This is a genomic window from Lentilactobacillus parabuchneri DSM 5707 = NBRC 107865 (assembly GCF_001435315.1).
GTDB lineage: Bacteria > Bacillota > Bacilli > Lactobacillales > Lactobacillaceae > Lentilactobacillus > Lentilactobacillus parabuchneri.
Genome location: NZ_AZGK01000007.1, coordinates 1 through 57,671, shown reverse-complemented (window position 1 = coordinate 57,671; position 57,671 = coordinate 1). Strand labels below are relative to the sequence as shown.

The 57,671-nt window shown below is 43.2% G+C and carries 54 protein-coding genes and 1 tRNA gene (1 of these 55 running past the window's edge); 44 read left to right on the top strand and 11 right to left on the bottom strand.

Going from position 1 to position 57,671, the window contains the following annotated elements; genetic code table 11:
• The 7 genes from FC51_RS07810 to FC51_RS07780 form a co-directional block, all read left to right on the top strand.
• Positions 1–348 carry the final stretch of a tetratricopeptide repeat protein gene (locus tag FC51_RS07810; protein WP_057909526.1) on the top strand. It extends 396 nt beyond the left edge of the window, so only the last 348 of its 744 coding nucleotides appear in the window; the start codon falls outside the window, past its left edge; its stop codon occupies positions 346–348.
• Positions 349–377: 29 nt separating this feature from the next.
• On the top strand, positions 378–2,843 hold the full coding sequence (gene recD2 / locus FC51_RS07805; RefSeq protein ID WP_081037516.1) for an SF1B family DNA helicase RecD2: 2,466 nt from the start codon (positions 378–380) through the stop codon (positions 2,841–2,843).
• Positions 2,844–2,927: 84 nt separating this feature from the next.
• Positions 2,928–3,887, top strand: a complete 960-nt coding sequence (locus FC51_RS07800) for a ribose-phosphate diphosphokinase (RefSeq protein ID WP_057909527.1) — start codon at positions 2,928–2,930, stop codon at positions 3,885–3,887.
• Between the two features lie 26 nt (positions 3,888–3,913).
• Complete coding sequence (locus FC51_RS07795) at positions 3,914–4,903, top strand: aldo/keto reductase (protein ID WP_057909528.1); 990 nt, start codon at positions 3,914–3,916, stop codon at positions 4,901–4,903.
• 128 nt (positions 4,904–5,031) lie between these two features.
• On the top strand, positions 5,032–6,042 hold the full coding sequence (rbsR, locus tag FC51_RS07790) for a ribose utilization transcriptional repressor RbsR (RefSeq protein ID WP_057909529.1): 1,011 nt from the start codon (positions 5,032–5,034) through the stop codon (positions 6,040–6,042).
• An 87-nt stretch (positions 6,043–6,129) separates the two neighbouring features.
• Entirely contained in the window at positions 6,130–7,050 is a 921-nt protein-coding gene (rbsK, locus tag FC51_RS07785; protein WP_057909530.1) for a ribokinase, read from the top strand.
• Between the two features lie 189 nt (positions 7,051–7,239).
• Entirely contained in the window at positions 7,240–7,458 is a 219-nt protein-coding gene (locus tag FC51_RS07780) for a hypothetical protein (protein WP_057909531.1), read from the top strand.
• Positions 7,459–7,612: 154 nt separating this feature from the next.
• Here FC51_RS07780 and FC51_RS07775 read toward each other — a convergent pair whose 3' ends face one another.
• The 4 genes from FC51_RS07775 to FC51_RS07760 form a co-directional block, all read right to left on the bottom strand.
• Entirely contained in the window at positions 7,613–8,572 is a 960-nt protein-coding gene (locus tag FC51_RS07775; RefSeq protein ID WP_057909532.1) for an ADP-ribosylglycohydrolase family protein, read from the bottom strand.
• A gap of 32 nt (positions 8,573–8,604) precedes the next feature.
• Positions 8,605–9,561, bottom strand: coding sequence for a diacylglycerol/lipid kinase family protein (locus FC51_RS07770; RefSeq protein ID WP_057909533.1), 957 nt, complete (start codon positions 9,559–9,561; stop codon positions 8,605–8,607).
• Between the two features lie 201 nt (positions 9,562–9,762).
• Positions 9,763–11,451 carry a ribonuclease J1 gene (gene rnjA / locus FC51_RS07765; RefSeq protein ID WP_057909534.1) on the bottom strand — a complete coding sequence of 563 codons (1,689 nt, stop codon included), beginning with the start codon at positions 11,449–11,451 and terminating at the stop codon, positions 9,763–9,765.
• A complete protein-coding gene (locus FC51_RS07760) occupies positions 11,448–11,669 on the bottom strand; it encodes a DNA-directed RNA polymerase subunit epsilon (protein ID WP_057909535.1) in 222 nt (73 codons plus the stop codon). The genes rnjA and FC51_RS07760 overlap by 4 nt, the downstream gene beginning before the upstream one ends.
• A 192-nt stretch (positions 11,670–11,861) precedes the next feature.
• Here FC51_RS07760 and FC51_RS07755 point away from each other — a divergent pair, with 192 nt between their 5' ends.
• Entirely contained in the window at positions 11,862–12,356 is a 495-nt protein-coding gene (locus tag FC51_RS07755; protein WP_057909536.1) for a hypothetical protein, read from the top strand.
• Positions 12,357–12,738: 382 nt separating this feature from the next.
• On the opposite strand, the gene def is transcribed toward FC51_RS07755, so the two are convergent.
• Positions 12,739–13,305, bottom strand: a complete 567-nt coding sequence (def, locus tag FC51_RS07745; protein WP_057909538.1) for a peptide deformylase — start codon at positions 13,303–13,305, stop codon at positions 12,739–12,741.
• Positions 13,306–13,593: 288 nt separating this feature from the next.
• Here def and pdhA point away from each other — a divergent pair, with 288 nt between their 5' ends.
• The 16 genes from pdhA to holA all read left to right on the top strand — a co-directional run bounded on the left by pdhA (position 13,594) and on the right by holA (position 30,150).
• Positions 13,594–14,715 (top strand): pyruvate dehydrogenase (acetyl-transferring) E1 component subunit alpha, encoded by a 1,122-nt coding sequence (gene pdhA, locus FC51_RS07740; RefSeq protein ID WP_057909539.1) that lies wholly within the window; start codon positions 13,594–13,596, stop codon positions 14,713–14,715.
• 2 nt (positions 14,716–14,717) lie between these two features.
• Complete coding sequence (locus FC51_RS07735; protein WP_057909540.1) at positions 14,718–15,695, top strand: alpha-ketoacid dehydrogenase subunit beta; 978 nt, start codon at positions 14,718–14,720, stop codon at positions 15,693–15,695.
• 35 nt (positions 15,696–15,730) lie between these two features.
• Positions 15,731–17,077: a 2-oxo acid dehydrogenase subunit E2 gene (locus FC51_RS07730; protein ID WP_057909541.1), complete on the top strand. Its 1,347-nt coding sequence runs from the start codon at positions 15,731–15,733 to the stop codon at positions 17,075–17,077.
• 7 nt (positions 17,078–17,084) lie between these two features.
• The gene (gene lpdA, locus FC51_RS07725; protein ID WP_057909542.1) at positions 17,085–18,509 is read left to right on the top strand and encodes a dihydrolipoyl dehydrogenase; all 1,425 of its coding nucleotides are present in this window, start codon (positions 17,085–17,087) and stop codon (positions 18,507–18,509) included.
• A 236-nt stretch (positions 18,510–18,745) separates the two neighbouring features.
• Positions 18,746–19,045: a UPF0223 family protein gene (locus FC51_RS07720; RefSeq protein ID WP_057909543.1), complete on the top strand. Its 300-nt coding sequence runs from the start codon at positions 18,746–18,748 to the stop codon at positions 19,043–19,045.
• Positions 19,035–19,814, top strand: coding sequence for an inositol monophosphatase family protein (locus tag FC51_RS07715; protein WP_057909544.1), 780 nt, complete (start codon positions 19,035–19,037; stop codon positions 19,812–19,814). Before FC51_RS07720 ends, FC51_RS07715 begins: the two co-directional genes overlap by 11 nt.
• A 90-nt stretch (positions 19,815–19,904) precedes the next feature.
• Positions 19,905–21,752: a translational GTPase TypA gene (gene typA / locus FC51_RS07710; RefSeq protein ID WP_057909545.1), complete on the top strand. Its 1,848-nt coding sequence runs from the start codon at positions 19,905–19,907 to the stop codon at positions 21,750–21,752.
• A gap of 164 nt (positions 21,753–21,916) precedes the next feature.
• Positions 21,917–23,098 carry an FtsW/RodA/SpoVE family cell cycle protein gene (locus FC51_RS07705; RefSeq protein WP_057909546.1) on the top strand — a complete coding sequence of 394 codons (1,182 nt, stop codon included), beginning with the start codon at positions 21,917–21,919 and terminating at the stop codon, positions 23,096–23,098.
• Positions 23,099–23,114: 16 nt separating this feature from the next.
• Entirely contained in the window at positions 23,115–23,399 is a 285-nt protein-coding gene (locus tag FC51_RS07700; RefSeq protein WP_057909547.1) for a YlbG family protein, read from the top strand.
• 14 nt (positions 23,400–23,413) lie between these two features.
• Positions 23,414–23,980: a 16S rRNA (guanine(966)-N(2))-methyltransferase RsmD gene (gene rsmD, locus FC51_RS07695; protein ID WP_057909548.1), complete on the top strand. Its 567-nt coding sequence runs from the start codon at positions 23,414–23,416 to the stop codon at positions 23,978–23,980.
• Positions 23,977–24,456 (top strand): pantetheine-phosphate adenylyltransferase, encoded by a 480-nt coding sequence (gene coaD, locus FC51_RS07690; protein ID WP_057909549.1) that lies wholly within the window; start codon positions 23,977–23,979, stop codon positions 24,454–24,456. The genes rsmD and coaD overlap by 4 nt, the downstream gene beginning before the upstream one ends.
• Positions 24,457–24,483: 27 nt before the next feature.
• Positions 24,484–25,527, top strand: a complete 1,044-nt coding sequence (locus tag FC51_RS07685; RefSeq protein ID WP_057909550.1) for a SepM family pheromone-processing serine protease — start codon at positions 24,484–24,486, stop codon at positions 25,525–25,527.
• Between the two features lie 65 nt (positions 25,528–25,592).
• Positions 25,593–26,327 carry a ComEA family DNA-binding protein gene (locus tag FC51_RS07680; protein ID WP_057909551.1) on the top strand — a complete coding sequence of 245 codons (735 nt, stop codon included), beginning with the start codon at positions 25,593–25,595 and terminating at the stop codon, positions 26,325–26,327.
• 51 nt (positions 26,328–26,378) lie between these two features.
• Positions 26,379–26,855, top strand: coding sequence for a ComE operon protein 2 (locus FC51_RS07675; protein ID WP_057909552.1), 477 nt, complete (start codon positions 26,379–26,381; stop codon positions 26,853–26,855).
• Between the two features lie 32 nt (positions 26,856–26,887).
• Positions 26,888–29,128 (top strand): DNA internalization-related competence protein ComEC/Rec2, encoded by a 2,241-nt coding sequence (locus FC51_RS07670; RefSeq protein WP_305775227.1) that lies wholly within the window; start codon positions 26,888–26,890, stop codon positions 29,126–29,128.
• Positions 29,125–30,150 (top strand): DNA polymerase III subunit delta, encoded by a 1,026-nt coding sequence (holA, locus tag FC51_RS07665; RefSeq protein WP_057909553.1) that lies wholly within the window; start codon positions 29,125–29,127, stop codon positions 30,148–30,150. The genes FC51_RS07670 and holA overlap by 4 nt, the downstream gene beginning before the upstream one ends.
• A 153-nt stretch (positions 30,151–30,303) precedes the next feature.
• Here holA and rpsT read toward each other — a convergent pair whose 3' ends face one another.
• A complete protein-coding gene (gene rpsT, locus FC51_RS07660; RefSeq protein WP_013727573.1) occupies positions 30,304–30,558 on the bottom strand; it encodes a 30S ribosomal protein S20 in 255 nt (84 codons plus the stop codon).
• 245 nt (positions 30,559–30,803) lie between these two features.
• Here rpsT and rpsO point away from each other — a divergent pair, with 245 nt between their 5' ends.
• From rpsO to argH, 10 genes are all read left to right on the top strand, one after another.
• Positions 30,804–31,073 (top strand): 30S ribosomal protein S15, encoded by a 270-nt coding sequence (rpsO, locus tag FC51_RS07655; protein ID WP_057909554.1) that lies wholly within the window; start codon positions 30,804–30,806, stop codon positions 31,071–31,073.
• Between the two features lie 161 nt (positions 31,074–31,234).
• Positions 31,235–32,950, top strand: coding sequence for a ribonuclease J (locus tag FC51_RS07650; protein WP_057909555.1), 1,716 nt, complete (start codon positions 31,235–31,237; stop codon positions 32,948–32,950).
• 151 nt (positions 32,951–33,101) lie between these two features.
• A complete protein-coding gene (locus FC51_RS07645; RefSeq protein WP_057909556.1) occupies positions 33,102–34,031 on the top strand; it encodes a hypothetical protein in 930 nt (309 codons plus the stop codon).
• A gap of 181 nt (positions 34,032–34,212) precedes the next feature.
• Positions 34,213–35,400, top strand: a complete 1,188-nt coding sequence (gene tuf, locus FC51_RS07640) for an elongation factor Tu (protein WP_057909557.1) — start codon at positions 34,213–34,215, stop codon at positions 35,398–35,400.
• A 169-nt stretch (positions 35,401–35,569) separates the two neighbouring features.
• The gene (gene tig, locus FC51_RS07635) at positions 35,570–36,898 is read left to right on the top strand and encodes a trigger factor (RefSeq protein ID WP_057911256.1); all 1,329 of its coding nucleotides are present in this window, start codon (positions 35,570–35,572) and stop codon (positions 36,896–36,898) included.
• 154 nt (positions 36,899–37,052) lie between these two features.
• Positions 37,053–38,300, top strand: coding sequence for an ATP-dependent Clp protease ATP-binding subunit ClpX (gene clpX, locus FC51_RS07630; protein ID WP_171031892.1), 1,248 nt, complete (start codon positions 37,053–37,055; stop codon positions 38,298–38,300).
• Positions 38,301–38,390: 90 nt separating this feature from the next.
• Complete coding sequence (gene yihA, locus FC51_RS07625; protein ID WP_057909560.1) at positions 38,391–38,978, top strand: ribosome biogenesis GTP-binding protein YihA/YsxC; 588 nt, start codon at positions 38,391–38,393, stop codon at positions 38,976–38,978.
• Positions 38,975–39,286: a nucleoside triphosphate pyrophosphohydrolase family protein gene (locus tag FC51_RS07620; protein ID WP_057909561.1), complete on the top strand. Its 312-nt coding sequence runs from the start codon at positions 38,975–38,977 to the stop codon at positions 39,284–39,286. Before yihA ends, FC51_RS07620 begins: the two co-directional genes overlap by 4 nt.
• A gap of 267 nt (positions 39,287–39,553) precedes the next feature.
• On the top strand, positions 39,554–40,849 hold the full coding sequence (locus FC51_RS07615) for an argininosuccinate synthase (RefSeq protein WP_057909562.1): 1,296 nt from the start codon (positions 39,554–39,556) through the stop codon (positions 40,847–40,849).
• Positions 40,850–42,232 (top strand): argininosuccinate lyase, encoded by a 1,383-nt coding sequence (argH, locus tag FC51_RS07610; protein ID WP_057911255.1) that lies wholly within the window; start codon positions 40,850–40,852, stop codon positions 42,230–42,232.
• 203 nt (positions 42,233–42,435) lie between these two features.
• Here argH and FC51_RS12450 read toward each other — a convergent pair whose 3' ends face one another.
• A complete protein-coding gene (locus FC51_RS12450; protein ID WP_167547562.1) occupies positions 42,436–42,600 on the bottom strand; it encodes an SPJ_0845 family protein in 165 nt (54 codons plus the stop codon).
• 200 nt (positions 42,601–42,800) lie between these two features.
• Between FC51_RS12450 and FC51_RS07605 the strand changes: the two genes are divergently transcribed.
• The 5 genes from FC51_RS07605 (at position 42,801) to FC51_RS07585 (ending at position 50,559) form a co-directional block, all read left to right on the top strand.
• Positions 42,801–44,270, top strand: coding sequence for an ABC transporter substrate-binding protein/permease (locus FC51_RS07605; protein WP_057909564.1), 1,470 nt, complete (start codon positions 42,801–42,803; stop codon positions 44,268–44,270).
• Positions 44,260–45,009, top strand: a complete 750-nt coding sequence (locus FC51_RS07600; RefSeq protein ID WP_057909565.1) for an amino acid ABC transporter ATP-binding protein — start codon at positions 44,260–44,262, stop codon at positions 45,007–45,009. Before FC51_RS07605 ends, FC51_RS07600 begins: the two co-directional genes overlap by 11 nt.
• A gap of 305 nt (positions 45,010–45,314) precedes the next feature.
• Positions 45,315–47,147 (top strand): excinuclease ABC subunit UvrC, encoded by a 1,833-nt coding sequence (uvrC, locus tag FC51_RS07595; protein WP_057909566.1) that lies wholly within the window; start codon positions 45,315–45,317, stop codon positions 47,145–47,147.
• A gap of 120 nt (positions 47,148–47,267) precedes the next feature.
• The gene (gene obgE / locus FC51_RS07590) at positions 47,268–48,572 is read left to right on the top strand and encodes a GTPase ObgE (RefSeq protein WP_057909567.1); all 1,305 of its coding nucleotides are present in this window, start codon (positions 47,268–47,270) and stop codon (positions 48,570–48,572) included.
• Positions 48,573–48,621: 49 nt separating this feature from the next.
• A complete protein-coding gene (locus tag FC51_RS07585; RefSeq protein WP_057909568.1) occupies positions 48,622–50,559 on the top strand; it encodes an acyltransferase family protein in 1,938 nt (645 codons plus the stop codon).
• Between the two features lie 53 nt (positions 50,560–50,612).
• Here FC51_RS07585 and FC51_RS07580 read toward each other — a convergent pair whose 3' ends face one another.
• Both FC51_RS07580 and FC51_RS07575 read right to left on the bottom strand, forming a co-directional pair.
• Positions 50,613–51,356 carry a hypothetical protein gene (locus tag FC51_RS07580; RefSeq protein WP_057909569.1) on the bottom strand — a complete coding sequence of 248 codons (744 nt, stop codon included), beginning with the start codon at positions 51,354–51,356 and terminating at the stop codon, positions 50,613–50,615.
• Positions 51,357–51,367: 11 nt separating this feature from the next.
• Positions 51,368–51,655 (bottom strand): hypothetical protein, encoded by a 288-nt coding sequence (locus FC51_RS07575; protein ID WP_057909570.1) that lies wholly within the window; start codon positions 51,653–51,655, stop codon positions 51,368–51,370.
• 145 nt (positions 51,656–51,800) lie between these two features.
• Here FC51_RS07575 and rnz point away from each other — a divergent pair, with 145 nt between their 5' ends.
• The 4 genes from rnz to FC51_RS07555 are packed head-to-tail and all read left to right on the top strand — an operon-like array spanning position 51,801 to position 56,060.
• Complete coding sequence (gene rnz, locus FC51_RS07570; protein ID WP_057909571.1) at positions 51,801–52,742, top strand: ribonuclease Z; 942 nt, start codon at positions 51,801–51,803, stop codon at positions 52,740–52,742.
• Between the two features lie 24 nt (positions 52,743–52,766).
• Complete coding sequence (locus FC51_RS07565; protein WP_057909572.1) at positions 52,767–53,180, top strand: lipopolysaccharide assembly protein LapA domain-containing protein; 414 nt, start codon at positions 52,767–52,769, stop codon at positions 53,178–53,180.
• A 13-nt stretch (positions 53,181–53,193) separates the two neighbouring features.
• Positions 53,194–55,524, top strand: coding sequence for a single-stranded-DNA-specific exonuclease RecJ (recJ, locus tag FC51_RS07560; protein WP_057909573.1), 2,331 nt, complete (start codon positions 53,194–53,196; stop codon positions 55,522–55,524).
• Between the two features lie 17 nt (positions 55,525–55,541).
• Complete coding sequence (locus FC51_RS07555) at positions 55,542–56,060, top strand: adenine phosphoribosyltransferase (RefSeq protein WP_171031891.1); 519 nt, start codon at positions 55,542–55,544, stop codon at positions 56,058–56,060.
• A 135-nt stretch (positions 56,061–56,195) separates the two neighbouring features.
• Here the strand turns inward: FC51_RS07555 and FC51_RS07550 are convergent.
• Both FC51_RS07550 and FC51_RS07545 read right to left on the bottom strand, forming a co-directional pair.
• Positions 56,196–56,283: transfer RNA gene (locus FC51_RS07550), tRNA-Ser, on the bottom strand.
• Between the two features lie 47 nt (positions 56,284–56,330).
• Positions 56,331–56,975 (bottom strand): VTT domain-containing protein, encoded by a 645-nt coding sequence (locus FC51_RS07545; protein WP_057909575.1) that lies wholly within the window; start codon positions 56,973–56,975, stop codon positions 56,331–56,333.
• A gap of 152 nt (positions 56,976–57,127) precedes the next feature.
• Here FC51_RS07545 and FC51_RS07540 point away from each other — a divergent pair, with 152 nt between their 5' ends.
• The gene (locus tag FC51_RS07540; RefSeq protein WP_057909576.1) at positions 57,128–57,508 is read left to right on the top strand and encodes a CvfD/Ygs/GSP13 family RNA-binding post-transcriptional regulator; all 381 of its coding nucleotides are present in this window, start codon (positions 57,128–57,130) and stop codon (positions 57,506–57,508) included.
• Positions 57,509–57,671: the final 163 nt, after the last annotated feature.

Here is a 57,671-nt window from a genome sequence, read left to right as displayed (position 1 = left end):
AGCTACATGGCAAAAGGGGATAACAAACGGGCGATGGTTTTTGCCTTATCTGCGCAAAGTTCACATCATAATGACCCAGACGTCAACCAAATGATTGGTGACAACCTATTGGCACTGGGGAACTTTGCCCAAGCCGGTGAATTTTACGATATCGTTTTAAAAACGCAACCCGACAATGGCAAGGCGAATTTTAACCGTGGCCTGGTTGCAATGGTTAATGGCGAGGAATTTGAACCCTACTTTGAAAAGGCGAAGCGTGCCGATCCCGATTACTTTAATCGCGGCCAGGAAAAGTTAAAGGATATTGAAAAAGTCATTCAACTTAATAAGGATAAGAAAGACGATTGAGCACATTAGCTATTTGAAGGAGGATCAGCTTGGATCAGGCAATGGATTTATTTGGTTCACAACAAAATAATAACGAACCACAATACGTTGATGGCCGCTTAAAGGCGATCTTCTTTTCGAGTAACGACAGTTTTTATAAAGTGGTTTTGGTCGAAATTACGGATACCAATATTAATTGGCCGGAAGACGAGATCGTCGTGACTGGCAGTTTCGGGGATTTGGTTGAAGAAAATAGTTATCATTTTATGGGAAAGTTAGTTGACCATCCCCGGTATGGCAAGCAATTTCAAGCGACCAATTATTCAAGCTTAATTGCGACCACTCAAGAGGGCGTCATCAAGTATCTTTCGGGAGATCGATTCCCAGGGGTTGGTAAAAAAACCGCCGAACGGGTCGTGGATGCCCTGGGTGATGACGCAATTGAAAAAATCACGGCGGACAGCCGGGTGTTGGAAGACGTTCCGATTAGCCCTAAGTCACGTTCGGCCATTATCGATAATCTTGATTCTGACGATGGGTTGGAAAAAGTCATTGTGGGCCTCAATAGCTATGGCTTTTCCAGTGCGATTGCGTCCTCGATTTATCAAAAATACCATGAAGACGCGTTGACAATCATCGCCAACAATCCTTACCAGTTAGTTGAAGATATTGACGGCATTAGTTTTAAACGGGCCGACGCGATTGCCCTTAAATTGGGCTTGGTTCCCGATTCCGACGAACGGATTCGGGCCGGCTTGATGTACGCGATTAATGAACTCTGCTTAAAAAATGGCGATACTTACACCACGACTCAGCCCTTGATTGAGATGGCTTCAAGTGTGTTGGAAGACAACTCCGAACAACAGATTTCCGGCAAAAAGCTCGCTGCCAGTTTGGTGGCCCTTGCTAAAGAAGGTAAAGTGATTGGCGAAGAAAACCGGATTTACTTAACCCGCTTGTATAACGCGGAAGTCCAGATTGCCGATCATCTCAATCGGGTCATTAAAAATAAGGACGATGAGGATCAGCTCAAAGAAGACGCGATTAAAAAGCAACTTCGAGTCGTTGAGAAAAAATTCGATATTAATTATGACGACTCTCAAGTCGCTGCGATCATTCAGGCCATTCAGTCGCCGGTGTTTATCCTGACGGGTGGCCCGGGGACAGGGAAAACAACCATCATCAATGGGATTGTCAACACCTATGCCCGCCTTCATGAGTATTCATTGGATATCAACGCCTATAAAGATAAGCCGTTTCCAATTGTCTTGGCGGCCCCAACTGGCCGGGCTGCCAAACACATGACCGAATCCACCGGACTTCCGGCCAGCACCATTCACCGGTTGTTGGGACTCAATGGTCGGGAGTCTAACGATGTGACCGGAACCAAAGATATTGAGGGCAGCTTGTTGATTATTGACGAAATGTCGATGGTTGACACTTACCTCTTCCGCTCACTGGTTCGAGCCATCCCCAACCACATGCAGGTTGTGTTGGTGGGGGATCAAGATCAGCTGCCATCAGTTGGTCCCGGACAGGTTTTCCACGATTTGCTTGTCTCCAAACAAATTCCGGCGATGCAACTTGATACGATTTATCGACAGGAAAGCGGCTCGTCGATCATTCAATTGGCCCATGATATTCACAGCGGGCATTTGTCGGCGAACTTTACGGATAATCAATCGGATCGATCCTTTATTCCCTGCAACGAAAATCAAATTGGCTCCGTGATTGAACAGGTCACTAATCGGGCCAGGCAAAAGGGCTTTGGTTTGATGGATGTCCAAGTGTTGGCACCAATGTATCGCGGCCGGGCCGGCATTGATCGAATTAATGACATTGTCCAAAATGTCTGGCAGGATCAAAAGTCGTCCAAAAAGTCGGTGACGATTCGCGATCATACTTACCAGATTGGCGATAAAGTTTTGCAGCTGGTTAATAATCCCGAACGCAATGTTTTCAACGGGGACCTCGGTATCATCGTCGGGATGGAAGCGCCAAAGGGCCAAAAAGCCCCGAACAAAATTACCATTGATTTTGATGAAACTGAGGTCACTTATGAGAATAATGAGTGGACCCAATTTACCTTGGCCTACTGTACGTCAATTCATAAGGCACAAGGTAGTGAGTTCAAGATGGTGATTTTGCCGATCGTCTGGCAGTTTTCACGAATGTTGCAGCGAAACCTGCTGTATACCGCGGTAACCCGTGCCAGTGATTTCTTAATTATGCTGGGTGAAAAAGAAGCTTTTGAACAGTGCGTCAAAAGCGTATCGGTTAACCGACAAACCAGTCTGGTCAAACGACTCGTCGATACGATTGGCGTTGTTGGGGACAAGCCTTCTGACAGTGTTGATCCAGACGATGATTTGGTCCAAGCAGATGATCCGTCTTCAACCGGCTCACAAGCGACCGGCCTTCCGGATCATTTGACGACCGATGTCATCAATCAAAACGTCATCGATCCGATGATTGGCATGGCGGACGTCTCGCCGAAAGACTTTATGAAATCCTAACTTAACGGCGAAATCTTACAATCATCATGTCAAAATATGGTAAAATTTAACTATATTGGTAAAGAAGAATACTTGGAGGATATCATGGCCGAATCAAACACGCATCCCAATCTTAAATTATTTTCTTTGAATTCCAACCGCCACTTGGCTGAGGAAATTAGTAAAGCAGTCGGTGTCCCACTCAGTAAAGCGACCGTTGAAAAGTTCAGTGACGATGAAATTAAAATCAGCGTTGACGAAAGTATCCGCGGTGACGAAGTCTATATCATTCAATCCGTTTCCGATCCCGTCAACTCGAATTTAATGGAGTTACTGATCATGGTTGATGCTGTTCGCCGGGCAAGTGCCAAGTCGATTAACGTGGTCATCCCATACTATGGGTATTCGAGAGCTGACCGAAAAGCCCGTTCCCGAGAACCAATTACAGCTAAATTAGTGGCTTCTTTCTTGGAAATGGACGGCGTTGACCGTGTGGTTGCACTTGATTTGCACGCCGATCAGATTCAGGGGTTCTTCAACATTCCCGTTGACCATCTTAAGGCGGACACACTGTTGGCCCATTATTTTGTCACTGAACACAATAGTTCAGACGTCGTGGTGGTTTCTCCTGATCATACGGGTGTTTCCAGAGCGCGGAAGTTTGCTGAACTGCTCAGTGCCCCAATTGCAATTATCGATAACCGTTCACCTGAGGATTCAACAACGGTTCCTGAATCAGTGATTGGGAGCGTGAATGGCAAACGGGCAATTATCGTCGACGATATGATCGATACCGCCTTCAAATTGACGATTGCAGCAGAGACCCTCAAAAAGGCCGGCGCGACGGATGTCTTTGCTGTGGCGACCCACGCGGTATTTTCAGGGGATGCGCAACAACGACTCCAAGATTCACCAATTAAAAAAGTGATCGTGACAGATTCTATCAGCATTTCCAAGGCCGATCAGTTTGAAAAGCTGGAAGTTGTTCCTGTCGGCAATTTGTTTGGCGAAGCAATTTCCTTGATTCATAATCACAAATCAGTTGGGAAGCTGTTTGGTAGATAAAAATATTTTACGAGGTGGTTGAATTTATGTATAAGGCAAATGACGATCGTTATGAAAACGCAGTGGTACGAAGGGCAGGTAATTCTGGACTTCAGTTACCGGCATTATCATTTGGATTGTGGCACAGTTTTGGCGATGACGCCAATTACGGTGACAGCGAGAAAGTCATTTTGAAGGCCTTTGACCTAGGAATCTTTAGCTTTGACAATGCGTATAACTACGGTCCCAGTGCCGGGGCAGCTGAAAGAATGTTTGGTGAAGTTTACCGCGCAAATTTGAAACCTTATCGTGATGAGTTGGTGATTACCACCAAGGCTGGCTTCAATATGTGGCCTGGTCCTTACGGTAACTTTTCTTCCAAGAAGACTTTGGTCAACGCGCTGGACGGCAGCTTGAAGCGGATGGGCTTGGATTATGTCGATATTTATTACAGTCATCGATTTGATCCAGAGACCAGCCTTGAAGAGACTGCCGAAGCACTTGACGAAATTGTTCGTTCAGGAAAAGCGCTCTACATTGGGATTTCAAACTATAATGCCAAGCAAACTGCTGAGATTATTAACTACTTCAAAGAACTCCACACACCATTTGTGGTCAACCAAGCTTCATACAACATGCTAAATCGCGGCATCGAAGACGATGGGCTGTTAGACACACTCAGCCAGAATCATAAAGCGCTGGTTGCATACGGTCCGTTAGCAGAAGGCTTACTGACAGATAAGTACCTCAAGGGAATGGACGATGACGTTAAGATTCATTGGAGTAACGAATTTGTCATCAAGCATGGCAAAGATGAACTGGTTACAAAATTAAATCAACTTAACGAAATTGCCAAGAACCGTGGTCAAAATTTGGCCCAGATGTCATTGGCATGGTTGTTGCATGATAAGACGGTTGCCAGTGTTGTGACCGGCGCCTCCAAGATCAACCACTTGGAAGACAACTTAAAGGCGCTTTCGAACCTTGATTTCACTTCTGATGAACTCGAGCAGATCGATAAGATCGTTAAGGAATAACCGCGAGTTATCATTTTACATTAAATAATTAACTTGAAATAGCGTTAAATTGGGATTAAACCGGTTTAACGCTATTTTTTTGGTATAATCAACTTAGAAGACAGTTATCTGTGAATGGAGAAATGACGATGACGAAAAAAGTGACAATAACAGATTTAGCCGCTCGGGCCAACGTTTCTGTAACGACGGTCTCACAGATCCTTAACGGAAAATCAGCTCGTTTCAGCAGTAAGACCGTTGAAAAGGTCAAGCAACTGCAGAAGGAAATGGGTTACGTGCCGGATTTTAACGCTCAAAGCCTAATTATGAAAAGTGGTCGAACTATCGGGGTACTGGTTCCCAATATTAATAACCCGTTTTTCAGCCGGTTTTTGCGTGGAATTGAAGCTGAGGCAATTAAGCAGGACTATATACCGCTTATTTTTGGCTCTAACAACAGTCAGGAACAAGAGTCGCACTACTTATTCGAATCTGTTAGACGGGCCGCAGACGGCATGATAATCGCTTCAGCGGTGTCTGACATTAATTACATTGATAACATTTTAAAGCAAAACGGGATTCCCTATCTTTTGATTGACCAGGCGCCAGTGGTTAAAGGCGATCGGGTCGAGGCCAATAATCAACTGGGTGGCGGTTTATTAGCCGACTATTTGATTGAAAATGGGCATACCAACGTCACGGTTGTGTGTGCAGAAAAGCCGACTTTAAATCTACAGGAACGACTTCAGGGATTTTTGGCCGGATTTGAGAAGAACGGCACACCAATTCCTGAAGAAAATATTATCCAAACAGCCCTCACCAAAAAGGGCGGCTATGATGCGGCCTCGCAAGCGCTGCAAAATCATTCCACCGCGATATTTGGCATTAACGATGAAATTGCGATTGGCTTGTATCGTGGTATTAAAGAGGCGGGGCTTACGGTTCCCGATGACATTTCAGTTGTTGGTTACGATGACATTGACTTGGGTGAATATGTTTATCCCAAGTTGACGACGGTTCACCAGCCTGCTTTTGAGATGGGAACCCATGCTGCCCAGATGATTATTAACCGAATCGAAAATACCGACCAGCCGATTCAAAAAGTATCGCTGCCGGTTCATCTGGTGGAACGACAAAGTGTTCAAAAGTTAAGTTCATGAAACCCAGTTGTTAAATAATCTGATTTCTGATAGAATTTAGTTAAAGGTTTTAACACACTACATTAAAGGATTTAGAGGGACTAAACTATGACAAATAAAGTGGTTGTACTTGGAAGCTTAAACGTTGACACAACACTGCACATTGACCAGATGCCCAAACCGGGTGAAACGATTAGTGCCAGAAGCAAAACCAATTCTGCGGGTGGCAAGGGTGCCAACCAAGCGGTCGCTGCTGCTCGTTCAGGAGCGATCACCAGCTTTATTGGTCAGGTTGGCGACGATGGCAACGGTCAGTTTATGATTGACGCGTTGAAAAATGATCGCATTAACACGGACCACGTAGCTGTCGATCAAGCTCACGGAACCGGGTCGGCGGTCATTCTGCTGGACAGTCAGGGGCAAAACAGCATTATGGTGTACGGTGGTGCCAATCAAGCGATGGAGACGGGGATGCTTGCGAAGAGCGAATCCTTAATCGAAAGTGCTGATATCCTGATTTCCGAATTTGAAACCCCTCAAGAGGTCACGTATGAAGCATTCAAGCTTGCTAAAAAACATGGCGTGACAACCATTTTGAATCCGGCGCCCGCTTCAAAGATCATTGATGGCTTACTGGAAGTGACCGATCTGATCGTTCCAAACGAAACTGAAAGTGCGACTTTGACCGGAATTGAAGTCAATGACACCGCTTCGATGGATGCCAATGCTGATAAATTTGCGCAGATGGGCATTGCTCATTTAATTATTACCGTTGGTGATCGCGGGGCCTACTATCACACCCCTTCAGACAGTGGATTTGTGCCGGCATTCAAGGTCCAGGCTAAGGATACAACTGCCGCCGGAGACACGTTTATTGGCGCCTTTAGTTCAAAAGTTAATCAGGACTTGTCAAATATTGAAGAGGCCCTGGTGTACGCTCAGCAGGCTTCATCAATTACGGTTCAGCGTTTAGGCGCCTTACCATCGATTCCAACGGCCGCAGAAATTGAAAATGAATATAAGTCATAACAGCGAAAATGATTAGTTTGATCCATCTATGAGGATTGTTTTTTAGTAAAGTATTGCTTTCTTGGATTTTATCTGGTAGTATATCCAGTCGTTAGCAGGAAATGTTAAAAATTTAATAACATGACTGCGTTAGATATTGGATTTGATTTTACGGAAATTAACATTTTACGTTCAAAGGGGTTTTAAGCGATGAGTAACAAGTTAGAAATTCTTAGAGAATACCAAGAGGCATCCTCAAAGCTTGATCAATTGAAGTCTGAAGAAGCAAGTAAGATTAAGTCAATCGCAAAAGATTCAAACACGACTGAGGTCATTAACCCACAATTTGGGAACGAAATGAAGCAGCTGAATCAAGAATGCATGCAGTTAAATATGATCCTTGAAGCAATGGATGCTTCAGAGGATTAGTCTAAAACAAGAGTCGATCCGCATTGCGGTGAGGCTTTTTTGTTTTTGGTCGAATGCATCAAATACTTATGGCGTATGGACACCTTGGCATGATAAAAGGCCTGGTAACATCATCCCCATTGAGGGGGAGGTGTACCAGGCCTTTATTGCGGTTTTAAAAATAATCCGATAATAATGCTACCGAGACGGCAATTTTGATTTGGTGTCTTCCCTGGAGCTTGGCTAACCAACTTTCCGGGAATGTCACTGGGGCATACAGGAGTGATGCCAACATTGACGTGATCGAGCCGATCGTCGCTGCATCGCTGCCAAAGTTGACCGCCTTGGACACAGCGACGTTATATTGCTCGGAGTTCATCAAGCACCAAAAAACAGAATTTAAGGTATCAACGACATCTTCTGAAGCTGTGATTTTCGTGCTCGACTGTCGAAGGAAATGAGACTCCTCTAATTGCTCGAAAAACGGCACCTGAGCGGCGTATTCGGGCTGGGAGCGGTAATAGTCCAGGACTTCTTTGACAGCCCTTAGCATGGCGTATTTGTTGGGATTTTGAATGAGCCTAATAATCACGTTTGTCAGCAAGCCGGCGGCAACAAAACTTTTGGGGGTTCGGTTGGTCGTAGCCGTGTAAGAATGAATTAATTGGGCGGATTCACCATCAAATTGGTAGTGAGGATTTTTGGTTAGGATGAAAAACGCCAGTGGCATCAGCCGTTTTAAAGTCGTATTGTTATCACAGTCCGGAGAAGTCGAACCGCAAAGCTCAGGGGCGGTGCCGGCATCGAAGCGTTTAATTGCTTGAATTGTCGTGCAGTCACTCCCATAAGAATGATTGAAGGGGGTATAGTCCCCAAAGTGAAACCACTGTGAGTAACGGGTCATGAGGTCGTACAAATTGTATCCAAAGGTCAAGCTTACCAGTGACGCGATTGATAACGACGTGTTGTCGGACCAGGTGCCAGCTGGCACATCAATGACGCGATGGTCGACCATTTCCCTGATCGGGTCATCAAACAAGTTCGTGCGTTTCTCGTGTTGGATTGGAAACCCAAGTGCGTCACCCAGGGCAACAGCTGTTAACGATTGAAAGAGTAGGTAGCTTGTTGAATACATGAAATTACCTCATAGTTAGAATTTCTGAATGGTTAATTGTGGCCGATCCAGAAGGGGTACTTAACGGTGTCGAACTTAATATGATAAGTCCGTTCGCCTAATTCCTCACCATCAATTTGACCCAACCGATCGTCTTGTGTATGGACGACCAATTGTTTTTGATTGAAATGGTGGATGAATTTGAGCCGCAAGTGTCTCTTTAAAAATAGCATAGATATGAATAAAATCAATTGCCACAGGCTCGGCTTTTCAACAATGACCAGATCCAAATTCGGATCTAAGACCGATGCGTCGGGCACAATGTCGATGCCACCGCCAAAGTAAGGAATATTTGTCGTCGTCAGCAAAAAGGTCTTTTTAAAGGTTAGCTGCTGGTTTGAATCTAGCTGAATATCGGCTTGGAAGCTTTTGAAATTGATGATGACATTCAATATAGACGCTATATATGAAAATTTCCCCCAAAAACGATGATGTTTTAGTGAAGAATGGTTGGCAAGATGAACGACCGTTGCGTCAAACCCAATTCCAAAATTATTGGTGAAGAAGCCATCAATCTGGTTATCAAGGTCGATATAATGGCCGACATTGATCATGGTTGCTTGTTTGCAGGCTAAAATATTATTGAGTGCCTGCTGCCAGTGGCGGGGCAGCTTGACCGCCCGTGCAAAATCATTCCCTGATCCAACTGGCAAAAAAGCAATGGGCACTTGCTGGTCCGATGCGTGGTCGTGATAGTAACGTTTGCAGCCTAGAAGCGTCTCGTGTAATGTTCCATCTCCTCCAGCGGCGATGATGACGGCGTCAGTTACATGGGTGGCATCGATTCTGGAAAGCAGTTGTTGCGTTAACAGAACGGCGTGGCCGGTATACTCCGTAAAGACAACTTGATAGGAGGCGTGTGCAGCTTTTAGTTGTTCCTTGATTTGAGGCCAGATTTTCTGCCCATTATTTCCGCCAGCACACAAGTTCATAATAATAAAGTATTCCATTTCTGACGATGCTCCCAACTTTGCTGAAAGTAACCAACTGACTAAATACATATGTAGAGAAAGGGAGTGGCCAATCGGCTGTTTCTTGCCACTTAAGCCCAGCAACCAATCATTCCAAAACCAGGAATAATCGATTGCTGGGCTTAAGTTCTGGGATCAAAAAACCGTTTGTCCCACTCTCTGATTAATAACTAACAAAATCTACTTTTGACCACCATTCATGATTAACATTGGTAAGATCATCGGATGGCGTTCAGTCTTGGTGTACAAGAATTCCTGCAAGTCGTCAATCACAGCATTTCTAATAGAAGACTCAGTTGCCTTCTTTGCTCTCATTGACTTGCGGATGGTCTTAAAGACTCTTCTGCGGCCTTCGTCCAAAAGCTCGCCGGACTCTCTCATGTAAACAAATCCTCGTGAAAGGATATCCGGACCAGACTGAATTTCCTGGTGGTCCAAGTTGATGGTGGCGACAACGACTACAATTCCTTCTTCTGAAAGAAGTTGACGATCTCTTAGAACAAGGTTGCCCACATCACCAATTCCACTGCCATCGATATAAACATCACCAGCAGTGAAGTGACCAGCCATTCTGGCCGTATCTTTTGAAAGGGCAAGTACATCACCGTTTTGCATGATAAAGCTGTGATCCAGCGGAACCCCGCACTGCTCAGCTAATTCGGTATGAATCTTGAGCATTCGATACTCACCATGAATTGGCATGAAGAACTTAGGCTTCATTAAGCGAAGCATCAGCTTTTGTTCTTCCTGGCCTCCGTGACCGGAAGTGTGAATGTTGTTGACCCGGCCATGAATCACATTTGCGCCGGCTTCTTCAAGCTTGTTGATGACACTATTGACACTCGTTGTGTTTCCAGGAATTGGGTTACTTGAAAAAATAACCGTGTCGCCTGGTTGAATCGAAATCTGGCGGTGGGTTCCGTTGGCAATCCGTGAAAGGGCGGCCATTGGTTCACCTTGAGATCCGGTACAAAGAATCAGTGTCTTATTGGCAGGCAGTGACTGTAGTTCATGCGCATCGACAAAGGCATCGTCTGGAATATCCAAGTACCCCAGTTCGCGGCCATTGACGATTGCAGCATCCATACTGCGACCAAATACGGCAATTTTTCGGCCATGAGCCATCGCATTGTCACAAGCAGTTTTAATCCGTGAAATGTTCGAGGCAAAGGTTGCAAAGATGATTCTGTCTTTAATGTTATCGAAAATATGGGCGATAGAATTGCCGACCCACTTTTCAGACTTGGTCCAAATTGGTCGTTCAGCGTTTGTACTATCGGACATGAGACAGAGGACACCTTCAGCACCTAATTTGGCCATTTCTTGGAGATCAGGCGGCTGGTTGGTCACTGGTGTGAGGTCGAATTTATAATCACCAGTTTCGACGATGACACCCACCGGCGTATGAACGGCAACCCCGACGGTGTCTGGGATTGAGTGGGTGGTTCTGAAAAACGAAACCTTCATTTTTCGGAACTTCAGCACAGACTTGTCACTGACTTCGTGTAACTCGACAGAATTCAGTAAGCCGTGTTCTTCTAATTTATTCTTAATAAGCGCCATCGCAAGCGGTCCAGCGTAAATCGGGACATTTAAAACTTTCATCAAATATGGGACACCGCCAATGTGGTCTTCATGACCGTGGGTGATCACCAATGCTTTGATTTTGTCCTTGTTTTCCACTAGATACTGATAGTCCGGAATGACGTAATCGACACCTAAAAGATCATCTTCAGGAAACTTAATTCCTGCATCGATCAGGATAATTTCGTCTTGAAATTGGATCCCATAAGTGTTTTTACCGATTTCGCCCAGACCACCAACGCCATAGATAGCTGCTTCGTTATTTTTGACGTTTAGTTTTTTCATTTAGTATTAAACTCCGTTATTTTGAAATCAGGATCTTTTTGTTCGTACGCTAAGTGTTCACCCTGTAAGGGTTCGATGAACTCAATCTCGTAATCGGTATTGTCTTCTACGAGTGCGTGCGCTTCAACTTCGGTGTCGGCCTCGACATAGAGTGACAGCGTTGTTTCCCGGCGAGGACTTTGTTTCTTGCTGGGTTGATATAAAACCTTCCAAATCATAAAAAAACTCCTTTAAAATCCATTAATTTTTTTGCAGAAACTCGAGGTTTCCTTACGGACAAGTGGTTGTGAAAACACAACTAATAACAACATTTTACCATATTATAAAAAATAAGTATATAAACGCGAAAGTAATCGACAATCGCGAATGCATGGTAAAATTGAATTAATGAAATGAAATGGGGTCCCGTTATGAACATTGACTTAATTATTCAAATCATTATTGGTCTAATTGCAGCCTTTGCTGTTTATAACCTGATCCATTACTTATTTGTGACCAGGCCAGGCAGAAAACGGCTCGCATTAGCACAGCGGATTGCAAATGAAGCAGTTAAAACTTCTATTAATAAGTTGGTTGATCAAAAAAGCTTATTACCATTTGATGAAAGCGACTTTAAATCAGAAGACATTGCTGAAGTCTGGGGCAGGGGCGTCATGGCCTTCGAATACCATTTGCCGTTTAATAAAGTCACCGATTCCATTCCGGTGTTCAAGCAGGCATTGGCGGATGCGTTGGCTGAGTATGGTGACGCTCACCACATGCACGCGCACACAGACCAGGCGGATCGGCCGGCATTTATTGTGACCGACATGTGGCAGCTTGACGATCGGGTTCACTTTGACGTGGCCTATTTGATCAATACCACCACAATCGAATACGTGGATGACCTTAAGCGTCTTCACTGAGCAGTTGGAATCGGATACGATCCCAACTGTTTTTTTGTCGTCATTGTTGGTTGTTGCGATACTTTTTGGCATGCTGATTTTTACGCTTGCCACAATGCCGAAATTCATTCATATCCAGATGCCGGTGGATATTTCTGATCCTGCAGCCGTTAATGAAAAAACCTCGTTATGAAAATAAAAGTCAGTTTGACGTTTATTCGACTCTTCACGAAGTTGATTTTTTCAAATCAAATGAAAAATAAACACTTACTTACAAAAAGTTCATTAGTAGTTGGTTCACAAAGCAATTACTTTCAACTAAGCTCAATAAAATCATAGTTTTAAAACAAAAAGCGTGACCGGAAACAGCTTACTGAGCTGTTTCCGGTCACGCTTTTGATTGTTAATAGATGAATATTTCATCGTCTGTTTTTGCGTATGGATTCTCTTTGTTGATATGGTCATAAAATAACGTCCCGTGCAGATGGTCAATTTCATGCTGACAAACGATTGCCGGATAATTTTTGAGACGGATCTGATGTTCTTTTCCGTCAACGTCTTGATACTTCAAGGTGATTCTGGCCGCTCGGGGAACGTATCCGGGGATGTCCTTATCAACTGAAAGACAACCTTCACCCTCAGTCAAGGCGCCTCTTTGAACAGAATTCGACACAATAACCGGGTTGATAATCACGTCCTTGAAAACCGGTTTATCTTTTTCATTTTCATCTTCACTTGGAACTAAGACGGACGCCATCATTTCTGAGACGCCAACTTGTGGTGCGGCGAGACCAACGCCGGCACGCAATCCCAACTCTTGACCACGTTCCGGATCCTGGCTGACTTCAAGGTATTCCATGAGGTCATGGGCCAACTTTTTATCCTGGTCGCTGAGTGGGAATTTTACTTTTTGAGCTTGTTTGCGGAGAACCGGATCTCCATCTCGTACAATATCCTTCATTAAAAACACGCCAAAGACCTCCGAAAATATTTTTAACATTTGCTTATCTAATCTATTCTATCTTAAATTTAAGAAAAAAACTATCCTGTTTTATTTCACTGAATTTCACAAACTTTACTGCGACAAGCGTTTTCAAGCCTGATTTACAAAAAAGAAAAAATAATTCAAAAAAGTTGGTTTCACAGCAATGAAAGGGCTTGCAAACGGAGCTGAAAAATGCTAAATTTGAGTTGTGGTTTAGAAGTGATCTGTTTGTACATCACAAGTCTAGCTTTTTAGGAAAGGAAAGTGTTATCTATGGCAGCAAAGAGTAAGCATGTTGTTGATTTTGCCAAAATCAAATCAACGATGAGCGATCCATTTAAGAAACCAGTTCAAGTTATTGATGAAAGCGGTAAAATAGTAAATCAAGAATTATTTGACCGGTTCAGTGATGACGAACTAGTTACACTGATGGAAAAGATGGTTTGGGAACGTGCATTGCATGAACAAACAATGAACTTTTCGCGTCAGGGTCGATTAGGTTTCTATGCTCCAACTTTCGGTGAAGAGGCCTCAGAAATGGGGATCGAACACGCAATGAAGAAACAAGACTACCTATTCCCAGCATATCGTGATCTTCCACAATTAATCCAACACGGTGCAACCGTTAAAGAGGGTTACTTATGGTCAAAGGGTCACTATCAGGCTTATGACTTCGTACGACGCGGTGTACGTGCATTTATTCCACAAATTATTATTGGTGCCCAATACGTTCAATCAGCAGGTGCCGCATTGGGAATTAAGAAGAATGGTGAGAAGGATACCATTGCTTACACATTTACCGGTGATGGTGGTACTTCACAGGGTGACTTCTATGAAGGAATCAACTTTGCCAGTTCATTCCAAGCTCCAGAAGTATTCTTCGTTCAAAACAACGGCTGGGCAATTTCAGTTCCACGTAAGACTCAGACTGCTGCTGAAACCCTTGCTCAAAAGGGTGTTGCTTCCGGTGTTCCAGGTGTTCAAGTTGATGGAATGGATATTCTTGCAACATACCTGGTTGCAAAAGAAGCTCGTGACTTCGTAACTGCAGGCAATGGTCCAGCATTAGTTGAAACATTGACTTATCGTTTCGGTGCCCACAGTTCCGCTGGTGATGATCCTAGTCGTTACCGTACTAAGGAAGAAGAAAAACCATGGTTTGACCGAGACCCATTAATTCGTTTGAGAAAAGTCCTGACTGAGAAGAAACTTTGGGATCAAGACAAAGAAGACAAATTAGTCGCTCAATACAAGGACGAATTCAAAGATGCAATGAAGGAAGCTGAAGCTGCTCCTACTCAAAAGGTTAGTGACTTCTTGAAGCACACATTTGAAGTTCCTACCCCAGATGTTGCAGATGACATTAAGAAATTCGAAGCAAAGGAGTCGAAGTAATCATGGCTAAAATGACATATATTAAAGCAATTACCAACGGACTTGACCAAGTATTACAAGACGATCCGAAGACTCTTATTTTTGGTGAAGATGTTGGTAAAAACGGTGGTGTGTTCCGTACCACTGAAGGACTGCAAGACAAATATGGTGAAGATCGAGTATTCGATACCCCACTTGCAGAATCAGGAATTTTAGGAATGTCAATCGGTCTTGCATTGACTGGCTGGCGTCCAATCCCGGAAATTCAATTCATGGGATTCACAATGGAAGCTGTAGATTCAATTGGCGGTCAAATGTCACGTAACCGATTCCGTTTCTCAGGTGATGTTTCAATGCCAATCACGATCAGAACCCCATTTGGTGGTGGTACTCATACCGCTGAACTTCACGGGGACTCAATGGAAGGCTTGTTCGTAGGTATCCCAGGATTACGTGTTGTAACGCCTGCCAACCCATATGACGCCAAAGGAATGGTTATCTCAGCCGTTGAAAACAACGACCCGGTTCTATTCATGGAAAACCTGAAGCTTTATCGTTCAATGAAGGATGAAGTCCCAGATGGCCACTACACTGTTCCGCTAGACAAGGCTAACGTTGTTCGCGAAGGATCTGACATTACCGTTGTTGCTTACAGTGCCGAAGTTAACGAAGCACTCAAAGTAGCTGATAAATTAGAAAAAGAGAACATCTCAGTTGAAGTGATCGATTTACGTTCATTATCACCAATTGATGATGAAACAATCTTCGCTTCAATCGACAAGACTCATAAAGTAGTGATCGCACAAGAAGCACAGAAGATGACCGGTGCCGGCGCTAAAGTTGCTGCAGACATTGCTGAAAAAGACATTATGTCATTGGATGCACCAATCGGCCGTGTTGCCGCACCTGACAGTATCTTCCCATTCGCTATGGCTGAAAATTACTGGCTTCCAAATGCTGATGATATTGAAGCTAAAGTACGAGAAATCTTAAACTACTAAAATTCTAATTTTTAAGAGAAAGGAAGTTAGATCCCATGGCTTATAAGTTTAAACTACCAGAAATGGGAGAAGGTATTACTGAAGGTGAAATCGCGACCTGGGACGTTAAGGTTGGCGATGTGGTCAAGGAAGACGATCCGTTAGTAGAAATTCAAAACGACAAGTCTGTCCAAGAAATGCCATCTCCAGTTGCCGGAACCATTAAGAGTATTGAAAAGCAGGAGGGGGAAACCGCTGAAAAAGGCGACGTTTTAGTTGTCATTGATGATGGTTCTCCTGATTCACCAGACGATGCTGCGCCTGCTGCAGCACCAAAAGAAGAAGCTGCACCTGCTCCAGCTGCCGCACCAGCACCAGCCGCAGCTCCAGCACCTGCTGCTCCGGCTGCACCTGCTCCTGCAGCAGTAACAGCACCACCGGCTGCTTCAAATCCAAACGCAATTATCAAAGCAATGCCTTCCGTACGTCAATACGCACGTGACAAAGGCGTTGATATTACCGCGGTTCCCGCAACAGGAAACCATGGTCAAATCACCAAGGCTGATATTGATAACTTCAATCCAGCTGCTGCACCTGCAGCACCAGCCGCAGCTCCAGCTGCTGCCGCTGCCGCACCTGCTGGCGAAGCTAAGGCTGCTGGTCAAGCAATTAAAGCTTGGAAGTCTGACCAGCCTGATCTTGAGACACGTGAACCAATGTCTCCAATGCGTAAAATCATTGCGAAGTCCATGCGGACATCCAAAGATATTGCCCCTCACGTAACCTCATTTGATGACGTTGAAGTTAGTGCTTTGATGGCAAACCGTAAGAAGTACAAGCAAGCCGCTGCAGATCAAGATATTCATTTGACATTCCTGCCTTACATCGTAAAGGCATTGGTTGCCGTAATGAAGAAATATCCTGAATTCAACGCATCAATTGATGACACGACTCAAGAAATCGTTTACAAGCACTACTTCAATGTTGGTATTGCAACTAACACTGATCATGGCTTGTATGTACCAAACATTAAGAATGCCGACTCCAAGGGTATGTTTGAAATTGCCAAGGAAATCACTGAAAATACCCAAGCCGCATATGATAACAAGCTTGGCCCAGATACAATGAAGGGCGGCTCCATTACCATTAGTAACGTTGGTTCAATCGGTGGTGGCTGGTTCACTCCAGTTATCAACCAACCAGAAGTTGCTATCTTAGGTGTTGGTAAGATTGCCAAGGAACCATACGTTGATCCAGAAGATGGCGAAATCAAAGTTGGTAACATGTTGAAACTTTCATTGAGCTATGACCACAGATTAATTGATGGTGCCCTTGCACAAAACGCATTGAACTACATGAATCAATTGCTTCATGATCCAGCTATGCTGTTGATGGAAGGATGATCGAATAATGGCTGATGTTGAAAAGAAAGAAACAGTAATTATCGGAGCTGGCCCTGGTGGCTACGTTGCCGCAATCCGTGCCTCCGAATTAGGACAAAAAGTTACACTGATTGAAAAATCAGAGACACTTGGCGGTGTTTGTTTAAACGTTGGTTGTGTTCCATCCAAAGCTTTGATCGCTGCTGGACATCGTTTGGTAGAAGCAAACGACGCATCGACCTATGGCATTACAACACAACCCGCAACAATTGATTTTGCCAAAACCCAAGAGTGGAAGCAAAAGAAAGTTGTTGACCGTATGACAAGCGGTGTTAAGATGCTGCTGAACAAGCACAAGGTTGAAGTAATTCATGGTGAAGCTGTTCTGGATAGCGATACTCAACTTCGAGTTATGCCGACAGGGCCACAACAATTCATGAGTGCTGATACTGGAACGACCATTCAGTTCGACAACTTAATTATTGCCAGTGGATCACATCCAATTGAAATTCCTGGATTCAAGTTTGACGGCCGAGTAATTGACTCAACCGGTGGCTTGAACTTACCGGAAATTCCCAAAGAATTCGTTGTTATTGGTGGTGGCTACGTTGGTACCGAATTAGCTGGTGCATATGCTAACTTAGGTTCTCACGTTACAATCATCGAAGGCTTGGATTCCATCTTGAATGGATTCACCAAAGATATGGTTTCATTGGTTGTTAAGAACTTGAAGAAGAAGGGCGTTGATATTCATACCAGTGCCAAAGCAATTTCTTCAAGTCAAGATGACAATAGCGTTTCCGTAACGTACGAAGAAGATGGCAAACAAACAACCATCAAAGCTGACTACTGCATGGTAACCGTTGGACGTCGGCCAAATACTGACGACCTTGGCCTTGAATATACTAAGGTTAAGCTCGACGATCATGGAATTGTTCAAACTGATATCCAAGGCAGAACTGATTCACCACATATCTTCGCAATTGGAGATATTGCTTCGGGTCCTGCATTGGCTCATAAAGCCTTCTTCCAAGGCAAGGTTGCTGCCGGTGCTATTTCCGGTGAAAACACTGCTAACGATTATGTTGGCGTTCCTGCAGTCTGCTTCTCAGACCCAGAAATTGCTGTCGTTGGTATGACTCAAGCTCAAGCCAAAGATAAGGATATCGAAGTGTCGACTTCGAAGTTCCCATTTGCTGGTAATGCTCGTGCCGTATCATTGGACGAAGCTGATGGATTTGTTCGTTTGATTTTCACCAAAGACGATAAAACAATCGTTGGTGGCGAAATTGTTGGTCCTGGTGCAAGTGATTTGGTTGCTGAACTTAGTTTGGCAGTCAACAGTCACATGAATGTTGAAGACATTGCCCTTACCATTCATCCACACCCAACCTTGAGCGAACCAGTTCAAGAAGCTGCAGATGTTGGTTTAGGATTCCCAACCCACATTTAAAATATCGCAAAGAGACTCTAGTGGTCTTAGCGCATCAAAGAAGGTACCTGTGATGAATTGTTGTCACGGGTGCCTTTTCTTGATGCTATCGGGATTGGAACTGGCTGCAACAGGACTTGCTGAGAATTAGTGCCTCATAAATGCCGGCGTTCATCAGAAACAAAAACTTTTCGGTTTCACAAACTTCAGATGTATCATATAATAAAGGCAACATAGTCGTGATCGGAGTGGAGAATATGGCTGATGGGTATGAGTACCCCCTAATTGATGGGCTAAGTGTTGATGAAATTATCGATCTCGTCAACTTCTTTCAAACAATTGAACAAGCTTATGAGCAGTCAAGTGGGATTGAACGTTCAGAATTTTTAGAGGCTTATCGGCGTTTCCAAAAAATTGTTCCGAGTAAAATGGAACAAAAGCAACTGGAGTCAGCCTTCGAGGAACGCTCCGGATATAACGCCTATCAAGTGATTAAGGCTTCCAAGGATGAACAAAATGTTAATTTAAAGGTACGTGAGGCACATAATGGAAATTAATGAGTTGAAGACGATCGATAAGGCAGTCAGGGGATGGCTGCACGAATCCCGTGACAATGTTTTGAGAAGAATCGATACTCGATTGACGGTGGATACCAAGACTAGTCGTAAAGACCTGGTCACAAACATTGATAAGCAAAATGAAAAGTTTTTGGTCGGTAAGATTCGTGAATTCGATCCGGACGCCAAAATTCTTGGAGAAGAGGGCTTTGGCGACAAAGTTGACTCAACTGACGGAAAAATCTGGATTATTGACCCAATTGATGGCACGATGAATTTTGTTAAACAACGAAATCATTTTGCAATCATGGTTGCCTTGTATGAGGACGGTAAGGGCGTTTTGGGATACGTAATGGATGTAATTGGCAAACACTTGCTTTCAGGCGGCCCTGACCTGGGTGTTTTCGACAATGGGCATCCATTACCAGAGATCGTCGACACCCCGCTCAGAGAGGGACTCATTGGCCTAAGCGGGCCGATGGTCTTACACAATGATTATAATATGGTGGACATCGCCCAACAGTCACTGGGGATGCGCATTTATGGAAGTGCTGGTATTGATATCGTCTCGGTTCTCCGAGGTGAACTGGTAGGATATATTTCCTACCTTAAGCCGTGGGACTTTGGTGCAGGGAGAATTCTCTGCGAGGCAGCCGGCTTAAAGATGACAACTATTGACGGACAACGTTTAAATGTGTTATCATCAACTCCAGTATTGTTAGCAACACGAAATGCACATCGAGACATTCTTACAATTGTAAGTAAATAGTCGGACTGTGACGGTTGTCACAGTTTTTTTATGCAAATAATATGAAGTGTGCAGCATTCGGTTTGATTTAAATGAAGGGAAGCAAACGACTTGGATACTAAATTAAAAACACGCGACGACATTCGTAACATCGCCATTATTGCCCACGTTGACCACGGTAAGACAACCCTGGTTAACGAAATGTTAAAGCAGTCAGATACGCTTGATCAACATGTACAGATTGAGGATCGGGCACTTGACTCTAATGCTATTGAAAGAGAACGAGGAATCACCATTCTCTCGAAGAACACTGCCGTTCGTTACGGCGACAAACAAATCAACATCTTGGATACCCCAGGACATGCTGACTTTGGTGGTGAAGTTGAACGAATTATGCGAATGGTTGACGGGTGTTTACTTGTCGTTGATGCCTTCGAAGGAACCATGCCACAAACCCGTTTTGTTTTGAAAAAAGCGCTTGAACAACACTTAACACCAATCGTTGTGATTAACAAGGTTGACCGTGAAGGTGCCCGCCCTCAAGAAGTTGTTGACGAAGTTCTTGACTTATTTATCGAACTTGGTGCCGATGAAGAACAGCTTGATTTCCCAGTTGTTTATGCATCTGCAATGAACGGAACATCAAGTTATGATCCTGATGTCAGCAAGCAAGAGCACACAATGAAGCCAATCTTTGATACCATTATCAAAGATATTCCAGCTCCAATCGACAACTCAGACGAACCATTACAATTCCAAGTTGCAATGCTTGATTATAATGATTTCGTTGGTCGAATTGGTGTCGGCCGGATCTTCCGTGGAACCATCAAAGTTGGTGACAGCGTTACTGTTATGAAGCTTGACGGTTCAAAGCAGAACTTCCGAGTAACCAAATTAATGGGATTCTTCGGTTTGAAGAAGGAAGATATTGATTCCGCCAAGGCTGGTGATTTGATCGCCGTTTCAGGTATGGAAGATATCAACGTTGGTGAAACCGTTGTTGATCCTAAGGACCCGGAACCACTTCCAATTCTTAGAATTGATGCCCCAACCCTACAAATGACATTTGCAACCAACACGTCACCATTTGCTGGCCAAGATGGTAAATTTGTAACTGCCCGTCAACTAGAAGATCGTTTGAAGCATGAACTTCATACCGATGTTTCACTTCGAGTTGAAGATACGGACCAACCCGGTGCATGGGTTGTTTCCGGACGTGGAGAATTACATTTATCAATTCTGGTTGAAACTTTGCGTCGTGAAGGTTACGAATTACAAGCTTCACGTCCAGAAGTTATCTACAGAGAAATTGATGGCACGATGTGCGAACCATTTGAATCAGTTCAAATCGATACGCCAGATGAATATACCGGTTCAGTTATTGATACCCTTTCACAACGTAAAGGGACCATGCAGAACATGGAAACGACCGATAATGGTCAGACACGTCTGACATTCTTGGCGCCATCACGTGGATTGATCGGTTATTCAACTGAATTCCTGTCATTGACTCGTGGATACGGTATCTTGAACCATACTTTCGAAAAGTACTTGCCAGTTATCAAGGGCTGGAATCCTGGTCGTACCAAGGGAACCCTTGTTTCAATGAACGCCGGTAAAGCCACTACCTATGCAATGATGGGTATTGAAAGCCGTGGGACATTACTGATCGATCCAGGTACTGAAGTGTACGAAGGAATGATCGTTGGTGAAAATAACCGTGAGAATGATATTACGGTTAACATCACGAAGGGTAAGAACTTGACTAACGTCCGGGCCGCCGGTTCTGATGACATGGCACGGATTAAGACACCAACTCATCTTTCACTTGAAGAATCACTTGAATTCTTGAATGAAGATGAATTGTGTGAAGTAACCCCTCACAACGTACGGTTGAGAAAGAAGATTCTTAACTCAAACACTCGTGAGAAGGAAGCAAAAAAGAAGCGTCATAACTAAAAATAATTGATTTAATCATTTAGAGGCTGGGCCAAAAGCGTAAGTTTTTGACTCAGCCTCTTTTTGTTTTCTTAAGAATTTTTCCAACTCATATTGCCTTTTTCAATTATGATATAATGTAGTTCGATGTACCTACATAATTATTGAAAAGTGGAGTTGGACCAATGGGGAAAGAACGTTTAAAAAATCTGGACTATGTTATCTTTGTGCCGTATCTAATCATGTCTGTCATTGGCATCGTCATGGTGTATTCTGCCAGTGCAAACATTGGCCTTCAAAACGGTGGTAGTCCACTTAGTTATTTAATTAAGCAGCTGATTTTTGTGATTCTAAGTGTCATCATTGTGTTGGTTATGGCTGCCATGAACATGAAGTATTTACGGAAGCCCAAATTTTTAAAATCATTATTGGCCCTCTTTATTGTCGTGTTGATCGGTCTATTGGTAGTTGGCAAGACCATTAACGGGGCAGCCGGGTGGATTCACCTGGGCCCAGTTAACATTCAGCCAGCCGAATTTGTGAAGTTCTTTTTGATTATTTGGTTAGCTGACGCGATCGACAAGGGGCAACCGGAAATCACCTTATCAGTCCGCAACTGGTGGGAACAGATGAAATGGCCACTGTTTTTTACAGCTGTCCTGATTGCCTTGATCCTCAAACAACCCGATTCCGGTGGGGCTGCGATTAATCTGGCAATTGCATTCATCCTGTTTAATTGCAGCGGCTTTTCTTGGAGGCGAGCACTCTCGATCATTTATGGTTGTCTTGCTGCAGCTGTTTTGGCATTTGAATTTATCCTGGTTCCGATGGCAAAATCCGATAGCTTTTCCGGGTCCTATCAACTGCAACGGATCGTTGCATTTACAAATCCTTTCGGTCACGCCCAGGGAACCGGACAGCAAGTTGTGAACTCCTATTATGCAATTAGCAATGGCGGTTTGTTTGGAGTGGGGCTTGGCAATAGTGTTCAAAAAACAGGTTACCTCCCCGAACCCAACACTGATTTCATCATGTCAATTCTGACTGAAGAGTTGGGCGCAATTGTGGCATTTTTGGTCTTGGCATTATTAACGGTGATCATTTTGAGAACCGTTCAAATTGGGGTTCGCAGTAACAGCCCATACCAAAGCCTGATCTGCTATGGTGTCGCAACTTACATGAGTATTCAAACGTTCTTTAATATGGGTGGTGTCCTGGGAGTTCTGCCAATCACTGGGGTGACCTTCCCATTCATCAGCTACGGTGGGTCAAGTATTTTAACACTTTCATTTTGCTTGGGGGTTGTGCTAAACATCAGCAGTCGCCAGCGAATTGCCAAAAAAGCACTGAAAGTTGTCAGACAATAACAAAGGAGATGTGCGTATGGCATTAGACATTCAACCAACAACCGGGTTAATCGTTTATTTGCACTCGATTAGGCATTCTAGAAACCTTAAGTCTTACGGTAGACTATACTATGTATCAAAGCGGATGCGCTATGCCTTGCTTTATGTCAACGAGGCTGATCGCGAGGAGATTATGAACAAGTTGTCCGCTCAAAATTATGTCAAACAAGTCGTGCCATCGCATTTAAATGAACTTGTCCAAGAGGTTGAAGGTAAGAAGGACCTTGATGACGATGATGACACGGCTGATGAAGATTATTAAAGTTGAGGTAGCACATGAGAATTGTATCAGGAAAATATGGTGGAATCCGCTTGAATCCGGTTAAAAGTGATAAAACGCGGCCAACAACCGATAAAGTAAAGGAATCTTTGTTCAGCATGACGGGGCCGTACTATCACGGCGGCGTCTTTTTGGATTTGTTTGCCGGTTCGGGTGCCGTGGGAATTGAGGCGGTTTCTCGAGGAATGGACAAAGCCGTACTGGTGGATCGTCAATATCAGGCGATCAAAACCATTAAGGAAAACATTGAAAAAATCCACGCACAAGACCAATTTGATGTGATTAAAGGCAGTGCAGAAGCCGTGTTAAAGGATTTCTCTGCCCAAAATGAAAAGTTCGATATGGTTTTCTTGGATCCACCTTACAAATTGCAACAAATTGTGGCAACCTTAGCTTCGTTAAGGGACTTGGATCTTCTCAATGAACAGGCGATCGTCGTTTGTGAGACAGATAATCACACCGAACTGCCCGAGACCATGACCGGCTTCAAGGCAATTAAGCAAAAAAATTATGGTTTAACGAATTTGACAATCTATGACTTTCAAATGGGGAATGACGAATGACAAAAGCATTGTATGCCGGAAGTTTTGATCCAATTACATTTGGACACGTTGACGTGATTCAGCGGGCTTCTCGAATTTTTGACCAGGTTTATGTCGCAATCAGCATTAATACCCATAAGCACGCATTATTTACCACGGATGAACGGGCGGCCTTTGCGAAAGCGGCACTTCAGCAATTGGATAACGTCGAAGTGATCACTTCTGAAGAATTAACCGTCAATCTCGCCCGACAACTGGGCGCAACCGTATTGGTTCGCGGCGTCCGCGGCAGTGCGGATTTGGATACCGAAATGTCGATTGCAGGGCTAAACGAAAAGCTTGATGACCGGATTCAGACGGTCTTTTTGCCGACTGCGGCCAATTATCGGGACCTTTCATCGAGCATGATCAAAGAAATCTCCAAGTTCCACGGCGATGTTTCGAAATTCGTCCCAAAATCAGTTGCAGCAGCGCTTGCTGCCAAGTATGCTAAATAAAATAATTGTTGAGAGAGTGGTTAACTGATGAAAAAAAGCACGAAAAAATATCTGATTTGGTTTGCCATTTTCCTTTTCGTGGCTGTTGGCTCGTTATGGCCGTTACCAAGTTATATTGAAGGTCCCGGGGACGCTTCGAATCTGAGCAAAATTGTGAATATCAAGGACCACCCTGACAAGCAAAAAGGCCAATTTATGTTAATGTCGGTCAGTATTGCCCAGGCACGCCCTTTTACCTATCTGTACGCCAAGATGAGCCCATATTACTCAATTGAGCCGGAAGAAGACGTCACTGGCGGCCAAAACATGAAGGCTTATGAGAAGGTTCAAAAGATCTATATGGACGGTTCAATTAACGGTGCCATTTATACGGCATATCATTATGCCCACAAACGGGTCCGAATTAAGTATGCCGGCATCTACGTTATGAGCTTGATGAAACAGTCCAATTTCAAGAACAAGCTGCAAGTCGGTGACGTCGTCGTGGCGTTAAACGGCCACAAGTTCAAGAGCGCCAACGGCTTTATTCAGTACGTTAAGAAACAAAAATACGGCGAGAAATTAACGGTTACGTACAAGCGCAATGGTAAGATCAAAAAGGCCACCGCACCGCTTGGAATGATTTCCAAACACCGGGCCGGAATTGGCATTACCTTAACGGATGATGTGGAAGTTAAGCCGGGGATTCCGATCAAAGTCAATCCGGGACAAGTCGGTGGCCCATCAGGTGGATTGATGTTCTCACTGCAGATTTACAGTCAGTTAACCAATAAAGATTTGCGCCACGGACAGAAGGTTGCCGGGACAGGGACCGTTGACGGCCTTGGTAACGTCGGCGAAATTGGTGGGATTGATAAAAAGGTCATTACTGCTAAAAGACACGGGGCTAAAATCTTCTTGGCACCCTATGTCAAACCAACTAAATCTGTGTTGAAGTATGAAGAAGGCCATAAGACCAACTATCAATTGGCGAAGGAAACCGCCAAAAAATATGCCCCCAATATGAAGGTGATTCCAATTAAGACCTTCGCTCAGGCAGTTTCTGTTTTGGAAAAACAATCAAATAAATAAATTTTGAAGGGATTAGAGATTCTAATCCTTTTTTTCGTATCTAATTCTTAGAAGGGAGGCACAGTATGAATAGGATACGTGAGTTTATTGATGACTATCTTTATCAAATTTTGATTGGCTTAGTTGCCGTAATCGTTATTTTTATGTTTGTAATCGGTGGGATGCTGATGAATCATGGGGGCCAAGCAGACACGGCTGAAGACGCACAAATGGCCGTTTCGAGTTCCTCGACGACGTCAGAGACCACTTCGACGCCGGCATGTACTTCGGAGCAGCCCAAGCAGGTGGCCTCTGGAAGTAATCAACAGATGTACGTTGATGTCAAAGGCGCAGTTAAAAATCCCGGCGTCTACCAAGTGAGCGCCAATATGCGGGTGGTAGACGCCATTGATTTGGCTGGAGGCTACAATCGATCAGCGGACAAGAAAAAGATCAACCTGGCGCAAAAATTAACGGATCAACAGGTAATCTACGTTCCCATTAGAGGAGAAAAGGGGTCGCCGGTGACCTCGACAACCACTCCTGCAGCCACACCAGCCGATGCTGCCGACTCAACCACCGATGCGGGTGCGACGGAAATGGCATCGTCCGCAACAGCAGATTCTGGCCAACAGATTAATTTAAACACCGCTGATAAGACCAAGCTGCAGGAACTTTCAGGTATTGGTGACAAAAAGGCAGACCAAATTATTGCATACCGTCAAGCTCATGGACAGTTTAAAAATATTGAAGAACTCAAAGAAGTCCCAGGATTTGGTGAGAAAACCTTTGCGAATCTTAAATCTTCAATTTGTGTGTAGCTCAAAACGACAAATTGAGATATGATTTAATTCATAGAAGGTGGAATGAAAATGGATAAACGAATAAAATGGGACCAATATTTTATGATGCAGGCTGTGTTATTGGCCTCCAGAAGCACATGTGAGCGTTTATCAGTTGGTGCAGTGATTGTCCGCGATAAACGAATCATTGCCGGAGGCTATAACGGTTCAGTAGCAGGTGACGACCATTGTATTGATGTTGGCTGTTATTTGGAAGATGGCCATTGCGTCCGAACGATTCACGCCGAGATGAATGCAATTCTTCAATGTGCCAAGTTCGGCGAAAGTACGGATAATGCTGAAATTTACGTCACGGATTTTCCGTGCCTTCAGTGTACGAAAATGTTGCTGCAGGCTGGAATTACCAAAATTAATTACCTCAGAAATTATCATAATAACGACTATGCACAAAAGCTGATTCAACTGAAGAATATTGAACTCCACAAAATTAAGTTGACTCAATCTGACATGGACAGAGTGCCATTTCAATCCTATTTGTCTGACTAATTATTTTAAAAAACTGGTTGATTTTCCCGGCGATGGTGATGTTGGGACTCGGCGTGGTGTTTTATGGCAATCGTCTGATTGGCATTGTGCTGCTTGCTGTCTTGTTTATTAGAATCATCTTGGTCAAAAACCCGACCATCCTTGTGGGTTCATTAGTAGCTGGGACCCTCTTTGCCGGCGTTTGTTTGATCACTCATTTACAACTGGATAGGCATCAACACCAGTTTCAACCCGAGACACCGGTGACATGGACAGTTAAGCTGTATCCGGATACGCTTAAGGTCAATGGGGCCAGTTTAAGCTTTATTGGTCGACCAGACGGACAACAGCAGAAATACGTGTTTTATTGTCGGTTAAAGTCCAAAGGTCAACAGGAACTTTTGCAACACAGTATTAAGCCGATTAACGCAAAAATGAGTGGGAAACTGGATCATTTTTTGCCTACGACTAACGTTAACCAATTTGATATGAATCGTTATTACCATCATCAAAAGATTCAAAAGGCCTTTATCGCAGAGAATTTGACGATAATGGGGCCACCCGTCCACTTGTCTTTAATTGATCGGATTCATATGCTTCGCAGCCGGTTTAATCAGTATTGTGACCACTTGCCCAAGACGCTGTCTCTTTACGCAACGGGGTTGATCAGTGGTTATCGGCCAACTCATTTTTTCGATGAGATGGCTGGCGTTAAACAGTTGGGACTACTGCATGTCTTTAGCATCTCGGGGATGCACGTTGCTTATTTTTTGACAATTGTTGATCAGCTACTGGCAATATTAGAACTTTCCCGGTTTAAAAAGGCCGTTATCTCCATTACGCTTTTGGGTGGGTACTTTATTTTTTCGGGCGGTTCACCGGGCTTACTGCGAGCGGTCATGATGGCGATTATTGCAATTTTAAACCGATTATTTAGGATTAACTTATCCAAGCTCGACATTTGGAGCTTGTCATTGATGCTGAACCTAATGATTTTACCGGAAGCTATGTTTTTGATGGGTGTTCAATTAAGCTATTTATTGGCGTTGGGATTGATTGTATCCGAAAAGCTAACGTATTTTAAACAGACGATTTTATTGAATTTGTTGACAGTTCCAATCTTGTTATTTCATATTTATGAATGGCATTTTTTAAGCGTTGCGGTCAATTTGATTGTTTTACCACTATTCGGCAAAGTAATATTTCCTTTGGTCATACTTGGCGTTATTGTTGGGATGTTTAGTCTCTGGCTGGTCACACCAGTGGAATGGTTGCTGCACCTATTTAACGACAGCTTGAATTGGATTAGTGGGCTACCCGGACTGATCGTCTTCGGGAAACCGGCTTTTTGGATCGTATTAATGATGCTCATCTTAACATTTCTATTAGTCATTGTGAGCCGGCGAGCGGTTAAATATGTGGCGCTTGGGCTTGCATGTCTGTATGTCGGGACGTTTATGGTGATTCACTTTCCGTTACATGGAGAAGTGACGATGTTTGACATTGGTCAGGGTGACAGCTTCTTAATTCGTGAACCGTTTAATCAAAACATCACGATAATTGATACTGGCGGAAAGGTTCATTTCAATTCGCAGCCCTGGCAGAAGGAAAGTCGGGATTATCAGGCAAAGCGGTTATCGATCAACTATCTGAAAAGTATTGGGGTCTCACGGATTGACAACATGTGTGTCAGTCATCAAGACGCGGACCACTGCGGGGATTTACCCGCATTCATTGAAGAAATGAACGTTCGGCGGATTTTGATTCCTTTAGGAATGGATAAGAATCCCGGCTTCATGAATCGAATTTCAAATCGCAAGCAATCAACCAAGTTAATTTGTGTCAATGATGAAATGCGTGTTCCGGGCTTGCCGGCGACCATTTATCATCCTTATTTGCCAGGTAAGGGTGAAAATCACGATTCAATGGTTTTAGCAACGCGTAAAGGTGGCCTTAATTGGGTGTTTACCGGTGATCTGGACCGCCCTGGAGAATTGGATACACTGGCCAGACATCCCAATTTAACTGCCGATGTACTCAAGGTTGGACACCATGGCAGTAAGACGTCGTCCGATCCAAAATTTATCAGTCAGCTGCATCCTAAAATTGCTTTGATTTCTGCTGGACGAAACAATCGTTATCATCATCCAAATGAAGAAACCGTGACGTTATTGAAACAGCACAACATTAAGATGTTTAATACTCAAAATCAGGGTATGGTAAGATATGTATATCGACATAATGTGGGTCATTTTGAGACCGTTTTGAGTGGTGACGAAGGGAATGGATCATGAATTATTCTCAATTAATCAAACAACTGAATAAAGGGACGGCTGATCCGGTTTATTTAATCCTGGGGGATCAGGAATATCTTTCCCAACAAATTAAAGAAGCATTTATTAGACTGATTCCTGATAGCGAACGGTCAATGAATATTGGTAATTATGACATGGAAGACACCACTATCTCAACTGCGGTAGAGGACGCGATTTCTGTACCGTTTTTTGGTGAACGACGGTTGGTCATAGTCAATCGACCATTCTTTTTAACGGGGATGAGGGTTAAGTCCAAGCTCGAACAAAATACCGATGATTTTTTGGACTATCTTCAACACCCGGAAGAATCGACAGTCATGGTCATTTTTGCACCGTATGATAAGCTTGATTCCCGCAAAAAGGTCACCAAGGCACTCAAAAAAGTCGCTACAACCATTGAAATTGGAAATTTACGTGAAAGTGAAATCAAAAAATTAGTGACTGATAAAATTTCCGATCAGGGGTTTTCCATTAATTCAGATGCTCTGGATCGAATGGTCGAATTGACTGGTGGTAAGCTAACCTCGATGATGAGCGATTTACCCAAGCTGATTTTATATAATAATGAAACAAAGATTATTGATGTTGAATCGGTTAATGGGTTGGTTAGCCGGTCGATGGAACAAAATGTATTTGATTTGGTGAACAGCGTCTTGCGGAAGGATCCCAAGCAGTCGATGGATATTTACCATCAACTGTTGCTGGAAAACGATGAGCCAATCCGGATTAATGCCGTTTTAATCCAGCAGTTCCGTTTACTGCTTCAGGTCATGATTCTCCAAAAGCATGGGTACGCGCAGGGTAACTTGGCTTCAACTTTAAAAGTTCACCCTTATCGTATCAAGTTGGCAATACAAACTGTTAAGCACTTTAGCTACAATCAACTCAGAGATGCCTACATTGGCTTAGTGGACACTGAGCGACAAATGAAATCGACGAGTCGGCCACCGGAGTTGCTATTCGAATTGTTTGTTCTTAAGTTTATGAAGCAGGTTAGTTGAAAAGACGTTTTGAACGCAGAATTTGTCGCACACTTCAGGCTAATAATATGGAAACGCCAAAAAGAGGCTGAGTCAAAAGTTCAACACTTTTGGTTCAGCCCCATTTTTTGTGTACAAAAAAAGTTGTTAGGAAACTAACAACTCAGAAAGGTTTTATTTGGCTAACTTTGAAGTTAAACGTGACTTGTCACGAGCAGCCTTATTAGCTTTGATTAAGCCCTTTGATTTTGCGCGATCAATTGCGCTGATTGCGTTAATGTATAAGTCTTTAACATCGTCAGAACCAGCAACTTGTGCCTTTTGGAACTTCTTAACAGCAGTTCTGTATGCACTGAGTTGAGCAGCATTACGACGTTGTGCTTTTTCGTTAGTTTTAACACGTTCGATAGCAGATTTGATAATTGGCATTTGATTCACCTCCGAGTATTATTCTAAGTAAAAATTATTAAATTTCAACAAGCATCATTATACAAAAACCAGGGGCTGATTGCAACCCATAGTCGCCATGAATGTCAGTGATTGACTTGTATTCTTCACAAAAATCCGCTATACTAATTTTTGTGTGTTGTACAAGACCTTCGACTTAGTCTGTCGGGTACCACTTCCGCTGACTCAGTTGATGGCGTCAAAAAAATTAAAGGTGGTTATATATTATGGCAATTACACAAACAAAGAAAAATGAAATTATCAGCAAGTTCGCCCGTCATGAAGGCGACACGGGTTCAGCAGAGGTTCAAATCGCAGTTTTGACTGCAGATATCAACGAACTGAACGAACATATGCGGACACACCGTAAGGACTATCATTCACAACGTGGACTTATGAAGAAGATTGGTCATCGTCGTAACTTATTAGCATACTTGCGTAACAAGGATGTTACCCGTTATCGTCAATTGATCAAAGACCTTGGTCTTCGTCGTTAATATTGAATTTTTTGGAACGGATAATTTCCGTTCCTTTTTTTATACATAGCTTAAGAATCAGCAATATTCATTGAAAAATTCGGTTTCCATACAAAATATGTTAAACTAAAAGAAGCTGAAAACGAACGTAAAAAAGCATAATTAAATTTTTGAGGTGAAACATGAAAAACGAAATCAAAATAATGGCGATTGGTGGCGCCCGCGAAAACGGCAAGAACATGTACGCGGTCGACATTAATGGTGGTATCTATATTTTAGACTGTGGGCTAAAATACCCTGAAAATGAACTTCTGGGAATTGACGTTGTTATCCCTGACTTTAGCTATTTGGAAGAAAATAAGGACCGAATTGTCGGTGTATTTTTGACGCACGGTCACGCAGATTCGATTGGTGCGATTTCATACTTCCTGAATAAGTTCGATGTGCCGGTTTTTGGGTCCGAAATGACCATTGAGCTGGCTAAATTGGATGTCGCAGATTCAGACCAAATTAAGAACTTTGACGATTTTCACGTTGTCAGTGATCGAAGCGAAATTGACTTTGAGGATTGCAAGGTGACCTTTTTCAAGACCACTCATTCAATCCCCGGATCACTGGGTGTGGCGTTGCACACGTCAGAGGGCGCCATTGTTTACACTGGCGACTTTAAGTTTGACCAGACCGCTGCCCCGCTGTACCAGACTAACTATTCGGCACTGACACAACTTGGCGATGAGGGTGTCTTGGCCTTGCTTGACGATTCAAGCAACGCAGAAAATCCTAAGCCAAGTGCTTCTGAAAAGCAAATTTCCGAATACATTTATGATACGTTTAACTATCAAGACAGCCGAATTATTGTGGCCAGCGTTGCTTCCAACATTTTGAGAATGCAACAGGTCTTCAATGCGGCTGCCAAAACAGGCCGACGCGTCTATTTAACCGGCCACGATTTGGAACGGATTGTCAAAACCGCAATGCGCTTGAATACCTTAAAATTACCGGAAGATGACCTTTTAATTGAGTCGCTTGATGAATTGAAAAAGATGGCGCCTGACAAGGTTGTCATTATTCAGACTGGTAAAATGGGTGAGCCAATTAAAGCGATTCAGCGGATGGCTAACAAGGAACAAAGTGATATTAATATTGAACCAAAGGATTTGGTCTTCATCACGACGACGCCATCAACTGCGATGGAAACGACGGTCGCCAAGACCCGAGACATGGTTTATCGCGCAGATGGCGAAGTCAAGATGATTTCAGATGAGATGAATTCATCAGGGGATGCAAGTCAAGCGGATCTGCAATTATTGATGAACTTATTGCATCCGAAATACATTATCCCGGTTCAAGGCGAATATCGGCTTCTTGAAGCGAATGCCCAATTGGCAAAAGAAATTGGTTATACGGATGAACAAATCGTTATTCCCGCCAAGGGTGATATCATTTCAGTTTCCAAAGATGACATTCATTTAGGCAAGGGTGTTGATTTGGCTGATACGATGATTGACGGTATCGGAATTGGGGACATTGGAAACATTGTGCTTCGTGATCGTAAGGTCCTTTCCGAAGATGGTATTTTTGTGGCAGTTGTAACGATTGACCGTAAGAAAAAGCGGATTGTTGCGCAGCCTAAGTTGACGTCTCGAGGATTTGTTTACGTTAAGGCCAACAAGGATCTGATGAAGGATGCTGCTGGAATTATTGAAAAGACGGTTTCTAATAACCTCGAGCATAAAGAATTTGACTGGAGTAATTTGAAACAGGATGTCCGTGAAGACCTCAGCGATTATCTTTACAAGCAAACCAAACGTCACCCGGTTATTCTTCCCGTTATTATGGAAGTTAACCAGCATCATAAGCGTTCAAAGAAAAAGCAAAGGGCAAACGAAAACAATTAGTGACGCAAGAGACCGGGACAAAACCAAATGTTTTGCACCGGCCTTTTTAGGTTGATCATACTTGGCTGAGTGATGCTCTAACTAGCAGTTCCAGCCTAATCAGCCAACCGCTGTTTGTCCGATAGTCTTAAAATTTAAAGGTGGACCAAAAATGTCTGAACTTCAAAAAAATGACCAGGTTATTTTCATGAGTGCCAAAGAGGATCTTGCCGATCAAAGATATCAACAAGTTTTAAATAAGACTGAGCATTTACTTAACAAGTATCCTGATTCAATTGCCGTTAACGACCTGCACGCCGTTGCACTATTTTATTTAAAGCGATACGAAGAGGCTAAAGCGATTATCCTGGCCTTTCAGGAATCGTTTTTTAATCAACCTGATTATTTGAAAGACGCTTTTAAGATCTTTTTGAAGAGTAACTCGTTTATGCTGGCACGTGAAGCGGTGACGGCAGCGAAGACCGATTTGCACGACGCTTGGACACATGAGGTTGAGCAAGCTGAATCAGCCTACCGGACGGACAATTCGGCTAAGTTGCAGCAAGCTTCTCGACATTTTGCGCATATTGGCGCGCTGAGTGTGGCTGAGCAGGTGCAGGCTGTGCAGTCGTCAGTTACGCTGCCTTTAAAGGAATACGTCCGCGCAGCTAGGGCAATCATGTCCGATCCATTTGTTTGGCAGGTGGTCAAGACACAAGTTTTGCTGCAGCTTGTCCGAATTGACTTAAAGTATCGTTTTGACATGGTTTGGCTTGACGGAAAAACCTACACGATTAGAACCGGCGAATTGAAACCATTGGATCAATATGAGTCTTTTGTGGGTGTCTTGCAGGCGATCGAGAAACAATTTGCAACTGATGATCCGATCAAATTAGAGCTGCTTGAAAAAGAACTATTCACTCAAGGCAATTATATTTACCCATTTTTCGATAAAGTCATAACGGATTCTCAATTTTGGGCCAAAGCAATTATTGCCCGTTCGTTTGGCGATATGATCAAGCCAGACAACGATCAGGAGCAGTTGATGCTTTCATGGATTACCAAAATCTATGACGAAGAGATTAAAATTGATCTCATATAGCAAAATTATTTTCGGAAAATAGATGGAATCTGTTTACAAACAATTCTCTTATAGATATAATACTTAAGGATTCTTCGAAAATTGACTACTTTGTCTTTTCCAGAAGATGTAGTATAATAACACTTAGAAATGCATTGATGCGAATTGATGTAATTCTTGAAAACAACAGGAGGTTTCATTAATGGCAAAAGAACATTATGAAAGAACAAAACCCCATGTAAATATTGGTACTATTGGCCATATTGATCATGGGAAAACTACTTTGACTGCTGCTATCACCAAAGTATTGGCTGCAAAGGGTCTCGCTAAGGCTGAAGACTATGCTGATATTGATGCAGCTCCAGAGGAACGTGAACGTGGTATAACTATCAACACTGCTCACGTGGAATACGAAACTGAAAAGCGTCACTATGCCCATATCGATGCCCCAGGACATGCTGATTACATTAAAAACATGATCACTGGTGCCGCTCAAATGGATGGTGCTATTCTGGTTGTTGCCGCAACTGATGGTCCAATGCCACAAACTCGTGAACATATCTTGCTTGCTCACCAAGTTGGTGTTGATTACATCGTTGTATTCTTAAACAAGACTGATTTAGTTGATGATGACGAATTAGTTGACTTGGTTGAGATGGAAGTTCGTGAATTACTTTCTGAATACGATTATCCTGGTGATGATATTCCTGTTCTCCGTGGTTCAGCTCTTAAAGCACTTGAGGGCGACAAGGAACAAGAACAAGTTATCCTTGACTTAATGGATGTTGTTGATGAATACATTCCAACTCCAGAACGTGACGACAGCAAACCATTCTTGATGCCAGTTGAAGATGTCTTCACTATCACTGGTCGTGGTACTGTTGCATCTGGTCGTATTGATCGTGGTACTGTTAAAGTCGGTGACGAAGTTGAAATTGTTGGTTTGAACGATGAACCATTGAAGTCAACTGTTACTGGTTTGGAAATGTTCCGTAAGACTCTTGACGAAGGTCAAGCCGGCGATAACGTTGGTGTTCTTCTTCGTGGTATCGATCGTGATCAAGTTGTCCGTGGACAAGTTCTTGCAGCACCTGGTTCAATCCAAACCCACAAAGAATTCGAAGGTCAAGTTTATATCTTGACTAAAGAAGAAGGTGGCCGTCATACGCCATTCTTCTCAAACTATCGTCCACAATTCTACTTCCATACTACCGATGTTACCGGTGTTATCGAATTGGAAAAGGGCGTAGAAATGGTTATGCCTGGTGATAACGTTACATTCCAAGTTGAATTAACGAAGCCAGTTGCCATTGAAAAGGGTACTAAGTTTACCATCCGTGAAGGTGGTCATACTGTTGGTGCCGGTGTTGTTAGTGACGTTAAGGACTAGTTTCCTTCGTAAATAGCATACCTAAGCTGTGAGGAGCAATCCTCGCAGCTTTTTTCATTTATTGGGTTTCACTTGAAATTAATTTTACATTTTATGATTAATACGTTAAAATAACAATGTTATGCAATTATGAAATTGTAAAAATTCTTTTGGTCTCGGAGGAAAAAAGATGTCTGCAAAATGGGAAAAGAAAGGTACCAATGATGGAAAATTAACATTCGAAATTGGTACAGATTCAATTAAATCAGGATTAGATCGTGCATTCAAAAAGAACAAGAACAGCATTCGGGTACCTGGCTTCCGTAAGGGAAAGGTTCCTCGTCAGATCTTCACTAAGATGTATGGTGAAGAAGCATTGTACGAAGATGCTTTAAACATTCTTCTGCCTGACGCATACGAAAAGGCTGTTGAAGATACCAAGATCGAACCAGTTGACCAACCAAAAATTAACGTTGAGTCAATGGAAAAGGGTAAGCCTTGGGTTGTTTCAGCTGATGTTACCGTTAAGCCTGAAGTTAAGCTTGGCGATTACAAGGGCTTGAGCGTTCCTAAGCAAAACACCCGTGTTTACCAAAAAGACGTTGACGCTGAATTAGAGAAGAAACGTGAAAGCCAAGCCGAATTAGTTCTTAAAGAAGGCAAGGCTGCTGAAAAGGGCGATACAGTTGTTATCGACTTTGAAGGAACTGTTGACGGCAAGCCATTTGATGGTGGTAAGGCCGAAAACCATTCATTGGAATTGGGCTCTAACTCATTTATCCCAGGTTTTGAAGACCAATTAATTGGTCACAAGGCTGATGATGAAGTGGAAGTTAAAGTAACGTTCCCTGAAGATTACCAAGCTAAAGATTTAGCTGGCAAGGACGCAATCTTTAAGACTCAGATTCATGAAGTTAAGACGAAGGAATTACCTAAGTTGGATGATGACTTTGCCAAGGACGTTGACGAAGACGTTGACAGCCTTGATGAATTGAAAGAAAAGATTAAAGATGATCTCAAGGATCAAAAGAAGAACGAAGCTCGTGAAGCAATTGAGGATGCTGCTATCAGTGAAGCAACCGACAATGCTGAAGTTAAGGACATTCCTCAAGCCATGATCGATGAGGACATCCAACGACAAATGGATCAATACTTGGCTGGTATGCAACAACAAGGTATCAACCAGGATATGTACTTCCAGTTGACTGGAACAACACCAGACGACTTAAAGAAGCAATTCGCCGATGGTGCCGAAAAGCGAGTTAAGACTAACTTGGTTCTTGAAGCAATCGTTGCTGCAGAAAAGATTGATCCTTCTGAAGACGACGTCAAGGCTGAAGTTAAAAACCTTGCTAAACAATATGGCATGAAGGAAGACGCTGTCCGCAGTGCGCTTACTGACGACATGTTGAAGCATGATATCGCAATCAAGCAAGCAATTGACTTGATCGTTGATTCAGCTAAGCAGGATGCTAAAGCTAAAGCTTCTGATGAATCAGAAGAATCGTCAGAAAAATAGTCTATTAACCTAATTGAAAGACCCGTTGTCATTGACGGGTCTTTTTTTAAGGCGAGGCCTTCTAATTGCTTTTTACCTGTTATATGGTAAAGTTACACTTAGTTGATTAATAGAATTGTACTAAAAGTCCATCCCGGATGGAGGAGTGAATAATTTGTTTGAAGACAATGAATCAAGCGGGCCTATTACTTGCTCGTTTTGTGGAAAAACACAGGATCAGGTCAAAAAAATTGTTGCCGGTCCTGGCGTTTATATTTGTAACGAATGTATTGATTTATGTAAGGAAATCATTGATGAAGAACTTGCACCGGAGAAAACTTCAGAAGATCTGCTGAAGGTTTTGACACCTGCACAAATCTTAGATAAGTTAAATGAATTTGTGATTGGTCAAGAAAATGCGAAGCGAACACTATCAGTTGCCGTTTATAACCATTATAAGCGCGTTAATGAGATGATCAGTGAACCTGATGACGATTTGGAACTCCAAAAGAGTAACATTTGTATCATTGGCCCAACCGGTTCAGGAAAGACTTACTTGGCCCAAACGTTAGCCAAAATCTTGAACGTGCCGTTTGCGATTGCGGATGCAACCACGCTGACAGAAGCCGGTTACGTTGGAGAAGATGTGGAAAATATTCTTCTCAAGCTGTTGCAAAATGCCGACTACGATGTTGAGCGTGCTGAGCATGGGATTATTTACATCGACGAAATCGATAAAATTGCCAAGAAGTCCGAAAACGTTTCGATTACGCGTGACGTCTCTGGTGAAGGGGTTCAACAAGCACTTCTGAAGATTCTTGAAGGCACGATTGCTAACGTTCCGCCTCAGGGTGGACGAAAGCATCCACAACAAGAATTTATTCAAATTGATACAACCAACATTTTGTTCATTGTTGGTGGTGCTTTTGATGGAATCGAAGGGATTGTTAAGAGCCGTCTTGGCGACAAGACAATCGGTTTTGGGACCAATTCAGACGAAGCTGCTGAAGTGGATCCTAAGAACATCATGCAGGCAGTTATTCCAGAAGATTTACTGAAGTTTGGACTGATTCCAGAATTCATCGGTCGTCTGCCAATTCTGACTGCTTTGGATAAGCTTGATGAAAGCGACTTGGTTCGAATTTTGACTGAGCCTAAGAATGCCTTGGTTAAACAATATAAAAAGTTGATTGAGCTTGATGGTGCTGAACTTGAATTTGCCCCTGGTGCCCTGGAAAAAATGGCGCAGTTGGCAATCGCCCGTGATACGGGTGCTCGTGGATTGCGTTCAATCATTGAAGGCGTTATGCGAGACATTATGTTTGACTTGCCAAGCCGAAATGATGTTTCAAAGGTCATTATTACGCCAGAGACTGTAACCGACCATAAGGAACCGGAACTAATCTTAAATCAAGCATCGTAATTCGTAGAAATCTGATGTAAACTTTAGATAGCTTACTGTCAGATTTCTTTTTTTATTTCAATATTTTTTATTCACTTAAGGAGTGGTTTCATGGAGGTTCATAACGTCGACCTTACGATCAGTGCTGTCGCAGAAAAACAATATCCAAATACTCAATTTCCAGAAATAGCGTTGGTTGGTCGGTCAAATGTTGGCAAATCTTCACTAACCAATGTTTTAATCAACAGAAATAAATTTGCGCGAACATCAAGTCAACCGGGGAAAACCCAAACCCTGAATTTCTACAATATTGAAGACAAGCTGTACTTTGTGGATGTCCCAGGGTACGGCTATGCCAAAGCTTCTAAAGCCAGTCGAGAAAAATGGGGGAGAATGATTGAAACTTATTTGACTAAACGTGAACAGTTGAGGGGTGTGATTGCCCTCGTTGACGGTCGCCATGCGCCAACGGATGATGATGTGTCGATGCACAATTGGCTGAAGTATTACAATATTCCGATCTTAACTGTTGCAACCAAAATGGACAAAATTTCCGGCGGCAAATGGAACAAGCAGGAATCATTAATCAAGAAGACCTTACAACTTGATTCCAATGAACCGTTAATTCTATTTTCCGCGCTAACCAAAACAGGTAAGAACGATGTTTGGCGTTGGATTGAGGGGAGAATGAAACGATGAATTTTGATGAGTACCAAAAAGCAGCTAACCGTACACTAATGGGGAATGAACAAGTCCTGACAAATTGTGCCTTGGGACTGACCGGTGAATCCGGCGAAGTTGCGGACTTAATTCGTAAGTACACTTTCCAAAGTCAAAAACTTGACCATGATCAACTGGTAAAAGAGATGGGCGACGTTTTATGGTATTTATCGCAAATTTCCGAGTGGGCCGACATTCCCTTTGACGAAGTTGCCACTAAAAATATTGCACGATTGGAGAAGCGTTACCCAAGCCAATCCGGTGGGGTCAACCAAGTTAACTTATGATGCACAAAATAGATTAAGGCCAATTTACAAGCGGACGGGACAAGACGAAATGTTTTGTTCCGCCTTTTTTTGTTTCAATTATTCCTCAGTCGAACCGCTATTTGGTCGACGCTCTTTTCTGCATATTTTCGGGTATTTGGCCAAATTCTGCATAATCAGAATAATAATTCGATTAATAATGAATAAAACGCAAAAACAGTTGCATTTTATGAATATAGGTGTTAATCTCTATACATTGAATTTTTTAGAAAATAAGAGGGAATATATATGTCAGAAAACAATAAAGTAATTTTAGCGTATTCCGGTGGCTTGGACACCTCAGTTGCAATTGCCTGGTTAAAGGACAAGGGCTATGACGTTGTGGCTTGCTGTATTAATGTTGGTGAAGGCAAGGACCTTGATTTCATTAAACAAAAGGCTTTAAATGTCGGCGCTGTTAAAGCATATGTGATTGATGCTTTGGACGAATTTGCCGACAACTATGCGGCTGTCGCTTTGAAGGCCAACGCCATGTATGAAGGCTCGTACCCACTCATTTCCGCTTTATCACGTCCGCTCATTTCCAAGACGCTGGTTCAAGTTGCCCATCAAGAGCACGCCGTTGCGGTTGCCCACGGCTGTACTGGTAAAGGAAACGATCAGGTTCGTTTCGAAGTTGCCATTCATGGCTTGGATCCACAATTGGAAGTCCTCAGTCCAGTTCGTGACTGGCACTGGTCACGTGAGCAGGAAATTGAATATGCCAAGGACCACAATATTCCAATTCCAATTGATTTGGACTCACCTTACTCAATTGATGCCAATATTTGGGGCCGTGCCAACGAAGCCGGTATTTTGGAAGACCCATGGCAAAGCGCACCAGAAGATGCATTTGCAATTACCAATCCAATTGAGAATACACCAGACACGCCAACCGAAGTTGAAATCACTTTTAAAAAGGGGATTCCAACTGAGCTGAATGGCCAGAAGATGAAGTTTTCAGAAATCATCCAAGAACTAAATGAAATTGCCGGTGAAAATGGGGTCGGCCGAATTGATCATATTGAAAACCGTTTGGTTGGGATCAAATCTCGTGAAGTCTACGAAGCCCCAGCGGCAACTGTTTTGTTGAAAGCGCACAAGGAACTTGAAGACCTAACCTTTGAACGAGACCTTGCGCACTTCAAACCAACCGTTGAAAAACAATTGAGTGAGATGGTCTATAACGCCCTTTGGTTCTCGCCTCTGATGGATGCCATTCAGGCATTTATCGACAAGTCCCAGGAAGTTGTCAACGGTGTGATTAAGTTGCAGTTGTTCAAGGGCAACGTCATGGTACTGGGTCGTAAATCAGATTCGTCTCTTTATGACAAAGATTTGGCAACTTACACTTCCTCAGATTCATTTGACCAGGAAGCAGCCAAAGGGTTCATCAAATTGTGGGGACTTCCAACTCAAGTCTATCAACAAGTGGCCCTTAAAAATAAGAATTCTCAATTTGTTAAAGCCGTTACCAAATCCCAATTGAAGGATAAGGTAACCGTTCAGGAAAAAAATTCCACACATATGGGAGCTAAAAAATAAATGAGTACAAAGAAATTATGGGGCGGTCGTTTTCAGCAGCAGGCATCAGAATGGGTAGATCAATTTGGGGCTTCAATTTCGTTTGACCAACTGATGGCCGACGAAGATATTGAGGGTTCACTTGCCCATGTCAAGATGCTGGGTCACACCAAAATTTTGAAGATGGACGATGTGAATCAAATTGTTGCCGGACTCGTTGGGCTTCGTGAGGATTTACACGCCGGAAAGCTTGAATTTACGGTTGAAAATGAAGATATCCACATGAACATCGAAGCACTTTTGACCGAACGAATCGGACCGGTTGCCGGGAAGCTGCATACCGCCCGATCACGAAATGACCAGGTCGCCACTGACTTTCATTTGTATTTGAAAAACCGTCTGCCAAAAGTCATTGATGAAATCACGACTTTGCAGAAAACGCTGGTCGAGATGGCCGAAAAAAACGTCGAAACGATTATGCCGGGCTATACACATTTGCAGCACGCCCAGCCGATTTCTTACGGTCATTACCTGATGGCCTACTACCAAATGCTGAAGCGGGACAAAGAACGGTTTGTCTTTAATATGCAGCATACGGACATGTTGCCGCTGGGTGCCGCCGCTTTGGCAGGGACAACGTTTCCAATTGATCGGGAATACACCGCAAAGGAACTTGGCTTTGCCCAAGTGTATCCCAACTCACTGGACGCGGTTTCCGATCGTGATTTTGCCCTGGAGTTTTTGAGCAACAGTTCAATTTTGATGATGCACTTATCCAGATTTTGTGAAGAAATCAGTATGTGGGTAAGTCACGAATTTAAGTACCTGGAATTAAGTGACGCCTACACGACGGGCAGTTCAATTATGCCGCAAAAGAAGAACCCCGACATGGCTGAATTGATTCGTGGAAAATCCGGACGGGTGTATGGCCACCTGATTGGCCTATTGTCGACAATGAAGTCGTTACCTTTGGCCTATAATAAGGACCTCCAAGAAGACAAGGAGGGGACTTTTGACACGGTTAAGACGTTGCTGCCTGCTTTGAAAGTATTCAACGGCATGCTCAAAACAGCCAAACCAAATGTCGAGCGAATGAAGGCGGCCACCGAAAATGATTTTTCAAACGCCACTGAATTGGCTGATTATTTGGCAACCAAGGGAATTCCATTCCGAGAAGCTCATGGGATTGTTGGCCAGTTGGTTCTAAAGGGCCTAGAAACCCACCAGAACCTCCAGGACATGTCTTTGGCAGATCTCCAGGCTGCTTCTCCTAAAATTGAAGAAGACGTCTACCATGACCTTAAATCAGAGGTTGCTGTGGAACGACGTCACTCACTGGGTGGAACTGGATTTGATCAGGTGAGACTGCAGATTAAAAACGCCAAGCAAGAACTTGGTGAGTAACAAGGCTTATTTTCTAAAAAATTAATTCAAATAGTGGGACATTAAACAACTTGATCCTCAAAAATAATACCGCGACTATTCCAGAACAGAATCTGGGATTATCGTGGTATTTTTCTTTTTTGCGTTCAAACTGATCGACATAAAAAAGGATACCGACGAGTAAAGTTCACTCACCGGTATCCTCTTGGCTAATCACAGTCTGACTAAAACCATTTTTTGGTTGGCCGTTTTTCATTCTGGCGTTTTTTATCTTTGTCTTTTTTATCATGTTTCAAGAACTTGTCACGTTTTTTATCTTCTGGATCCATTTCAGCAAACTTACCGAACATCGCATCCATATCGTTTTGGCGATTGACCTTTAATGCCATTCAGATTCATCTCCTTACCCTTTTACGTCATAACTATAGCAAATCTGATGTTAAAAGTCACACTTATTGGCTAGATTATTAAAAAGCTTGTATAAATGAATGAATAATGTATAATTACGACTTATTTCAGATTTTTATTGCATAAACTATATTTTTGGTGTAATGTATTGGTTATTATAAATTTGGAAGAGGGAAACTTGATGAAGAAGAGTCTTAAAGCAATCATTCAGATAACATTGATGTTCATTGCAGTATTTACCTTTGCATCAGTCTTTGCCAACCAGGCATCGGCTGCTGATACATCGCTCCAGCGGGTTAAACAACGTGGCGAATTGATTATGGTTACCAGCCCGGATTATCCACCGTACGAATTTCAAGTGAATAAAAACGGCAAGGATCAAATTGTCGGCATGGATATTGACGTCGCTAAAAAGGTCGCCAAAGACCTCCACGTCAAGCTGGTGATTAAGAGCATGAACTTTGATTCACTGCTGGTGGCAATCCAAACCGGAAAAGCTGACATGGCCATTGGCGGGATTAACCCAACGGCTGAGCGTCGCCAAAGTGTTGATTTTTCAAAGATCTATTATTCCGGTGGCCAAAGCTTTTTAATTAACTCAAGTGATGTTAATAAATACAAGAGCGTCAAGAATTTAAGAGGGGCCAAGATTGGGGCTCAAACGGGAACCCTCCAATATGGATTAGCCCAGAAGAAAATTCCTAATGCTACCGTTAAAGGGATGGACAAGTCGACGGATCTGGTGTTGGCACTGAAAACCCATAAGATTGATGCTTTGGGAATTGAGAAGCCGAGTGCTGAAGCCTACGTTAAAAATGATCCGAGCCTAAAGATGATTCCATCAGGCTACCACCTCAACAAAAACGAGGTTGGCGCCGCAATTGCCTTTAAGAAGGGTTCAGGAAGCTTGGTTGCTGCTGTTAACAAGAGTATCGATCAGATTCAAAAACAGAAGTTGACTGATAAGTATCTGGCAAGTGCCGGTAAGTACATGAAGGTCAACACGGTCAACACCTCAATGTTTCATTACTGGAAGTACTTCGCAAAAGGGGTCGAATACACAATCTTAATTTCGATTGTGTCGACATTCTTCGGTGTATTGATTGGGGTGATCCTGGCGTTGATGCGTTTTTCCAAGCAAAAGTGGCTTCGTGGGTTGGCAATCAGTTATACCGAATTTATTCGAGGAACGCCTTTGATGGTTCAGGTATTGTTCGTTTACTTCGGAATCGGGGTGGTCATTAACATCCCGGCATTGATTTCAGGGATGATCGCCGTGTCACTGAATAGTGGTGCCTACGTTGCCGAAATTATTCGTGGCGGTATTAATTCAGTTGCCAAGGGGCAGACGGAAGCCGCTGCCAGCCTTGGGTTATCCAAACGGGATCTAATGAGATTTGTGATTTTGCCGCAAGCCTTCAAGAATATTTGGCCGGCGCTGGGAAATGAATTTATCTCGTTGATTAAGGAAAGTTCGATTGTCTCGATCATCGGGGTTACTGATTTGATTTACCAGCTCAATATCGTCCGGGCCGACACGTATCGTGGGGTCATGCCGATCTTCGTGGCAATGGTTCTCTACTTCGTCATGACCTTCGCGTTAACCCGGGTTTTGAATTACTATGAAGGGAAGATGAAACATGCAGGATAAAAAAGTAATTGAAGTGAATCATCTCAGCAAAAAATTTGGTGACAATGAAATCTTAAAAGACATTAATGGCACCGTAAAATCTGGTGAAGTGATCTGTGTCATTGGGCCATCCGGTGCCGGGAAAAGTACCTTCTTACGCTGCTTGAATTTATTGGAAAAGCCGACAGCAGGTGAAGTTAAGTTTGATGGAACCGATCTGACGCACGTTGACGAAAAACAGTTAATTAACCTACGTGAGCGGATGGGAATGGTTTTTCAAAGCTTTAACCTGTTTCCCAATATGACGGTCATTGACAATCTTAAGTTGGCCCCAATCCGAGTCAAACATATGAGTGACGCCGAAGCAGATAAAGTTGCCATGCATCTGTTAGACCGGGTGGGCCTCAAGGAAAAGGCCAACGTTTATCCCAGCAGCTTGTCAGGTGGCCAGCAGCAACGGGTCGCCATTGCTAGGGCTTTGGCGATGAACCCGGAAGTGATGCTGTTTGATGAACCAACCAGTGCGTTGGATCCGGAAATGGTCGGCGAAGTGCTCGAGGTTATGAATGAACTGGCGAAAGAGGGGATGACCATGGTTGTCGTAACTCATGAAATGGGCTTTGCAAAAGAAGTTGCGGACGAAGTTTGGTTCATGGCCGATGGCTATATTCTGGAACGAAATAAGCCGACTGAATTGTTTGATCACCCACAAAATGATCGGGCAAAGGACTTTATCGGAAAGATTATTCAAAATGTATAGTCGGGATGCAGTCACAACCGACTACTGAAGTGTTAGAAACATGAGAGATTCCCTGACAATCAAGTGTCGTGGGGATTTAAACAAGCAAATAACCGTCAACGATTTGATATCTGGTCGTTGACGGTTATTTTTGTCGTAATGCGCTGGTTTCATTACCAGAAAACCATTGTACTAAGGATTTAAAATACCATTATGATGATATCTTGCCCCATACAACAAAAATACCGGCAAGCGTTGTATATCCTTGAAGCAAACATATATTCGATGTATACTTTTTAGATGAATATCTCAAAGGAGGGAGCTTTTTGGCAAGCGACTATATTGAACATAAGCTGGCGTTACTGCCTGATATGCCTGGTTGTTATTTGATGAAAAACATCAATGGCAAGATTATTTATGTTGGGAAAGCCAAGAACCTGAAGAATCGGGTTCGATCCTACTTTAAAAGTAGCCATGATGGCAAAACTGCCCGTCTGGTTTCTGAAATTGCCGACTTTGAATATATCGTCGTTTCAAGTGATAAGGAAGCTTTCCTGCTTGAGATTACCTTAATTCAAAAGCATCGGCCATACTTTAATATCAAGTTGAAGCAGGGAAACGGCGGTTATCCATACATTAAGATTACCAATGAACGTGACCCCCAAATTAAAATCGTCAACACGTTAGTCAAGGATGGCGGTTTTTATTTCGGCCCTTATCCAAACGTTTATGCGGCGGACGAGACGGTTAACTTTTTACAAAAAGTTTATCCGCTGCGGCGCTGCAATGGATTTCAGAACCGGCCCTGCCTCTACTATCACATGGGGCAGTGTCTGGGGGCCTGCTTTAAGGTCGTCCCTGAAGAGACTTATGCCAAGCAAATTAAGCGGATAAAATCGTTTTTAAACGGCAACGTTGCCCACGCCAAACAGATGTTGACGGCACGAATGGAAAAGGCCGCCGCTAATATGGAATATGAACGGGCTGCAGAAATTCGCGATTTAATTAAGTACATTGAGATTACCGTTGAGAAGCAGAAAATTATTTCTAACGATAATACACCGCGGGATATTTTTAATTACTACATGGATAAAGGCTGGTTGTCGATTCAAGTATTCTTCATTCGCCAATCGCGATTGATGAAACGTGAGAAGCGGCTGTTTCCAATCATTGATGATCCCGAAGAGGAAATGGTGAGTTTCATTTCCCAATTTTATAAACAAAAAAATCAAATTCTTCCTAAAGAAATTTTGGTGCCGAAATCACTGCCGACCGATGTGATTAGTCATGTGGTCGAGGATGTCCCCGTTAGAACCCCTCAGAGAGGCCAGAAGCGCGATCTATTGGAGATGGCGGGTAAGAATGCCCAAGTGGTCTTGGAAGAAAAATTCAGGCTGTTAGAGCTTGATGAGAGCAAGACCACCGGTGCAATGAAAGAATTGACCGATGCTATGGGGATTGCACCCGGACACAAGATTGAAGCCTTTGACCATTCCCATATTCAGGGTGCGGACTTGGTTTCTGCGATGGTCGTATTCGTGGACGGCCAACCAAACAAAAATTTGTATCGAAAGTATAAATTAAAGACGGTCGATCATGCCGATGAAGCCGCCAGCACTAAGGAAGTTATTCGACGACGTTATACCCGCTTGTTGAAGGAACACGCCGAGATGCCGGATTTAATTTTAATGGACGGCGGCGTTATTCAAATGAATGCGGTCAAGGATGTTTTAGTCAATGAGTTGGGATTGGATATTCCAGTCGGTGGGATGGTCAAAAATACCCATCACCAAACCGCTGATTTGCTTTATGGCGATAACGATACGCCGCTGCAATTGGATCCGAAGAGTCAGGGATTTTATTTGCTTCAGCGGATTCAAGACGAGGTCCATCGATTCGCCATCACTTATCACCACAAGGTGCACACTAAAAACTCATTGAGTTCGAGATTGGATTCCATTTCGGGGGTCGGTCCGAAGACACGAAATAAATTGCTGCGTAAATTTGGTTCTTTGAAGAAAATTTCCAATGCGTCGGTTGAGGATATTCGCAAGCTGGGAGTTCCGGAAACGGTTGCCCAGACGATCAAATTCTCATTAAGTAAAATTGATGAAGAACGTAAAGTCACAAATTATCAGGATAAGAAGCTGACGCACTGATTATCTGTGGGAGACACTGGGATGATCAGATTATTTTGACCTAGTGTCAGAAACTCGGTATACTGCTAGAGTACTGGACACGTAACTAACGACTTAGGAATAATTTGAAATGGTGATAAGATGTTTGTTGATCAAGTTAAAATTGATGTAAAAGCTGGAAATGGTGGTAACGGGATGGTTGCCTTCCGGCGAGAAAAGTATGTTCCAAACGGCGGTCCTGCCGGCGGCGATGGTGGCCGTGGCGGGAACGTGATTTTTAAGGTGGACTCAGGCATGAATACCTTAATGGACTTTCGTTATCATCGAAAGTTTAAAGCCAAGAATGGCGGTAATGGTGCGAACAAATCAATGACGGGCCGCAGTGCCGAAGACTTGGTGATTCCAGTTCCAGAGGGAACAACTGTGACCAACACAGAGACGGGTCAAGTCATTGGTGATCTAACCAAGCCTGATCAGGAGTTGGTCGTGGCCAAAGCCGGTCGCGGGGGACGAGGAAATATTCATTTTGCCAGTCCTACCAACCCGGCGCCAGAAATTGCTGAAAACGGTGAGCCCGGACAGGAAATCTCGCTGAGTTTGGAACTCAAAGTTCTTGCGGATGTTGGGTTGGTTGGGTTTCCATCAGCCGGGAAATCAACTTTACTGTCCGTTATTACCAGTGCCAAGCCGAAAATTGCAGGATACCATTTCACCACCCTGGTTCCTAACTTGGGGATGGTCCGATTAGATGACGGCCGTGATTTTGCTGTGGCCGATTTGCCTGGATTGGTTGAAGGTGCGTCAAATGGCGTTGGATTGGGATTCCAATTCCTCCGTCACGTTGAACGGACCCGAGTTATTCTTCACCTGGTTGACATGTCGGGTGTTGAGGGCCGTGATCCGTTTGAAGATTATTTGGCGATTAATAAAGAATTGAGTCAGTATGATGAACGGATTTTAAACCGACCACAAATCATTGTTGCAACTAAAATGGATTTGCCTGATTCGGAAGCCAACTTGGCCGATTTTAAGCAAAAATTAGCGAAGCAGGCTCAAACCGGCCAAACCGTTCCTGAAATCTTTCCAATTTCTTCAGTTACCCATACCGGGCTGACTGATTTGATTCGAAAGACGGCCGATTTACTGGATACAACCAGCCTGGCAGATATGGAAGAGCCGGAAGACACAACCAAATCATACGATTACGAGCCAGCTGACACGAGTGATTTCAAGATCAGTTATGATAAGGAATATGAATCATGGGTTATTTCCGGTGATAAAATTGAGCGGTTGTTTAAGATGACCGACACAGAGCATGATCAAAGCATGCTCCGATTTGCAAGACAAATGCACGGAATGGGAATTGACGACGCGCTTCGCAAAGCGGGCGCCAAGGATGGGGATACGGTTTCAATCCTTGATTTCTCATTCACGTATGTTGAGTAATCAACAATATTGGGGAACATAATACACATATAGGGTAGGGAATATTTCAATGCAACAAGTTCAAACAAACAAACTAGGAAAACGCCTGAAAAACAGTCGATATATATCCGGTTTTGATGGAATTCGGGCACTTGCAGTCGTCGGTGTCATTATCTATCATTTGTTGCCTTACAAGCTGCAAGGTGGTTATCTCGGGGTGCCAACTTTTTTTGCCGTCTCGGGATATCTGATTACGGATCTTTTGTTGCAGGAATGGGAGCAAAACGGCCGGATTGATTTCTGGGGGTTCTACGCCCGAAGACTCAAAAGACTTTACCCTGCTCTCGTGTTCATGCTGGTGGGAACCGGCACGTACATAACGTTATTTCAGCGTTCGCTATTAACAAATCTGCGGTCGATTATTACGACCAATATGTTGTATGTCTATAACTGGTGGGAGATTGCCCACGGACAAAGTTATTTTGATCGTTTTAACGGCGAATCACCGTTTACACATCTATGGTCGCTTTCAATTGAAGGCCAGTATTATTTGATCTGGCCGCTGCTTTTGATCGCGCTGGTATTAATTGTCAAAAAACGACGATCGATCGCAAACATTTTATTGGTGTTTGCAATTTTATCAGGCCTGCTGATGGGGTTCTTGTACACCGGCCCAGATACATTAAATCGGGTTTATTACGGAACTGACACGCGGATGTTCTCAATTATTTTTGGTGCGATGCTGGCAGTCATCTGGCCGTCAACCCACCTCAAGAAAAAGGTTACGAATCGGTCTCGGTGGACGTTGAATATCATTGGGATCGTCTCAATTGCAGTCATGGCCTTCCTGTATTTTGAATTATCCGGTCAAAACACCTTCACCTATCGGGGTGGGATGTTTATTATGGCGATTGCATCAACGACCTTAATCGCAGCGTGTGCCCACCCGGGAGCTGATGTGAACAGGTGGCTAACGAACCCAGTCTTTTCTTGGATGGGAACGCGAAGCTATGGGATTTATTTATATCAATTCCCGGTCATGATTTTTTATGAAATCAAAGTTCAAGACATCGCGGCGCATCCGTTGATCAATGCTTTAGTCGAAATTGCGTTGATTATGGTCATTAGTGAACTGTCGTATCGCTATATTGAACGACCACTTCGACACTATCGATACAAGAATCTCGGTCGATCGATTTATGAATTTGTACAACGGGACTCCGAGTATGGTTGGAAGCGGTTATGGCTAATTCCAGCATTACTCTTAATTGGGATTTCCGTGTATGGGAGTGCCATTTCGCCGACTAAAGATCCGAAAAATGTCTTGCAGGAAAATATTGCCAAAAACGAGAGCACGGCAAATGCGCATAACAAAGCAGCTCTGGCTAAGCAAAAGAAGGCTAAGAAACTTTCTGCCAATGACAAACGAATGAAAAAGCTGCTTAAGAAGAAACTAACGGTTAAGCAGTATAAGATTGCCAAGCATTATGGGTTGACGAAGCGTCAGTATCTGACCGTTTACCAGCAGCCGTTAACGGCAATCGGTGACTCTATTTTGGCTGACAACAGTCATGATCTTCAAAATGTCTTCACTAATGCTTACGTTTCGGCTGCCGTTGGCCGGCAAATCTGGCAGGCGGGGGATGTTCTTACCCAATTGAAGCGTAAGGGGGACTTGGCACCAAATGTTTTGATCAATCTGGGAACAAATTCGCCAATGACGCCTGAGCAAATTAATTCCGTTCTCAAATCAATTGGCAAGGATCATCAAGTCTTTTGGGTAACAACCCACGTGCCAACGAGAAATTGGGAAACTGAAGTTAATCGCACGATTCGTAAGGCTGCCAAGCGTCATTCCAATGTTCATATTATTGATTGGCACGCATATAGTAATCATCAAAATGATTGGTTCTGGAACGATAATGTTCATCCGAACCCAAGAGGAAACGTGCACTATACACATTTAATTGCAACGTCGATTTACAACTACATCAACCAAAAAAAATAAGAGATTTGACTCGTCTTGCTCGTGTGAGCAAATGAGTCAAATCTCTTTTCTAATTAGTTCAAATGAACGATCAAAGTCGAATTGGGCGCGCTTGCGACCTTTTCTTGTTGGGTGTTGTAAATTGGTCCGAATTTGATCGATAACTTAGTTGCTGGATGAGCTGCGTAGTCATGCAAATAGCCGGTCATGGCAAAGCTAACGGCTCTGTCAGCACCAATCTTGTTGCCGGCAGAAGAGTCGGTTAATTGATTTTGCGTTGTTAAGATTTGTCCCTGATTGGTTTTGACGTAATCAACACCGTTGAGGGCAATTTTGAAATCATGATGATTGGTCACTGTATAGTTAAGGACAAACGTGTAATAGGTGTCTGGAATTTCTTGCAGATTCAAGACTTGTTTGGCAGCGGCTTTGGCCTCGGGTGTCTTTGCTGTATTTTTGATAACCCGGACTTGATTAATTTTATAATTGACGTTGCCGGATTTAATGTGGATCGGTTGGTTGATGACGTCCGCAAGCTGTTGGCGGGTACCAAACCGATCAAAGGTAAATTGATGCTTTTTACTCAAATCGCCATTCTTAACGTAATTGGCACTTTTTTGGATTTGCTTTGGAACCTTATATTGATAATTGCTTAGTGACTGACTGGTACTACTGGCAGATGAGCTTGAACTGTCGTTTGACATATCAGCACTTAACGATTTCTTTTCATTTGCCTGGTTACTTTTGCTGCCGCCACAGCCAGTCAATCCAACCGCCAGCAGCGCAGTGAATAATAGTAAAAGTCCTTTGATTTTCATAATTCTATCCCCTAGTAAAATACGATTGATTTATTAACAATTCTAAACCCAAAAACCAACTGGTGGTTGTTTGAAGTCCGCAAATCGGTTGTAATGGGGAGTTGGCGTGTTCTAGCCATAAACTGATCTAGTGTTATTGTAGCAAATTCCCCGTGTGATTGGGATGTTTTGCCCAACAATAAGGAATCTTTATCAATTGTTAATTCATTGACTGGTAAAAAATGTTTTCCCGCAGCAATTAAAATTGTCAGCTTGGGATTTAGTGTCCCGCTTGCCCGATAAAACTCATCCAAATTCATGCTCCAAACTCCCTCCTAGTGATTATTTTACCGAAATTATGATACAATTGAAAAGTGATTTTAGGGAAGTGACGCGATTTTTAATAATGGATTTCGAATGTCATTTTCCTTCAACTCGATTTTATAAATTAAGGAAACGATAATAATGCAGATTGAATTTTTAGGTACTGGAGCAGGTTCTCCCGGGAAATTTCGGAACGTTTCAAGCTTGGCGCTTAGATTGCTTGACGAAATTAACTCGGTATGGTTATTTGATGTTGGTGAGGGCACACAACATCAAATTTTACGATCAACGATTCGTCCTCGTAAAATCGAAAAAATATTTATCAGCCATCTTCACGGCGACCATATTTTTGGCTTGCCGGGTCTGTTAAGTAGCCGTTCGTTTCAGGGTGGCAATACCCCACTGGACATTTACGGGCCCCAAGGAATTAAGGAATACGTCAACGTCAGCTTAAAGATTTCAGAGAGCCGACTATCCTATCAGATTAATTTTCATGAATTGCCCAAGGGCACTGACGGTAAGATTTTTGAGGATAGTAAATTTACGGTGTACGCCGCTCCTTTGGAACATCGTATCACAAGCTTTGGCTATCGTGTCGTTGAACACGATCATCCAGGTGAGTTGATGGTTGATAAATTGACTGAGCTGCACATTCCATCCGGACCAGTTTACGGCAAGCTTAAAATGGGTCAGACCGTCACTTTGGATGATGGCCGGGTCATTGACGGCACTCAGATGATTGGGCCGGCTCAACCCGGAAGAATTGTGACAATCATCGGGGACACGCGAAAGACCGAAAATGCCCTTAAATTAGCTCAAAATGCGGACGCATTAGTTCATGAAAGTACCTTCGGCAAGGGTGAAAATAAGCTTGCAAGAAATTATTTCCATTCAACCAATATGCAGGCCGCACAGATTGCCAAACAAGCCGGTGCTAAACTATTGCTGTTAAATCATATTTCGGCACGGTACACCGGTAAAATGGCCCATGAGCTTGAAAAGCAGGCTCAGACTGTGTTTCACAACACAAAAGTCGTTAAAGACTTTGATGTGATTGACATACCTTTTGAAAAAAACAACTAGGTATTTGTGAGGGGGGATTCACAAATGAAAAAACAAGTCGGCACCATTATCAGTATCGTCTTAGTCATTATCATTGCTGTGTTCGCATTGATGAATTTTGAATCCGTGGCAGTCAATTTTGGCTTTACGTCCGTCAAAATGCCGTTAGTGCTCTTGATATTAATTTGTCTGCTGATCGGTGCGCTCATCATTTTCCTGTTTTCGTCCACTCAAAATGTTAAGAAAAATCGCCAATTCAAGCAATTGGCTTCCGAAAGTCAACAGAAACAAGACGAGTTACAGGACCAAATCAAACAGCTGACGATTAATTTAAAATCACTGGAGACCCGTCTGAAGAATTCTTATGGTAAACAGGAAATCGGAACGCGTGACCAACAGATCAGTGATTTAGAAGACGAAATTGCGAAACTAACAGAAAAGTTATCATCTCAAAAGTAAGGTAGAGTGTTTAATGATCAATTCGAAGTATGACTGGCAATTTCATGAAGTAAACGACACCACACAGGTCGATCAACTGGCAAAAGATGCCGGAATCGACCCGTTTATTGCGACAATGCTTGTTCAACGGGGTGTTAAAACGGCTGACGAGGCGGAGACATTTATGAATCCAACGGTCAGCTCTTTTCATGACCCCTTTTTAATGCATGATATGAAAAAAGGTGTTGATCGGATTTCACAAGCAGTGGAAAGCGGTGAGCACATCACCGTTTATGGTGATTATGACGCCGACGGTATTACCAGCACGACGATTATGTATGAAACATTGAGTGACCTGGGAGCAGATGTTGACTATTACATTCCCAATCGTTTTTCCGAGGGCTATGGGCCAAATGTTGCCGCATTTCAATCAATTATCGATAAGGGCACTTCGTTGATTGTGACCGTGGATAACGGGGTGGCTGGGAACGATGCAATTGCAGCAGCCAATCAGTTAAAATGCGACGTTGTGGTAACAGATCATCACTCCTTGCCCGAAGTTTTACCGGATGCTTTTGCCATTATTCATCCACGGGTAAAAGACGCTGATGGGAATGCCTATCCGTTTGGTGATTTATGTGGTGCCGGCGTTGCTTTTAAAGTTGCCCAGGCACTAATGGATGATGTTCCATCTGATTTGCTGGACATAGCTGCGATCGGAACTGTGGCCGACATTGTTTCACTGAGAGATGAGAATCGGGCCATCGTCAAATTTGGCGTTCAAGCGATTAAGAATAGTCAGCGCCCTGGGCTAATCGCACTCATTAAGGAAGCTGGGATTGATCTTTCAAAATTTGACGAACAGGATATTGGCTTTGGGATTGCCCCACGGTTGAACTCACTCGGTCGAATTAAAGATGCGACAGTTGGTGTTGAACTGCTATCGACATTTGACGAGGATCGAGCTTCCGAATTGGCTAAATTTGCCAATCAGCAAAACGATTTGCGAAAGTCGCTCGTGGATCAGTTTTATAGTGAAGCGGTGGCGTCGGTCGAATCCTCTGGTGATATTAAAAATCGGTCGACTCTGGTGGTTGTCGGCGAGAACTGGCACCAGGGCGTTTTGGGCATTGTTGCCAGCCGCCTGGTTGATAAGTATCAGCGACCAACTCTCGTAATGACGGGGGCTGATGGCAGCGATGAGGTCAAGGGCTCCGGTCGAAGTGTTGACAGTTTTGATCTGTTTCAGGCAATTGATCCGATTCGCAGCCAGACGGTTGGATTTGGTGGTCACCACTCAGCGGTTGGTTTAACGATTAAGCAGGATAAAATTGGTGTATTAAAGGATCAGCTGGAAGCGGCCGCCAAGCAACAGCATTTGGATTTGTCAGTTAAACCGCAGCTGGAAATTTCAGCGGTCTTACCGGTTTCAAAGGCCACTACGGATCTATGTGATCAGTTGAAAGCTTTAGCACCGTTTGGTCAGGATAATCCCAAACCAATTTTTAAGCTCAAGTACGACCGTCTTTCAGACATCAAAACGTTGGGCAAGACCAAAGACCACCTTAAATTTTCGTTGGTCGCCGGGCAAAACCGCTTAACTGCGATTGCCTTTGGTAAGGGTGAATTTGCTTCAGAATTGGAGCAGGGTGCATCTCAATTGGAAGTCGTCGGTGAGGTTGGAGAGAACACCTGGAATAATCATACGACCGTTCAGCTCATGGTTGACGACATGCGGGAAGCATTGCCACCAGTTGTGGATCGGCGAACCAGACAATTACATCAGCAGATGTTTGCCAATTCTGGAACGTACGTGTTTTTCCATGAGAAAGTTCGAGACCAGTTAAAGCACTATTTATCAGCGGAATCTCAAGCGGTGATGTATGATCAAAATGAGCTTAAAACACTTGATCAGGGCAAAGTTTACATTGTCGACTGCCCGGATTCTACGGCTGATCTGGTCAAGGTCTTAGGCGTTATTCATCCACAGACGACAATTCTTTATTTGTACAAAAAACAGTTAGTCTCAAAAATAGGGATGCCAGATCGACATTCTTATGCTAAACTATTTAGGTTCATTAAAGAGCATGCAAATATCAATATTGCAACGCAGTTAAAACAAATTTCAGAACACTTGCACCTATCAGCTCGAACAATTATTTTTATGGTTCAGGTTTTCTTGGAACTGGATTTTATCACCATTCAGGATCGGATTATTAATCTCAATCCCAATTATGCTGCGCGCGATTTAAAGTCGGCACCCAGTTATCACTTGAGGGAAGAACAATTGCTCACTGAGAAAAAGTTACTGGTCTCTGATACGCATGAGTTTGTTCAATTCGTTAAGGACAGTTTGGGTGTTTGATGAAAGGAAGAAAGACTATGTCAATCGATTTTTCAAAATATATTGCTTCATATCCGGACTTTCCGGAACCCGGAATCTTGTTTAGAGATATTTCACCATTGCTTGAAAACGGTGAGGTTTACCGTGCTGCCACCGATAAAATTGTTGATTTTGCCAGAGAACGCAATGTCGAAATGATTGTTGGCCCTGAAGCCCGTGGATTTATCGTCGGCTGTCCGGTTGCCTATAAACTTGGAGTTGGATTTTCACCAGCTCGGAAGAAAAATAAGCTGCCAGGAGAAACTATTGAAGAGAGTTACGGACTGGAATACGGCAAATCGTCTCTCTATTTGCGTACGAACGCAGTTAAACCCGGTCAAAGGGTTTTGGTCACGGATGACCTTTTAGCCACTGGTGGGACCATTGATGCAACAATTCGACTGGTTGAAAAGCTGGGCGGAATTGTTGTTGGGACCGCATTTTTGATTGAATTGTCTGATCTCAAAGGTCGTGAGAAAGTAAAGGACTACGATTTCTTTACTTTGCTGAAATATTAATGTTAAAGCTCATTTGCGTCTATCAACGCGAACGAGCTTTTTTTATTATCCAAAATGGCTCAGCTGTGACGCGGTCATCGTTGACAATAAAAAAAGTTCCACCGACAAATGTCGATGGAACCCTCACTGTTATTAAGGTGAGTACAGGATTTGAACCTGCGCGCCGGTATTAGCCGGTTCGCCGGATTTCGAGTCCGGTGCATTACCACTCTGCCAACTCACCACAACAGATTTTATTATATCAATTGTTATTCTGAATGTAAATTAGGTTTACTTGGAAGATGCAAATTTTGTCTTAAGGTAACCAATCACAGCAGGGAGCAAGGAGATTGCGACAATTCCGATGATCACCATTGAGAAGTTGTCCTTAACAACCGGAATGTTACCGAAGTAGTAGCCGGCACCACAACAAATTGCGACCCAGCTGAAACAGGCAAATAGATTATATTTAATAAATCGGTTGTATGGAAAGTCACTCGTTGCCGCAACAAATGGGATTAAGGTCCGGATAATTGGGATGAATCGACCAAAGAAGATTGCCATGGCCCCATATTTGTTAAAAAATTCGCGGGCTTTTGCCAGGTCCTTTTCTTTTATAAATTTGCCTAGCACTCGATGCCGGGGAATGATTTCGCCAAACTTGTTTCCAAAGAAGAAGTTCAGTGAATCTCCGCCAATCGAAGCGGCAAGAAAGATGACGACAAATATTCCGATGTTTAATCCGTAGGTGGCGTTAGCAGATAATGCAGCCGCTGCGAATAATAACGAGTCGCCAGGGAGAAATGGGAAGATAACCGCTCCGGTTTCGATAAAGATGATCGCAAATAGGATTAAGTATGTTGAGCTTCCAAAAGTATTAACAATGTTAATCAAGTGGTCATCAATGTGTAATATAAAATCGATAAGGGTACTCAAGAAATCATTCCTTTCAAAATTTATAGTTGATTGTACCAAATTTCTTTACAAAATATCGCGTTCTTTTAGGGCCTTTACCAAAAAATAAGCTTTGTTGTGTATTTACGGCATTCACGATACAATTGTTAACAGTTTAAAAAAGGGATGATCAGATGAACCTAAAGGTAGGAATGAAGGTTTCGGGAGTGGTAACCGGAATTCAGCCTTACGGCGTTTTTGTCGATATAGGTGAACACCAACAGGGGTTGATCCATATATCGGAATGCCATTCGGGCTATGTGGCTGACATTTATCGGTTATTTAAAGTAGGTCAGCCGGTTAACGCACTCATTATTGATATTGATGAGTATTCTGGCAAGATCAGTTTGTCGACGAGAACAACCTCGGTTAATTATTCGGTCCTTCTCCACGCCAGGGGATTTAAGCCAAGGAAGATTCATTATTGGACCAATTATCAGCTTAGTTTGGGATTTAAGTCGATTGCGCGGAGCAAAAAGCAGTGGTTAAGCGATGCGAGAATCTTTTTTGAATGATTTGAAAGAAAGTCCTTGACCTGGGTATCACAAATTGGTAAAATATTTTTCGTTGTCAAATATCCAAACAAGTTTCTATGCGCTTCGAATTTTAAAAATTCAGCAAAAAACAACTTGATTTAAAATGGAAAATCTGATAATATTAAATAGTTGTCAAAAGCGA

What these genes read in the sequence shown, in the direction of transcription:
- FC51_RS07775 (WP_057909532.1), bottom strand. Translation starts at nt 8,572, where the DNA reads ATGTATTCAACAAGCTACCTACTCTTTCAATCGTTAACAGCTGTTGCC.
- FC51_RS07755 (WP_057909536.1), top strand. Translation starts at nt 11,862, where the DNA reads ATGAACATTGACTTAATTATTCAAATCATTATTGGTCTAATTGCAGCC.
- FC51_RS07675 (WP_057909552.1), top strand. Translation starts at nt 26,379, where the DNA reads ATGGATAAACGAATAAAATGGGACCAATATTTTATGATGCAGGCTGTG.
- yihA (WP_057909560.1), top strand. Translation starts at nt 38,391, where the DNA reads ATGGAGGTTCATAACGTCGACCTTACGATCAGTGCTGTCGCAGAAAAA.
- FC51_RS07670 (WP_305775227.1), top strand. Translation starts at nt 26,888, where the DNA reads ATGGTGATGTTGGGACTCGGCGTGGTGTTTTATGGCAATCGTCTGATT.
- FC51_RS07575 (WP_057909570.1), bottom strand. Translation starts at nt 51,655, where the DNA reads ATGAATTTGGATGAGTTTTATCGGGCAAGCGGGACACTAAATCCCAAG.
- FC51_RS07555 (WP_171031891.1), top strand. Translation starts at nt 55,542, where the DNA reads ATGTCAATCGATTTTTCAAAATATATTGCTTCATATCCGGACTTTCCG.
- FC51_RS07735 (WP_057909540.1), top strand. Translation starts at nt 14,718, where the DNA reads ATGGCTAAAATGACATATATTAAAGCAATTACCAACGGACTTGACCAA.
- FC51_RS07565 (WP_057909572.1), top strand. Translation starts at nt 52,767, where the DNA reads ATGAAAAAACAAGTCGGCACCATTATCAGTATCGTCTTAGTCATTATC.
- FC51_RS07700 (WP_057909547.1), top strand. Translation starts at nt 23,115, where the DNA reads ATGGCATTAGACATTCAACCAACAACCGGGTTAATCGTTTATTTGCAC.
- FC51_RS07580 (WP_057909569.1), bottom strand. Translation starts at nt 51,356, where the DNA reads ATGAAAATCAAAGGACTTTTACTATTATTCACTGCGCTGCTGGCGGTT.
- FC51_RS07720 (WP_057909543.1), top strand. Translation starts at nt 18,746, where the DNA reads ATGGCTGATGGGTATGAGTACCCCCTAATTGATGGGCTAAGTGTTGAT.
- rbsK (WP_057909530.1), top strand. Translation starts at nt 6,130, where the DNA reads ATGACAAATAAAGTGGTTGTACTTGGAAGCTTAAACGTTGACACAACA.
- recJ (WP_057909573.1), top strand. Translation starts at nt 53,194, where the DNA reads ATGATCAATTCGAAGTATGACTGGCAATTTCATGAAGTAAACGACACC.
- coaD (WP_057909549.1), top strand. Translation starts at nt 23,977, where the DNA reads ATGACAAAAGCATTGTATGCCGGAAGTTTTGATCCAATTACATTTGGA.
- FC51_RS12450 (WP_167547562.1), bottom strand. Translation starts at nt 42,600, where the DNA reads ATGGCATTAAAGGTCAATCGCCAAAACGATATGGATGCGATGTTCGGT.
- pdhA (WP_057909539.1), top strand. Translation starts at nt 13,594, where the DNA reads ATGGCAGCAAAGAGTAAGCATGTTGTTGATTTTGCCAAAATCAAATCA.
- FC51_RS07705 (WP_057909546.1), top strand. Translation starts at nt 21,917, where the DNA reads ATGGGGAAAGAACGTTTAAAAAATCTGGACTATGTTATCTTTGTGCCG.
- FC51_RS07685 (WP_057909550.1), top strand. Translation starts at nt 24,484, where the DNA reads ATGAAAAAAAGCACGAAAAAATATCTGATTTGGTTTGCCATTTTCCTT.
- rsmD (WP_057909548.1), top strand. Translation starts at nt 23,414, where the DNA reads ATGAGAATTGTATCAGGAAAATATGGTGGAATCCGCTTGAATCCGGTT.
- rnjA (WP_057909534.1), bottom strand. Translation starts at nt 11,451, where the DNA reads ATGAAAAAACTAAACGTCAAAAATAACGAAGCAGCTATCTATGGCGTT.
- FC51_RS07680 (WP_057909551.1), top strand. Translation starts at nt 25,593, where the DNA reads ATGAATAGGATACGTGAGTTTATTGATGACTATCTTTATCAAATTTTG.
- FC51_RS07605 (WP_057909564.1), top strand. Translation starts at nt 42,801, where the DNA reads ATGAAGAAGAGTCTTAAAGCAATCATTCAGATAACATTGATGTTCATT.
- rbsR (WP_057909529.1), top strand. Translation starts at nt 5,032, where the DNA reads ATGACGAAAAAAGTGACAATAACAGATTTAGCCGCTCGGGCCAACGTT.
- rpsT (WP_013727573.1), bottom strand. Translation starts at nt 30,558, where the DNA reads ATGCCAATTATCAAATCTGCTATCGAACGTGTTAAAACTAACGAAAAA.
- rpsO (WP_057909554.1), top strand. Translation starts at nt 30,804, where the DNA reads ATGGCAATTACACAAACAAAGAAAAATGAAATTATCAGCAAGTTCGCC.
- FC51_RS07540 (WP_057909576.1), top strand. Translation starts at nt 57,128, where the DNA reads ATGAACCTAAAGGTAGGAATGAAGGTTTCGGGAGTGGTAACCGGAATT.
- FC51_RS07615 (WP_057909562.1), top strand. Translation starts at nt 39,554, where the DNA reads ATGTCAGAAAACAATAAAGTAATTTTAGCGTATTCCGGTGGCTTGGAC.
- FC51_RS07770 (WP_057909533.1), bottom strand. Translation starts at nt 9,561, where the DNA reads ATGGAATACTTTATTATTATGAACTTGTGTGCTGGCGGAAATAATGGG.
- FC51_RS07795 (WP_057909528.1), top strand. Translation starts at nt 3,914, where the DNA reads ATGTATAAGGCAAATGACGATCGTTATGAAAACGCAGTGGTACGAAGG.
- FC51_RS07800 (WP_057909527.1), top strand. Translation starts at nt 2,928, where the DNA reads ATGGCCGAATCAAACACGCATCCCAATCTTAAATTATTTTCTTTGAAT.
- FC51_RS07730 (WP_057909541.1), top strand. Translation starts at nt 15,731, where the DNA reads ATGGCTTATAAGTTTAAACTACCAGAAATGGGAGAAGGTATTACTGAA.
- FC51_RS07780 (WP_057909531.1), top strand. Translation starts at nt 7,240, where the DNA reads ATGAGTAACAAGTTAGAAATTCTTAGAGAATACCAAGAGGCATCCTCA.
- FC51_RS07645 (WP_057909556.1), top strand. Translation starts at nt 33,102, where the DNA reads ATGTCTGAACTTCAAAAAAATGACCAGGTTATTTTCATGAGTGCCAAA.
- FC51_RS07585 (WP_057909568.1), top strand. Translation starts at nt 48,622, where the DNA reads ATGCAACAAGTTCAAACAAACAAACTAGGAAAACGCCTGAAAAACAGT.
- obgE (WP_057909567.1), top strand. Translation starts at nt 47,268, where the DNA reads ATGTTTGTTGATCAAGTTAAAATTGATGTAAAAGCTGGAAATGGTGGT.
- FC51_RS07600 (WP_057909565.1), top strand. Translation starts at nt 44,260, where the DNA reads ATGCAGGATAAAAAAGTAATTGAAGTGAATCATCTCAGCAAAAAATTT.
- FC51_RS07715 (WP_057909544.1), top strand. Translation starts at nt 19,035, where the DNA reads ATGGAAATTAATGAGTTGAAGACGATCGATAAGGCAGTCAGGGGATGG.
- tig (WP_057911256.1), top strand. Translation starts at nt 35,570, where the DNA reads ATGTCTGCAAAATGGGAAAAGAAAGGTACCAATGATGGAAAATTAACA.
- rnz (WP_057909571.1), top strand. Translation starts at nt 51,801, where the DNA reads ATGCAGATTGAATTTTTAGGTACTGGAGCAGGTTCTCCCGGGAAATTT.
- lpdA (WP_057909542.1), top strand. Translation starts at nt 17,085, where the DNA reads ATGGCTGATGTTGAAAAGAAAGAAACAGTAATTATCGGAGCTGGCCCT.
- FC51_RS07650 (WP_057909555.1), top strand. Translation starts at nt 31,235, where the DNA reads ATGAAAAACGAAATCAAAATAATGGCGATTGGTGGCGCCCGCGAAAAC.
- holA (WP_057909553.1), top strand. Translation starts at nt 29,125, where the DNA reads ATGAATTATTCTCAATTAATCAAACAACTGAATAAAGGGACGGCTGAT.
- tuf (WP_057909557.1), top strand. Translation starts at nt 34,213, where the DNA reads ATGGCAAAAGAACATTATGAAAGAACAAAACCCCATGTAAATATTGGT.
- FC51_RS07620 (WP_057909561.1), top strand. Translation starts at nt 38,975, where the DNA reads ATGAATTTTGATGAGTACCAAAAAGCAGCTAACCGTACACTAATGGGG.
- FC51_RS07760 (WP_057909535.1), bottom strand. Translation starts at nt 11,669, where the DNA reads ATGATTTGGAAGGTTTTATATCAACCCAGCAAGAAACAAAGTCCTCGC.
- argH (WP_057911255.1), top strand. Translation starts at nt 40,850, where the DNA reads ATGAGTACAAAGAAATTATGGGGCGGTCGTTTTCAGCAGCAGGCATCA.